The sequence below is a fragment of the Paenibacillus sp. FSL R5-0928 genome, assembly GCF_037970385.1.
In the GTDB taxonomy this organism is placed as follows: Bacteria; Bacillota; Bacilli; order Paenibacillales; family Paenibacillaceae; genus Paenibacillus_AQ; species Paenibacillus_AQ odorifer.
The window spans coordinates 173015-230685 of record NZ_CP150225.1; the positions used below are offsets into that span (position 1 = coordinate 173015).

A 57671-nucleotide genomic window follows, 5' to 3' on the forward strand; every position below is an offset into this window, starting at 1 on the left:
TGAGAACCCTGAGCTGCGCTTTATCGTGTCTAATACTACTGAAGCGGGAATTGCTTTTGAAGCCGGTGACAAGTTAACCGATACGCCGCAGAGTAGTTTCCCAGGCAAGCTGACGGCCTTATTGTACAAACGTTATCAAATTTTTAATGGGGATGCTTCTAAAGGTTTTATCATCATTCCATGCGAGCTGATTGACCGGAATGGCGATGAGCTCAAGAAGGTTATTTTGAAATATGCTGAGCTGTGGAATCTTGGAGAAGGTTTTGTGAACTGGTTGAATGAAGCTAATACCTTCTGCTGCAGTCTGGTGGACCGCATTGTTCCCGGTTATCCAAGAGACAGCATTGCCGAGATTACAGAAGAGTTGGGTTATGAGGATAAGCTGGTCGTTGTCGGCGAGCAATTCCATCTTTGGGTAATTGAAGGACCACAGTGGATTAAAAAGGAGTTCCCGGCTGAACTAGCAGGTCTTAATGTGTTGGTGGTGGATGATATGGCCCCTTATCGGACTCGTAAAGTGAGGATTTTAAACGGAGCTCATACAGCTATGACACCAGTAGCGTATTTGTACGGTATTGATACGGTTGCTGAGGCCATTGAGCACGAAGAGGTTGGGGCGTACGTGAAGTCCTTAATCTACGATGAGATTATTCCAACGCTGGATCTGCCGGCAGAGGAATTGAATTCTTTTGCAGACGCGGTATTAGAAAGATTCCTGAACCCTTATGTGCAGCATTACTTGATGAGCATTTCCCTCAATTCTATATCGAAGTTTAAGACAAGAGATCTGCCTTCTTTACTGCAATATGTAGAGGCCAAAGGACAATTGCCTGAAAAGCTTGTCTTCTCATTGAGCGCATTAATTGCCTTCTATAGAGGACGCAGAGGGGAAGAAGACATTCAACTGGCTGATGATGCGGATATTTTGGAATGGTTCGCCTCCTTATGGGGAGGGTGGGATGGCACAGACACCGGGCTGCGCGCACTGGCCGTCGAAGTACTTGCCGCAACCAATCGCTGGGGCTGTGATCTGAATGAAGTGGCTGGACTTACTGACAAGGTGACAGAAGGACTGATTGCGATTGAGAAAAATGGCATGAAGCAAGCGTTAAAAGCGTACGTGAAGAGACCGGCACACAACTAATACCCTGGAGGTGACAATGATATGATCAAGACGATGAAAGAAGTATTGCAGATTAATGAGGCTGATAATGTCGCTGTTGCACTTAAAGACTATAAAGCAGGCGACACCATTGTGATTGGTTCAAAAGAGATTAAAATTACTGAAGATATCGCTAGAGGCCATAAAATTGCACTATCCAGCATTAGCGAAGGTGAAAACGTATTGAAATATGGTTACCCCATTGGTCATGCTATAGCGTCTATCGCGCCGGGGCAGTGGGTGCATACCCATAACACTAAGACAAACCTAACAGGGGTAGAGGAATATACCTTTGGGCAGAAGCTGACGCCGAATCCTTTTGCAGCGGAGAATTTGACCTTTAAGGGATATCGCCGCTTTGATGGAACTGTAGGTATCCGCAATGAGCTGTGGATCGTCCCTACTGTTGGTTGTGTGAATGGAGTGGCGGAGCAGATCATCAATATTTTCAAAGCAGAGGTTGGGGATATCGCACCTTTCGATAACGTGCTCGTGCTTAAGCATAATTACGGTTGCTCCCAGCTGGGCGATGATCATGACAATACGCGAACGATTCTGGCTAACGCGGTTAAACACCCGAATGCGGGCGGCGTGCTTGTGCTCGGATTGGGCTGTGAGAATAACAATTTGCATATTTTTAAAGATATGCTTGGCAGCTATGATGAGGATCGTGTGCGTTTCCTTGTCTCCCAAGAGGTTGGGAATGAGATTGAAGAAGGCGTGAAGCTGCTGAAGGAAATCTACAATAATGTACAAGGCGATCAACGGGAAGAAGTATCACTCTCCGAGCTGAAGATCGGTCTGAAATGTGGAGGCTCCGACGGTTTATCCGGTATTACTGCGAATCCGCTCCTTGGACGTCTGTCTGATTATATGGCTGCTCAAGGCGGGACCACTGTACTGACTGAAGTGCCTGAAATGTTTGGTGCCGAAAAAATTCTAATGGAACGTGCAGCGGACGAAACTATTTTCCACAAAATTGTCGATCTCATTAATGACTTTAAGCAGTATTTTATGGACTATAAACAGCCGGTATATGAAAATCCTTCTCCAGGGAATAAAGCCGGAGGAATTACTACGCTTGAGGATAAATCGCTGGGTTGTACTCAAAAATCCGGTAACTCTACGGTGATGGATGTACTCAAGTACGGAGAGCTTATCACTAACAAAGGCTTAAATCTCCTTAACGCGCCTGGCAATGATCTTGTGGCATCCTCTGCACTGGCTGCTGCAGGCTGCCAATTGGTGATCTTTACGACCGGACGGGGAACGCCTTTTGGTACATTCGTGCCAACGATGAAGGTGTCTACCAATACCCCACTGTATGAAGGTAAACGTCACTGGATCGATTTTAATGCAGGTGTGTTGGTGGAAGATGGTTCTCCAGATGAGGTCCTGCACAGCTTCATAAACTATATTATTGCGGTCGCCAGCGGTGAATGGGTTAATAATGAAAAGAATAATTTCCGTGAGATTTCCATATTCAAAACAGGAGTAACGCTATAATAAATAATTAAGTACAAATCAGGCTGTCTCTTATGCTTTTTAAGCGTAGGGGACAGTTTTTTTAGGTTCACAGCATACATAATCCGTCTTAAAAAGAACGATAAATGCTTTCTTTTGAATTAGTGATTGCAATCACAATGGTCCTCTACGGCCTGTGCTAATCTTTTATTGAGAATAGTTCTCACATAAAGGAGAAGAGTCAAATGGAAAAAGTGCTGAGTTTGGATGAATCTATATTCGAGATGGTATCACGGCATCCGGAGGTCATCGAGATTATGGTAGAGCTGGGCTTTAAGGATATTGCCAAGCCTGGCATGCTGCAGACCGCTGGCCGTTTCATGACCTTATCCAAAGGAATTAAGCTGAAGAAAATGGATCTCGAGCACGTGAAGCTAACTTTTGAACGTCATGGTTTCGAGATTATTTAATAAAGGAGTGTTAATATGAGCGAACTAATTAACAACCGTGAAGTTGATGTGCCGGAACAGACTCGTCGCCAGGCTATGCTTAAGGAAATTATTAAAGAGCTGCATGCAGGCAAAAGTGTAGAAGAGGTTAAGGCGCGGTTCGCCGAAGCTGTGGGTGATGTTACCGTAGCGGAGATTTCCGCGATGGAGCATTCATTAATGACCGAAGAAGGAATTCCGGTATCCGAGGTCCAACGTCTTTGTTCGGTGCATACAGCCATCTTTAAAGGCTCTATTGAGCAGATTCACCGCTCGTCTAAGCCCGAGGAGCAGCCAGGCCATCCAGTACACACCTTCAAATTGGAGAATCGTGAGATCGAAAGACTTGTTAACTTCCGCATGGATCTGCACGCAACAAAGTTTCAAAAGAACGATAGTGAGGAATTGATCTTCAAGTTGTTGGAGGATCTTAGCTTGCTGCTGGATCTTGATAAGCACTATAGCCGAAAAGAAAATCTGCTGTTCCCATACCTCGAAAAATACGGAATTTATGGCCCAACCAAGGTAATGTGGGGAGTGGATGATAATATCCGCCGTATGATTAAAGAGGCAAAAGCAGCGCTCAGCACTTATAGCGGAAATGCAGCAGAAATAGGCGTTCAGCTTGAGGAGATCATCAAGGAAGTTAATGAAATGATCTTTAAGGAAGAAAATATTCTACTGCCCATGGCCCTGGACAAACTGACGGAAGATGAATGGGTCAAAATCGCCCGGGAGAGCGATGAGATCGGGTTCTGCCTAACCGCACCGGAGCAGGAGTGGATCCCTGAGCGGGCTGCAGAGCCGGAAGGCGCAGTGCCGGAAGAAACAGAAGGAGCGACGCCGCAAGGTGGGTTCATCCGTTTTGAGACAGGGTTGTTGTCACTGCATCAGCTCGAGACCGTACTCAACCATCTGCCTGTAGATCTAACCTTCATTGACGAGAATGATGTCGTTCGATATTTTTCACACGGGAAGGAACGTATCTTTGCTCGAACTAAAGCGGTTATCGGCCGTACAGTACAGAACTGTCATCCCCCGCAAAGTGTTCATGTGGTAGAGAAGCTTTTGGAAGACTTTAAGGCAGGTCGTAAGGATGCTGAAGACTTCTGGATCAACATCAAGGATAAGTTTATCTACATCCGCTACTTCGCTGTACGAGACGAGTCAGGCCAATATATGGGCACGCTAGAGTTCACACAGAATATCGCTCCAATCCGAGCACTAGAGGGACAAAAGCGCATTTTATCAGAATAAATCGGTACGTTGGGTTATTTTCCAGATAATAATATAGGTACAAGACTCTCTTACTTAGGCGTAAGGGGGTCTTTTTAGAATATAATAGAGTATACTCTTAAAATAAGGAATTCCCGGGTGTGTTGTCTTTCCTTGACCACAGAGAGGGCTTCTATTATAGTTGGTACTTAGGATTAACTATTTTAGTATAAAAAAAGGTGGCTTGTTACATGTCTGAGAATATCTACGTTGGCGTGGATTTGGGTGGAACTGCAATTAAGGTTGGAATCTGTAATGCTGAAGGTACCCTGCTACATACTTATGAGGGACCTACAGGAACTGCAGAGGGTGTCGATACTGTTATCGATAATATCGAGAAGTATGTACGCCAAATTGTGGAGGATTCCCCGTACTCTTGGGATCAGCTTGCAGGTGTAGGAGCGGGTGTAGCCGGGTTCACAAATATTCGTGAAGGAATCATCATCCTTGCGCCTAACATAGGATTTAGAGATGTGCCGATCCGTTCCATTTTGGAAGATCGTTGGAACAAGCCTGTCAAAATAGACAATGATGCGAATGTGGCTGCACTGGGGGAAGCTTGGAGTGGTGCGGGACGTGGCGTTGATAACTGTGTCTGCTATACGCTTGGAACAGGTGTCGGTGGCGGAATCATTATTAATGGAAAGATTTATCAAGGTTTTGCGGGATTAGCTGGTGAGCTTGGACATATCACAGTAGTGCCGGATCTGGAAGCTATTCAATGCGGCTGTGGCAACATGGGCTGTCTGGAAACCGTTTCCTCCGCTACAGGTATTATCCGCATGGCTAATGATGCAGTAGCTCGTGGCGATCGTACTTCCCTCTCTATGGTAGAGAAGATTGCTGCGAAAGAAGTCTTTGATGCGGCTAAGGCTGGCGATGAAGTAGCTATCCGTATAGTAAATCGTGCAGCGTACTATCTGGGTAAATCCATGGCTTCTGTTGCGGCTGTGCTTAACCCTGAAGTATTTATCGTTGGCGGCGGCGTGTCTAAGGCTGGAGATATTCTATTTGATGAGGTTCGTCGTGTGTTTGCGAAATTGACACCGGCTCCGCTTCAAACTGGTGTTTCGATTATTCCAGCTGAGCTTGGCAATGACGCAGGTATTGTTGGGGCTGCCGGCCTTTTGCTGCGTTCTTAAAAGACGGGAAGTATTCATATACTAAATCTAGGGAGGGGACGCTTTTATGACCGAATTGGACAATACCCCAACGGCTGGAGCCACCCTGATTATTATTACGGGAATGTCAGGTGCGGGGAAGACAATTGCTGTACAGAGTCTGGAAGACCTAGGGTTCTTCTGTGTCGATAATTTACCACCGGTACTGATTCCCAAGTTCGCAGAGCTAATTGAACAGTCGAAGGGTAAGATTGCCAAGGTAGCCCTTGTAATTGACCTGCGTGGTCGAGAATTCTTCACTGCTTTGTCTGAGTCTCTTGCCTATATCAAGGATGAGTCAACCATTGGCTGTGAGATTTTGTTTTTGGATGCTACAGATTCAGTACTTGTTCAGCGTTACAAGGAAAGTCGACGTCATCATCCATTAGCACCTAAAGGGCTACCGCTTGATGGTATCAAGCTAGAACGTAAGATGCTTGAAGAATTGAAAAATTCAGCTACGTTATGTTTAGATACCAGCAGTATGAAGCCCGTGCAGCTTAAGGAGAAGATCATTTCACGGTTTTCGCATCTAGGAAAAAGTACGCTTTCCGTCAATATTACATCCTTCGGATTTAAGTACGGTATTCCTATTGATGCAGATCTTGTCTTCGATGTCCGCTTCTTGCCTAACCCACATTATGTGGACCATCTGCGGCCTAAAACCGGCCAGGACAGTGAAGTCTACGATTATGTAATGAAGTGGCCTGAAACACAGGTGTTCCTGACCAAACTGCTCGATATGCTTCATTTTCTAATTCCGCAATATCGTAAGGAAGGTAAGTCCCAGATTATCATTGGCATTGGCTGTACGGGAGGTAAACACCGTTCTGTAGCCATATCCGAGTATTTGGGTAAAATGCTGGGCGTTAGCGAGACGGAATCCGTAACCGTTAGTCATCGGGATTCCGAGCGTGATCGGCACTAGAGAGAAGGGGTCATAGTGGCTGAAGAACAAAGACAGCGTCCGCGTATCGTCGTTATGGGCGGTGGCACGGGGTTATCTGTCATGCTTCGTGGTTTAAAAGAGAAGCCATTAGATATTACTGCTATTGTTACCGTTGCCGATGATGGGGGAAGCTCTGGTATTTTACGCAGTGAACTGCAAATGCCTCCTCCTGGGGACATACGCAACGTATTGACAGCTATGGCTGATGTTGAGCCGCTCATGGCAGAGATTATGAGATACCGTTTCAACACGGGTGAGGGACTAGCTGGTCATAGTCTCGGCAACTTGATTCTTGCTGCGCTCACGGATATATCCGGCGATTTCGTTACGGCTGTTCGGGAGCTTAGTCGATTATTCGCTGTTCGCGGGCGGGTATTGCCTGCGGCCGGTGAGGCTGTAATCCTGCATGCAGAAATGTCGGACGGCACGATTATCACAGGGGAGTCCAAAATCCCTGAAGCTGGCGGGATCATCAGACGAGTGTCCTTGGAGCCGCCAGATGTAGAACCGTTGCCCGAAGCGCTTGAGGCGATTCGGAATGCAGATGCGATCCTGCTGGGTCCTGGCAGTCTGTATACGAGCATTCTTCCCAACCTGCTTGTTCCGAAACTGGCAGAAGCGGTTGTATCTTCGAATGCTATCAAAATTTTCGTCTGCAACGTAATGACTCAGCCGGGTGAAACGGATAACTATACCGTCAGCGATCATCTTCAAGCTGTATATGATCATATCGGGATTGATTTATTCGATTATGTTATTGTTAATGACGGTGAGATTCCGGAACAGGTCCAGACGAAGTACGCCGAGAAGGGCGCGCGCCCGGTGCAGCTTGATAAAGAAGCGCTGGATGGCAATGGATACAAGGTTATAGCCGATAAACTGGTTTTATTCCGAACTTATTTGAGACATGATACCGATAAGCTTAGCCATCACATTTATCAGCTTGTGCAGGATTGGATAAACAGAAACCCTAGGGTATAACTTATAGATGAGAATGAAGTACTTATCAAGAAAGAGGTGAGACCCTTGTCTTTTGCGGCCCTTACCAAAAAAGAGCTGACGATGGTGGAGAGTGAACCCTGCTGCGAGAAGGCGGAAATGTCAGCGCTTATCCGTATGAATGGATCTGTGCAGCTTTCAAGCAAAAAGGTTATTCTCGACATTTCGACGGAGAACGCCGCGATTGCAAGGCGGGTATATTCTTTACTTAAGAAATATTACCAGGTCCATATTGAGCTACTCGTGCGTAAAAAAATGCGTTTGAAGAAAAATAACGTCTATATCGTCAGAATTCCAAACCGTGTACAAGAGATCCTAAAGGATCTTAGAATTGTGTCGGAAGGATTTATTTTTACCGATGGTATTGATGATGAGATTGTTGGGAATAACTGCTGCAAGCGTGCTTATTTGCGCGGTGCTTTTCTGGCTGGCGGATCGGTTAATAATCCGGAAGGCTCCTCCTACCATTTGGAGATTTCCTCGATGTATGAGGAACATTGTAAAGCATTAGTGGATCTGGCTGGGGAATTCCACTTAAATGCACGCTGTATTGAACGTAAAAAAGGATTCATTCTTTATATTAAAGAAGGCGAGAAGATCATTGAATTCTTAAGTTTGATTGGAGCGCATCAGGCGTTGTTCAAATTTGAGGATGTAAGAATTATGCGCGATATGCGTAATTCCGTGAATCGGATCGTGAACTGCGAGACCGCAAATCTCAACAAAACAATAAGTGCTGCGGTGCGGCAGATTGAGAATATCAAGCTGTTGCAGCGAGAAATGGGACTGGAGAATTTGCCGGATAAACTGCGTGAAGTAGCAGAAATTCGAATGGCGCATCCAGATATCAACCTCAAGGAGGTTGGTGAAATGCTCAAAGGTACAGTCAGTAAGTCGGGAGTAAATCATCGGCTTCGTAAGATTGATGAGCTGGCGGACAAGGTTCGAGGCGGCTAATTACTTTTTTTCTAGTGTGGTTTACGTTATAATGATATAATAATATAAAATTAATGTGAAACTTTTGGGGAGAACTCAATTAGGGGGTAAGCGTTTCATGACAAAGCACCCGGTAGTTGTTCGGTTGAAGACAGGGCTTCATGCCCGACCGGCAGCATTGTTTGTGCAAGAAGCTAACAAGTTTTCGTCGGAGATTTTCGTGGAAAAAGATGATAAAAAAGTAAATGCTAAAAGTATTATGGGGATTATGAGCCTCGCTATCAGTTCCGGCACGGAGATTTACATTAGCGCGGACGGTGCGGATGCCGATCAAGCTGTAAACGCTTTGACAAGTCTGGTCAGCAAAGAAGAGCTTGAGAACCAATAATAGGAAGACAACATCGTTTCTGCTAGGAAGACTTTATTTATCGCATGACCAAAAGCCCTTCGGGGCTTTTTTTAATACCAAAAAATAGATTGAGACGTGCAACATTTACCAAAATGACTCGTCTAGAGGATAATAACAAATCAAAAGAAATGAAAGGGGCTGGCAAATATGAAAGGTTTATTGAAGAAAATTGGTTCAGTGATGATCGTAGGGAGCTTGTTAATTGGAGGGATCAGCATGAGTGGTGTTTTCCAAGGTCCTGCAAAGGCTTACGCAGATGAAGTGCAGAAAAATGTCGTTAGTGTAGTAGGTAAAGGCGAATTGTCCCTCAAGCCGGATATCGTATACTTGACCATCGGTGTGGATACTACGGCCACAACTGCGCAAGAAGCGCAGAAGACCAATGCCGCTAAAATTCAGAAGATTATGACTTTACTAAAGAATACTTGGAAAATTGCAGATAAAGATATTCAAAGCACGCAGTTTTATGTGCAACCCAATTATAGTTACAGCGAAAAAGAAGGACAGCAAGTGAAGGGATACAACGCCAATCATACGCTGTTAGTGTCTTATAGAGATCTGACTAAGGTTGGTGAATTGCTGGACGCTGCATCTGCGGCAGGGGCGAATAATATCGGAAATGCACGTTTTTCTGTGGAAGATACTTCTGCATTTGAAGCTCAGGTGATTGAAAAAGCGATGGCGAATGCAGATGTTAAAGCAGGGGCTATTGCTAAGGCAGCTAAACGCAGCTTGGGTCAAGTGATCACGGTCAGCCAAAATGATGGCGATATCACTCCGGTTTATTTTGAACAGAATCTAAAAATGAATATGGCTGCAGCAGATGCTGGTGCAAGCACATCCGTGCAACCTGGTGTAGTTAAAGTTACAACTCAGCTAAGCGTAATGTATGAATTGAAATAGTATCAGAACAAGGTGAATGCAGAGAGGAGAGGTGATCTTCCACTAGTAATAGTGGGGGGCGCCTCTTTTTTTGTGTAAGTTCTCTACGATTCTGTTTAATAAATTGGAAAGGAGAGGAAAAATAAGATGATGAATATTATTTCAAAAGAATCAGTACGCAAATGGGGCATAGGTCTGATGTCGGCAGGTTTATTGTTTGGTGGAGGTCTGCTGCCCAGCGAAACGGGTTATGCAGCAGCTAGTAAAACGGAGAATAAAGCTACTGATTCGCGTATCGTTTTAAAGGCAAACGGGATAAATTCGTTACAGGAAGGTATTTTGAAGGAAGGACAGGCCTGGATTCCCATAACTTTTATGCGAGATGTGTTGGGATTACCGCTTGCGTATGATAAGAAGGAAAATGCGTACATGATTGGAAAAGGATCGGCCAAGGCGAAGTTGATGTTATCCAGTTACGGTACTTCTGTGTGGGTGAATAACTATTTCATTCGAGAGTATGAAGGGAAGTTAATTAATAATCGCCTCTATGTTCCATCAGGATTGTTAAATGATTATATGGGTTATAAGGTAGATTGGAGTCGGGCCGCCAGTAAGCTGAATGTGGTGAACAGACCGCAGAACGCGCTGACGGTAACCACGGAAACTTATGCTAAAGATCGGACAGAAGCTTTTATTCAGCTTGATTATCCGAAGATCAGTGGATTGGGCAATTCCAGTGCGCAACAAGCTATTAATAATACTTTGAAGGAAAGTGTTATGAAATTCGCGGCGGGTGCAGAACAGGATATCTCCGATCGAGATGGAGCAGAGCCCAAATACACCTATGATTCAGGTTATGTAGTGACCTACAATCAGAATGGTGTGATCAGCATAGTGATGCATCAGTATAGCGATACGGGCGGCGCTCATGGAATGACTAACCGTGAGGCATTCACCTTCTCGCTTAAAGATGGTAAACGTCTATTGTTGGGCGACCTGTTTGGAGCTAATCCAAACTACAAAAAACAGCTGAATGCTAAGCTGAGCAAGCTGCTGAAGGCAGAGGATAGTTATTTGGGAGGATTCAACGGATTGAATACGGAGAAATATTTCTATCTGAAGGATGACAAGGTTGTTCTGTTCTTCCAATTATATGAGTACACAGCGTATGCTGCAGGCTTCCCTGAGTATACCTTTAGTTTCAAAGAGCTTTTGCCGGATGGCAGCAGCCCGTTTGCTGGCATGAAATAAATGGAGATACCTCGTCTCCGCTAATGTCAGCACAAGGCATCTCCCCCTTACCGGAGTTGTCTCTAGTTCATATACTAAAGGGAGTAACTAGTTTATGAACGGGGGAGAGCTATGGGCTACCAATATACTGCAATTGGCGATTCCTTGACGACTGGATTTGGTGCTCTGCCAGGTAACGGTTTTGTTCCGGTGTACCGTAGAATGGCAGAAGGGAGACTGCGGACTGCTGTAGCCTCTACGAATTTAGGCGTGAACGGAATGACTACTTCAGAGCTGGAGCAGCGGCTGCGCGGAAATTCCATGATGCGTGAGGCCGTTCGAGAAGCCGATATCATCACTGTGTCTATCGGTGGTAATGATTTGATTCACGCGGCCAAATCAGCAGCAAGACAGCAAGGGAACTTATCCGCACAACTGCGCAGATCGCTTCAGGAATGCAAACAAAATTTCTCTGCAATTATGAATATCCTTATACAATTGAAGGCGAGGACGCGTAGACCTTATATCATTAGAATTGTGGGATTATATAATCCCTATCCTCAGGTGGTTGGTGCGACAGAGTGGGTCAGACAGTTTAATCAATACGCAGCACAGTACAGCAGCCGAGTATGTGGATTTGCTTCGATTTACAGTGAGTTCGCAGGAAATGAGAGAGGGTTGTTATCCATTGATCATTTGCATCCGAATGGCCGGGGTTATCGCGTAATTGCCGAGAAGCTGGATGCACTAGGTTATGGAGGGCTGAATTGATTGGATTTAGGTCTTCTATAAAATATAAAGAGGCTGTGCCCTATCCGTTATGGTTAGGGCACAGCCTCTTTATATTTTTACTTTATAGCTTACACACCGCTAGGCAATGTCTTCTCGATTACTTTATCTACGATACCGTATTCAGCCGCGTCTGCAGCAGTCATGAAGTAGTCGCGATCTGTATCCTTCTCAATACGTTCTAGAGGTTGACCCGTACGTTCTGCTAGAATACGGTTCAGCTTATCGCGCAATTTGAGGATGCGGCGGGCACGGATTTCAATGTCCGTTGCTTGACCTTGAGCACCACCCAGAGGCTGGTGGATCATGATCTCGCTGTTAGGCAGTGCGAAACGTTTGCCTTTCGCGCCAGCGTTTAGCAGGAAAGCTCCCATGGAAGCTGCCATACCCACACAGATGGTGGAAACGTCTGGTTTAATGTACTGCATTGTATCAAAAATAGCCATACCTGCAGTAATGGAACCGCCTGGGCTATTCACGTAAAGGTGAATGTCCTTGTCAGGATCTTCGGCAGCCAAGAACAGCATTTGTGCGATGATAGAATTGGCTACCACGTCATTAACCTCCGTTCCAAGGAAAATGATGCGGTCCTTCAGCAGGCGGGAATAGATGTCATAAGCGCGCTCGCCGCGGTTGCTCTGTTCTACTACCATAGGAATATAACTCACGTGGAAAACCTCCTTGATATTGGTTCTTCAAATGTATTCATTTTTACTCTTGCCGTATTACCCACATGATAAACAAATTCAAACAAAAAGTCAAAGAAAGTCAAACTTATATTCGAAAAAAAGAGCCGACAAGCGGCTCTTTGGTTAAGTAGTAGTATAGGCACTACTAAATTATGTGCAAAAATGAAATTAATGGCGCGCCCGCCAAGAATCGAACTTGGATCTCAGGCTTCGGAGGCCTACGTCATATCCATTGGACCACGGGCGCAACAAAAATGATTATAATACAATTTTTACACAATTGCAATGTAATATTAATACTGGACAAGCGCTCTAGGGGCAGGCATCGGGCGCTATATCTTTTTCTGACCTTATTAATGTATAAGAAGACAAGTGCTTGAGAATTCTACTCTCGGAAGACTTGCGCTTCGAGCAATATTTGGTTAGAATATGGGTGGGACTTAAAAAGTTTACCCGGGACGTTTTGAGACCATGAACAAGGGAATAGAGGAAGACGAAGTTGCAGGAGTGAAAGTATGCGTAATTTATTAGATATCCAAAAGCAGCTTCTGCCTGATCTCATGGAAACCCTTAAGAGACGGTACACGATTCTTCATCAGATCATGCTGTCCGATATTATTGGGCGCAGAACGCTAGCCGCTTCGCTAGATATGACTGAGCGGGTACTGCGTGCCGAGACGGATCTTCTGAAATCGCAAGGGCTTATTGAGATCGAGAGTGTTGGCATGCGCATTAGCGCTGCTGGACGTAGACTGCTTGATTTGCTAGAGCCGGTTGTTAAGAGCCTATTTGGTCTGGATGAGCTGGAAGAGAAAATTCGAGCAACGTATGGTCTGGATAAAGTTATTGTAGTACCGGGTGATTGTGAGTCATCGCCGTTCACCAAACGAGAGCTTGGCCGGGCGGGTGCGAAAGCGCTGCTGAGTATACTTCGCGCAGATGATACAGTTGCCGTCACAGGTGGATCGACGCTTGCCGATATGGCTGATCAACTGACACCGCCGTTGTCCCTTTCCTATAAGAACGCTTGGTTTGTTCCGGCGCGTGGAGGATTAGGAGAGAGTATGGAGATTCAAGCCAACACGATTGCCTCAACAATGGCAAAGCGGGTTGGAGCCAACTACCGGTTGTTGCATGTCCCTGATTTGCTTAGTGGGGATGCATACCAATCGCTGGCACTTGACTCTAATATTGGAGAGATTGTACAAACCATCCGCAGTTCGCGTATTATTGTACATGGGATTGGGGATGCCATTGAAATGACCCGCCGCCGCAAACTGGACGAGGCTACAGTCTCGGAAATCCAGGGTGAAGGGGCAGTGGCCGAATCTTTTGGCTATTATTTCAATGAAGAGGGTCAGGTTGTCCATACCATGCTTACGATGGGTCTACGTCTAGAAGATATTATTCGGACAGAGAAAGTCATCGGTATTGCAGGAGGCAAACCCAAGGCCAAAGCCATTCATGCCATGCTGCGTTTCGGGCAGGAGAATATTCTCGTCACGGACGAGGCTGCCGCAGTAGAAATAGGCAAGGAAATTGACAATCAACTACAGCTATCTTCGTAGTTTTTAGATTGCAGGCAATAACATACTTCTTGCATCATACTTAACATTGTTGTCATGACAGACCTCACCGTCTGTTTTGAATAAATAAAACGAATTCTAGGAGGAACTATTCAATGAGTGTAAAAGTTGGAATTAACGGTTTTGGACGTATTGGACGCCTTGCTTTCCGCCGTATTCAAAATGTAGAAGGTATCGAAGTGGTAGCAATCAACGATTTGACTGACGCTAAGATGCTTGCTCATTTGCTTAAATATGATACAACTCAAGGTAAATTCCAAGGTGATGTTGAAGTGCATGATGGCTTCTTCAAAGTCAATGGTAAAGAAGTTAAGGTTCTTGCTAACCGCAACCCTGAAGAATTGCCATGGGGCGACCTAGGCGTTGATATCGTACTTGAGTGCACAGGTTTCTTCACAACTAAAGAAGCAGCTGAAAAACACTTGAAAGGTGGAGCTAAGAAAGTAGTTATCTCCGCTCCAGCTACTGGCGACATGAAAACTGTCGTTTACAACGTTAACGATGACATTCTTGATGGTACTGAGACTGTTATTTCCGGCGCATCTTGCACAACTAACTGCCTAGCTCCAATGGCAAAAGTACTGAACGACAAGTTCGGTATCGTTGAAGGCTTGATGACTACAATTCATGCTTACACTGGCGACCAAAACACTTTGGATGCTCCACATGCTAAAGGTGACTTCAGACGCGCTCGTGCAGCAGCTGAGAACATCATTCCTAACACTACTGGTGCTGCTAAAGCAATCGGTCTGGTTATTCCAGAACTTAAAGGTAAATTGGATGGTGCAGCTCAACGTGTTCCAGTTGCAACTGGTTCCCTGACTGAGCTTGTAACTGTTCTTGATAAGAGCGTTACTGTTGAAGAAATCAACGCAGCAATGAAAGCAGCTTCCGATCCAGACACTTATGGTTACACTGAAGATGAAATCGTATCTTCTGACATCAAAGGTATGACTTTCGGATCCCTGTTCGATGCTACACAAACTAAAGTATTGACTGTTGGCGACAAACAACTGGTTAAAACTGTTGCTTGGTATGACAATGAAATGTCCTACACTGCACAATTGGTTCGTACTTTGGAGAAATTCGCTAAAATCGCTAAGTAATTGACTTGATATAAGCAACATCTATAGAGCGGAAACAGAAATTCCTTGTTTCCGCTCTTTCTAAATGTATTTCTTGTTTCCTGCTAGAAACAATTTTGGGTGTGGAGGAATTAATCATGAACAAAAAAAGCGTCCGTGATGTAGAAGTAAAGGGTAAGCGCGTATTTGTACGCGTGGATTTCAACGTACCTGTAGAAGACGGTAAAATTACTGATGATACTCGTATTCGCGAAACACTTCCAACCATTAAATATTTGATCGAGAACGGTGCAAAGATCATTCTTGCGAGTCATATGGGTCGTCCTAAAGGCGAATTCGTAGATTCCATGCGTTTGACTACTGCTGCTGAACGTCTGTCCGAGCTTCTTGGGAAACCAGTAGCTAAAGCTGACGAAGCAATTGGCGAAGCTGTAAAAGCAAAAATCGCTGAGCTAGGCGAAGGCGACGTACTTGTACTTGAGAATGTTCGCTTCTACCCAGGTGAAGAGAAAAACGATCCTGAACTGGCTAAACAATTCGCTGAACTGGCTGATTTGTTTGTTAATGATGCGTTTGGCGCGGCTCACCGTGCACATGCATCGACAGAAGGTATCGCTCATTTCCTGCCGGCTGTATCCGGTCTTTTGATGGAGAAAGAATTGTCCGTTCTTGGTAAAGCTCTTTCTAACCCAGAACGTCCTTTCACTGCGATCATCGGTGGTTCGAAAGTTAAAGACAAGATTGATGTTATTGATAACTTGTTGTCTTTGGCTGATAACGTCCTGATCGGCGGTGGATTGTCTTATACATTCACTAAAGCACAAGGCTTTGAAATCGGTAAATCACTAGTAGACAACGACAAACTTGACGTTGCTCTTGGATTCATCGAAAAAGCAAAAGCACTTGGTAAAAACTTCATGCTTCCTGTTGATGTTGTTGTTGCTGATAAATTTGGTGCTGACGCTAACACTAAGATCGTTGATTACAATGAAATCCCAGAAGGTTGGGAAGGACTTGATATCGGACCTAAGACTCGTGAACTTTATGCCGATATTATCAAGAACTCCAAGCTGGTTGTCTGGAATGGACCTATGGGCGTATTCGAAATCGATAAATTCGCTGAAGGTACACTTGCAGTAGCAAAAGCTTGTGCAACTACTGAAGGTTACACTGTTATTGGTGGCGGAGATTCCGCAGCAGCAGCAGAGAAATTCCACCTGGCTGATCAAATGGATCATATCTCCACTGGTGGCGGTGCATCCCTTGAGTTCATGGAAGGCAAGGCGCTTCCTGGCGTAGAAGCACTGAACGATAAGTAAGACCTAAGAAGGAGGCAACATAAGTCATGAGAACACCTATTATTGCAGGTAACTGGAAAATGTTCAAAACAGTTCCTGAAGCAGAAAGCTTTATTGCTGAAATTAAAGGCAAAGCAGAAGTAGAAGGCGTTGAGACTGTAATCTGCGCTCCATTTACTAACCTGCCTGCACTTGTAGCAGCTGCAAAAGGTACTAACATCAAGATTGGTGCACAAAACCTACACTTTGAAGATAACGGTGCTTACACAGGCGAGATCAGTGGTGTAATGCTAAGTGATCTTGGTGTGGACTATGTTATCATTGGCCACTCTGAGCGTCGTGCTTATTTTGGCGAAACGGATGAAATCGTGAATAAGAAAATGCATGCTGCATTCCGTCACGGAATTACTCCTATCGTATGTGTTGGCGAAAAGCTCGAAGAGCGTGAAGCTGATCAAACTAAAGCAGTATGTAAAGTACAAACTGAAGCTGCATTCCAAGGTCTTAGTGCCGAGCAAGCAGCAAAAGTTGTTATTGCATACGAACCTATCTGGGCTATTGGCACAGGTAAATCTTCCACTTCCCAAGATGCTAACGAAGTTATTGCTTACATCCGCAGTCTTGTAAAAGATCTGTATGATGCAGCAACAGCTGAAGCTGTTCGTATTCAATACGGCGGCAGCGTGAAGCCTGAGAATGTAACTGAGTACATGGGCCAAAGCGACATCGATGGTGCGCTTGTTGGCGGTGCCAGCTTACAACCGGATTCCTTCGTTCAATTGGTTGAGGGGGCGAAGTAAGATGTCAGCTCCAAAACCCGTAGCTTTGATCATCATGGATGGTTTTGGTTTGCGTGGAACGACAGAAGGTAATGCCGTTGCTCAAGCCAACAAACCTAACTATGACCGTTACCTGAAACAATATCCTAACACTACACTCACTGCTTGCGGTGAAGCTGTAGGCCTTCCGGAAGGGCAAATGGGCAACTCCGAAGTAGGGCATTTGAATATTGGTGCAGGCCGGATCGTTTATCAGGATTTGACTCGTATCGATAAATCGATCCGCGAGGGCGAGTTCTTCGATAACGAAACCCTGGTTAGTGCAGTGAGAAATGCTAAGAACACTGGCAAAAAGCTTCACCTATATGCGCTTGTATCCGACGGAGGGGTACATAGCCATATTAACCACCTGTTTGCTATGCTTGACCTGGCTAAAAAAGAAGATATGCATGAAGTGTATATCCATGCTTTTATGGACGGCCGTGACGTAGCTCCTGATAGTGGGAAGAAGTTTGTCCAAGATCTAGTAGCTAAAATCGAAGAGATTGGCGTGGGTACAATTGCAACGGTGTCCGGACGTTATTACGCAATGGATCGTGATAAACGTTGGGAACGTGTAGAGAAAGCCTACCGTGCTATGGTTTATGGTGAAGGTCCTAAATACACGGATGCTGTGCAAGCCATCACTTCATCTTATGAAAACTCGGTATTTGATGAATTCGTTGAACCTAGTGTAATTGTAGACAGTGAAGGCAAACCTGTAACGGCAGTAGAGAGCGGCGATTCCGTCGTGTTCCTCAACTTCCGTCCTGACCGTGCTATTCAATTGTCACAAGTGTTCACGAATCAAGATTTCCGCGGTTTCGACCGTGGTCCTTTGTTCCCGCAAAACCTGCACTTCGTATGCCTAACTACTTTCAGCGAAACGGTACAAGGTTATGTAGCCTACTCACCGAAGAACCTGGATAACACATTGGGTGAAGTGCTTGTTCAACAAAACAAGAAGCAACTGCGCATCGCGGAAACTGAAAAATATCCGCATGTAACCTTCTTCTTCAGCGGTGGACGTGACGAGGAGCTTCCTGGTGAAACCCGGATCTTAATCAACTCTCCTAAAGTGGCAACCTATGATCTTCAACCTGAGATGAGCGCATACGAAGTGGCTGCAGCCTGCGTAGCGGAAATCGAAGCGGAAAGACAGGATGCTATCATTCTTAACTTTGCCAATCCTGATATGGTTGGACACTCCGGCATGCTGGAACCAACAATCAAGGCTGTAGAAGTGACGGATGAGTGTGTGGGTAAAGTAGTGGATGCGGTTGTTGCCAAAGGTGGCGTTGCAATTATTATCGCTGACCATGGTAATGCAGATATGGTATTTGACGAGAACGGTCGCCCGTTCACAGCTCATACAACCAATCCTGTTCCGTTCATCGTGACTACTGAGAATGTTGTATTGCGTGAATCCGGTATTCTTGCAGACGTAGCACCAACAATCCTAGATTTGATGGGACTTCCTCAACCTGCGGAAATGACCGGACAATCCATGATTGCTAGCCGTAAGTAAGGTAAGGTATAACGCCTTTGATTTTAAGCTATACAAGTAAGACCAAAACAATGTTAAAAGGAGATTAACTTACATGACTATTATTTCTGATGTATATGCTCGCGAAGTCCTTGACTCCCGTGGTAACCCTACAGTAGAGGTTGACGTTTATCTGGAATCCGGTGCTAAAGGCCGCGCTATCGTTCCTTCCGGCGCTTCCACTGGTGCCCACGAAGCTGTAGAACTTCGTGATGGCGACAAATCCCGTTACATGGGTAAAGGCGTTCTGAAAGCTGTTGAGAACGTAAATGAAATCATCGCTCCAGAAGTTATCGGTATGGACGCTCTTGACCAAGTGGGCATCGACAAATTGATGATTACTTTGGACGGAACTCCTAACAAAGGTAAATTGGGCGCTAACGCAATCCTAGCTGTATCCATGGCAGTAGCTCGTGCAGCTGCAGCAGCTTTGGATATTCCTTTGTACGTATACCTGGGCGGATTCAACGCTAAAACTCTTCCAGTACCAATGATGAACATCATCAATGGTGGTGAGCATGCGGATAACAACATCGACGTTCAAGAGTTCATGGTTCTTCCTGTAGGAGCTCCAAGCTTCAAAGAAGCTCTTCGCACAGGTGCTGAAATCTTCCACAACTTGAAATCCGTACTTCAATCCAAAGGCCTGAACACAGCTGTTGGTGACGAAGGTGGTTTCGCACCGAACCTTGGTTCGAATGAAGAAGCAATCACTACAATCATCGAAGCTATTGAAAAAGCTGGTTACAAACCAGGTGTTGACGTATTCTTGGGTATGGACGTTGCTTCCACTGAGTTCTACAAAGACGGTAAATACACCCTTGCTGGCGAAGGTAAATCTTACACTTCCGCTGAGTATGTTGACCTTCTTGCTTCATGGGTTGAAAAATATCCTATCATCACAATCGAAGACGGTATGTCCGAAGACGACTGGGATGGCTGGAAATTGCTTACTGAAAAATTGGGCGACAAAGTCCAATTGGTTGGTGACGACTTGTTCGTAACTAACACTGAGCGTCTTGCAACAGGTATCGAAAAAGGTATCGGTAACTCCATCTTGGTTAAGGTTAACCAAATTGGTACATTGACTGAAACTTTTGATGCTATCGAAATGGCTAAACGTGCTGGTTACACAGCAGTTATCTCCCACCGTTCCGGTGAATCCGAAGATAGCACAATCGCTGACATCGCTGTTGCGACTAATGCTGGTCAAATCAAAACAGGTGCTCCTTCCCGTACAGACCGTGTTGCTAAATACAACCAATTGCTTCGCATCGAAGATGAGTTGGGTGAATTGGCTCAATACAACGGCCTGAAATCCTTCTACAACCTCAAAAGATAATCTGCTTTTATAGCAGACTTCTAAGACCCGCCGTTATGGCGGGTCTTTTTTATGATTTGAAGAAGATAGACTTCAATAGGTTTATCCTTATCTTGCAAGAAAAGCTACGACTTAACAGTCTAAGCTGTTGTATTACCGACAGCGCTATGATAAAATAAGAATACTGTTTATGTATCGTGATAACCTAAATTACCATAGATAGTGATGCTTAGGCGTAGGAGGTGGAAGTGAATGGATATCTTTTTGAAAGTTGTGCTCCTGATTTTTTCCGTCGGTCTTATTGCGGTCGTTCTTCTGCAAAAGGGGAAAAGCGCGGGTCTTTCCGGTGCCATCTCTGGCGGTGCTGAGCATCTCTTTGGTAAAACAAAAGCTCGTGGTATGGAGCTCGTACTACAACGTGTAACTGTTGGACTTGCTGCTGGTTTCTTTATCATGGCGATTCTAGCTGCAGTTCTAATCGACTAAAAGATCTACCGTAAGCCCTCGCTCTGTTCTAAATGGAATAGAGCGGAGGCTTTTTTGTTATATTAAAAGGAGTTAAAAAGCACCTAAGGGTGCTTTTCTTTTCATATTCGCAAAGAAAAAGGCTGGATCGATAGGAAGTAAACCTGAAGTCGGCATGGATGTATTTCAGCATTTAAAGGAAATTTTGTACTGTGTTAACCTTTGGATGACAGTAACAGGGATGCGCAGGATTGATTTCGTGTATACTAGGGTATGAAGTAGTAAAGGTAAAATTTACTTGGCATTACTGCAGGGCAGAACAAGATATACATATTTGCCAGCGGCTTGAAGCCGCGGAGGGCTGGGGTGACGAACATGATAACACAAGAAATATTACTCGATTTCATGCGGGAAACTGCATATAAACCAATGACTTATGAAGAGCTGGTGAGTCATTTTGCTCTAGAGGATAGCGAGGGGTTTAAAAAGTTCGAGGAACTGCTGATTGAATTAGAGCAGGATGGAAGAATTGTATTAACCCGTACTGCACGTTATGGCGTGCCAGAACGGATGGATTTGCTGCGTGGACGTTTACAAGCACATGCGAAGGGTTTTGCTTTTCTAATCCCGGATGATCGTGATCATCCTGACGTATATATCCATGCAAATGATCTTAAGGGAGCTATGAATGGCGATATCGTTCTGATTCGTATTACCTCTAAAAGTCCGTCCGGCGGACGTATGGAAGGCGAAGTAGTACGTATTGTAAAACGTGGCGTGTTGCAGACGGTAGGTGTATTTCAGAACCTGGAGACCTATGGTTTTGTGCTGCCTGATGATAAGCGGATTAATCGTGATATTTTTATTCCGAAGCAATCCTTTAAAGGTGCTGTTGATGGTCAAAAGGTCGTTGTGCGTATTGTGAGTTATCCGGAAGGCCGAGCAGCGGCAGAAGGTGAAATTATTGAGATTCTCGGACATAAGGATGATCCGGGTGTTGATATTCTTTCCATTATCCGCAAACATCAATTACCTGAGGCATTTCCAGCTGAAGTACTGGATGAAGCCGATAGCGCTCCTGATTCAATTACAGAAGAGGAGATTGCGGAGCAAGGAAGACGCGACCTGCGCGGACTGAACATTGTTACGATTGATGGCGAAGATGCTAAGGATTTGGATGATGCGGTAAACGTACAGCGCTTGGAGAATGGACATTACAAGTTGGGCGTCCATATAGCAGACGTAGGTTATTATGTGCGTGAAGGCTCTGAGCTGGATAAAGAAGCCTATGATCGCGGTTGTAGTGTGTATTTAGTAGACCGGGTTATTCCGATGCTGCCGCACCGTCTATCGAACGGGATTTGCAGCTTGAATCCACAGGTAGACCGGTTAACAATGTCCTGTGAAATGGAATTTAACGAGCAAATGAAGGTTGTGAAGCACGATGTCTTTACGAGCGTGATTCGCACCAAAGAGAGAATGACTTACTCCAATGTTCGTAAAATTCTCGAAGACGAAGATCCAGAGCTGCTGGAACGTTATAGTCCACTGATTGACGATTTCCGCCTCATGAAAGAATTGGCGATGAAGCTGCGCGATGCGCGGATGCGCCGGGGTGCGGTTGATTTTGATTTTGAAGAGAGCAAAATCATCGTGGATGAGAACGGCAAGGCTGTAGATATCGTGAAGCGTGAACGTTCTGTAGCGGAACAGATTATCGAGGAGTTTATGCTGGCGGCAAATGAAACAGTTGCTGAGCATTTCCACTGGTTGAAGGTTCCGTTCCTTTACCGGATTCACGAAGATCCAGACCCAGAGAAGCTGCAGAATTTCATGGCTTTTGCGGCCAACTTCGGATATCACGTGAAGGGCCGTGGCAATTCGGTTCATCCACGTGCTTTGCAGGATCTGTTGGAGCAAATCCAAGGCACAAAGGAACAAACGGTCATCAGTACGATGATGCTGCGTTCCATGAAGCAGGCAAAGTATGATGCAGAGAGCACGGGCCATTTCGGACTGGCTGCGGAATATTATTCTCACTTTACTTCTCCAATTCGCCGGTACCCCGATCTGGTCATTCACCGCGTAATGCGTGAAGTGATTGAGAATGGAGGGGCACTGACCCAGAAGCGGCATGATTATTTGTCTAGCCGGATGCCTGACATTGCTCAGCAGTCTTCGGAACGCGAGCGTGTGGCGGTAGAAGCTGAACGCGATACGGAGCAACTGAAGAAAGCAGAATACATGCAGGATAAAGTAGGCGAGGAATTCGAGGCTATGGTCAGCAGTGTGACCAGCTTCGGAATGTTCATCGAGCTGGATAATACCGTCGAAGGTCTTATTCGTCTCAGTGCAATGAGCGACGATTATTATCATTTCGACGAAGGTCATATGGCGCTCATTGGCGAGCGCACATCGCGTGTGTTCCGCATTGGTGACGAGGTGAAGATCCGAGTCGCGAAAGTAAATATGGATGACCACACGATCGATTTCGAGTTGGTCGACATGAAGCCACGCGCGCCTGGTGAGCACCGCGGCGGTGGCTTTGCGGGCGGCCGCGGAGGCAAGGGCGGCCGTTCGGGCGGCAGCTTCATTAAGCCGGCCGGGGGCAAAGGCGCCGCGGGCAAGGGACGCGGCGGTAAAGGCAAGCCCGGCGGCGCTGCTGCAGGCGCGGGCAAGGGCAAGCCGGGCGCAGGTGTGCGCGCCGGTGATGGGCCGCGCGAAGCGGCCGGTGTTGGCGCAGCGGGCGGACGCGGTAAGCGGAAGCGCGGGCGCGAGGCCGGCGAGGATGCGAGCCGGGTAGTTGCTGCGCCGGGCGCAGAGCGCGGAGGCGAAGCCGGCGGCAACACAGGCGCGCCGCGTGAGCGCAGCGGCGGGCGAGGCCGCGGCGGAGACACCGGCGGTGCCGGTGGTGGACGCGGCATCAGCTTCGGCTTTGGCTCCGGCAAAGGCGGATACGGCGCTCCTGCGTCCGACTCCTCCGGCGGCGAAGCGCGGGGCGTGGACGGCAGCACGAAGTTCCGCAGCCGCGAGGATCGCGGGGGTAACTTTGGCGGTGGAGAAGGCCGTAACGGCGCTCCTACAGGCAAAGGCCGCCGCAAAAAGAAAACCAAGGGCGGGGTGTTCATCGGCCAGTCCGTGACACCAGGCAACGTAGAGACATCTGAGCAAGTCACTTCTAAACGAAGTGATAATAATGGCGGCGCTCCAGAAGGAGCACCACGTAAGCGTAAAAAGAAATAAATGACGGTTATGCGCTGCATAACTCTATAACGATACTAAGCACCGTCCCTCTTGGGGCGGTGCTTTTTAACTAACTAATCATCAACATGGTTAATTGCATTATGTGCAGTTAAATTTGGGTTATGTAGTAAAAGTGGTAGCTAATTGCATTTTGTACATCTAAATCTGATCAGTTACCCATAATTGGTCCGATTTCGCTTTTTTAGCTGCAGAAAGTGCAACTAATTAGTTTTTTGGCGGTGATAAGGCTTAAATAGTTGCACGAAATACATTTATATAGAAAAACGTAGGTGATAGCAAGTGAATAGGTAGAGGATAGTATAGGATTGCACAGTATAGGTAAAAGCAGCACTATTTGAATAGGCGTCGAATAGATGTATATCCAAGAAGAGGGAAGCGGATAATTGAGAACAAATAGGTAATAAGTAAATAGGGTAGATGGATATAGATATGTGGAGATTAGTGGATAACTATCTGTTAATTAAGGCGCACAAGTAAAAGGGTAACTTCGCTATTTGCTGAAAAACTCCAGATCAACTCAGCTTAATGCTTTTTTGTAACAAATGCTAGATATTGGGTAATGTTACTGACAACTCTATGACAAATTAGGTGAAGTATATTTGGTTGAAGGTTCCTTGCGCTCACTTGATTCCATTTGTTACAATATAGATCAGACGTTCGATGGCTGTGTCGTTTAAGATTAGACAGACATGGTTACTTTAACTTATGAATATGATTCAAGGAGTGATTCTCATGGGTAAAAAAGCAGACGGGAAAGTACTTGCCCAGAACAAGAAAGCTTCCCATGATTATTTTATCGAGGATACTTATGAAGCTGGCTTGGTGCTGACGGGTACAGAGATCAAGTCGCTGCGTAATGGCCGCGCTAATATTGGAGATGCTTTTGCTACGATCCGCAATGGTGAGATTCAGATTCACAACATGCATATCAGCCCTTTTGAACAAGGTAATCGTGCCAATCCTACTGATCCCACACGCACACGTAAATTGTTAATGCATAAGGAGCAAATTCATAAACTGCTGGGCTTGTCCAAGCGAGATGGGTTTACGATTGTGCCACTTAAGATTTATGTGCGGAATGGCTATGCGAAGCTGCTGATTGGTCTTGGTAAAGGTAAAAAAGAGTATGACAAACGTGACTCGGCTGCCAAGCGAGATGCTCAACGTGATATCCAGCGTGTACTACGTGATAAGCAAAAGATCGCCAGATAATCTGGGAGAACTAGACGATTCAAATGAGTTCCAGTTTCAACCTTCAATTCCTTTAACCCACGTGTTAAAGTGTTGATAAATGTGCTATACTGAGTAAGTAAGTTAGTTATTGCTTCGTTACAGTTTTCTTGAATAAGAAGCTGTAGATTGGATCTCTCTTGCTTGGAAGATCCGCTTGATCCGAAGCGCCCTTTTTAATGAGGGGCCGTTCTTGGATTCGACGGGGGTAGTTCGAGCATGAGTAGCGAGTAGTGGGGACGCGTCCGCTTCATCAACGCTAAAGCCTATTAAACGGCAAACAACAAAACAACTACGCTTTCGCAGCCTAAGAAACTGTGTGCGTGCTTCTACTCTGCATCGCCCATGTGACAGGGATAGGGGCTAACAAATAGTGGGATACGCTGTCTCATCTCCGCCTGCGGTGAGCTGAAGAAGACAATCAGGCTGACCCAACGTATAGCCGGTTACGGGGCGATACTCGGGTGACATCAAAACTGTGACTACACTCGTAGAAGCTTATGTGCCGTTATCTTCGGACAGGGGTTCGACTCCCCTCGGCTCCATATGGAGTTTTAGAAAAAGCGACCTTTAGGGGTCGCTTTTTTGTATCCTCATAATTAAAGTTAGGCAATGCCTTTTAATGATTTCAGCCAATTCCTCAAATGTGTACTTGTGGTTTATCATGTCTACTATGTGGTCTCGGAATGTTTGGTATGCATATTTTTAAACTGCAAAAGATTTCTCTACCACCACGAATACCATCCGCATGAGGATGGTTCCCATACTATGGTTAACGGTACCCTTTTGCAAAGTTTCTTTGTTATAATTATTATAATAAATCTCTTCATTGGCTGGTGATTATGAATGAGTGAGAAATTTTGGTTAGTAGTACAGTATCCTCTAAAAAGTGAAAAAGGAAGCCAACGTGATAACTGGTTAAGAGATAAAGTCATGGAATACCTGGACATATCTCTAGTAGATACTAACTTAGGTTGTGTTGATGGCTTTGATATGGGTAAATGCATTTCCGACCCGAAAAAATATGCTCTTAATATATTTTGTATCATTACGGAAGAAGAACGAAGTATAGCCTTGATAAAGAGAGTGTTAAAAGATAGCAGGCTTGATTATACTCGTATTAAAATTGCTACAATGCCCTATGGAAAAGAAGAAACATATAGTCTTAAATTTTCCTATAAAAAGGGTGTTACCGATTTTTCGCTATAGCACAGTTTTGAGTTTAGAATTACAACTACACCGTAAACAATTTTCTGGCGGGAGTCATGAATTTTGTGACATCAAAACTGTAACTACATTCGTAGAAGCTTATGTGCTGTTATCTTCGGACAGGGGTTCGGCTTCCCTTGCTCCATAAACAAAAACCCGCTGAGATAGCGGTTTTTTGCTGTTTAGTGATTGAATTGTAGACCGAATGCAGACAATGAATTATGGGGAACTAATATATTCATTTTTGTAGACATGTTGTCTACATCTAAAATTAGATCATTCACTTTGAAGTTAATAATTAGTGGCACATTTTCCGAAACTACATCTATAAGAGCTCGAACTGATATAAGATTAGATTATGGCATTAAGCACTCAAAAGCAAAAATATTCGGAGGAATTACTATTATGAGTTTTACTATTGATTATGTTAAAAACAAAAACAGAATTATTGTAACATCGGACGGTATGGAAGTTGAGGATGCCTTTGCGTACGCAGAACAATTTCCGAAGGTACTAAAGAAAACTAAGCGAGGGTTTACAGGTATGACTGTAATCACTGGTGGCCTGGTATTTAAGCAAGAAGTGATGGCGATTCTTGCTCCAACTGGTGAAGATGCTGTGAAAGCTGGAATCTCTACAAAACACAAATGGGTGTATGTTGCGCCTACAGCTTTCTACAAAACGCAAATGAATCGTATGTTTAAAGATATTGCAAACTTGTACGAATCGATAGAAGAAGCTGAAGCGTATCTTGATTCTGCAGGGAATTAGCAACTATAAAAAAACTTTAGTAAACCTTCTGGTAGTATACATAAGGTTCATCGTTCTTCATTCAACGTCGTGGTTGGTGGTCATAATTGTTGCTTGGATCCAGCCATCATCTGTAGCGCCAAGGGTACTTTCTGAATATTGAAGAAACGCTGTTAAAAACCGATATATTCAGGATTAACTTATATAATTGCATCACTATACTAAGGAGTTATCTTTGATCAGTCTCCTTAATCAGAATGACTTATCAAATATTGGTTAGAATGCTTCTAGGGGAATTCAAAACTGTAACTACACTCGTAGAAGCTTATGTGCCGTTATCTTCGGAGAGGGGTTCGACTCTCCTAGGCTCTATTCGAAAGACCCGCTGACAAAGCGGTTTTTTTCTTGTTTATGGACTAAATTGCAGTCAAGGGATAAAAGGCTAACCTAAGATGTGACGAGTACATAAGGAGATAAATGAAAACCAGTACACTTATGCTATAATTTAATAAAGTGCTTCTGTGCTTTTAGAAAAATTGGAATAAAGGATGCATTGATCAACCATGTATGAGAATCAGACTTCTATGCACCACAAGCTGTTTATTATCGGCGCAGGTGCTGCTGGATTAATGGCCGCTGTTACTGCGCGGGATATGGGTATCGATACTGCCATTCTGGAGAGTAACGACCGGATTGGAAAGAAGATATTAATGACAGGTGATGGCCGCTGTAACATTACAAATGAATCCACTGCAACGGGTACAGATGAAGCAATCGCTTTATCGCGTAAGTATCACAGTAATCAGCCCGGATTTCCACTTGCGGTAGTACAGCAATTTGGCATCCGTCAGACCATTGATTTTTTCTCCTTTCTCGGGCTTCCGCTTACAAGATTGAAGGATGGCTTGATGTACCCGATGTCGCTGCAGGCAGCAGCGGTGCTGGATATTTTCCAGCTTGCGCTGGAGGATCGGAATGTTCCGGTGTACCTCAATAACAAAGTGTTGGATGTTACTGTTTCGAAGAATCATCCGCGCTTCAAGATAAAATGCCAAACGGAGACAGAGGAGGAGGTTGTTTATACTAGCGACTATCTACTTCTATCTGCGGGTGGCCTTGCCGGTCCAAATGCGGGAAAAGAACCTCCTGGGTATACACTTGCTGAACGTCTGGGACACACCCTGATTGAGCCTTTACCGGCCATTGTGCAACTGAAGCTGCAATATCCGAATATGAGAGCACTGTCCACTATCAAATCTCAGGGACAAGCTCATATTATTGTAAACAGTAAAGTCATCGGCAGTGAACAGGGCGAAATTGCCTTTACGGACTATGGTATTACTGGTCCGCCAATTCTCCAGCTAAGCAGGAAGGCTGCGTATCATCTTGCAAGAGGAGAACAGGTGAAATTATCGGTGGATCTGATGCCTGGCCGCACGGAGGAAGAGTTAGTTGAGTTTTTAGAAAGGCTCTGGGAGACTTTTGGACACCGGACGGTTGCAGATTCTCTCGTTGGCATCTTTAACAAGAAGCTTGTTACGGTCCTACTCAAGGAGACCGGCTTAGATCAGCAGCCACAGCTGCTTTGCCAGGCTCTGTCGTTGAAAACTAAGGAGAAATTTTATCGAATCTTGAAGCGCTGGGAATTTAAGGTGACGGATACTAATGGCTTTACGAATGCACAAGTGACAGCTGGCGGCATCGATACGTCGGAAATAATCGAAGGAACGCTGGAATCCAAGCTAGTACCTGGGCTTTATTTGGCTGGCGAAGTGATGGATGTGGACGGAGACTTCGGCGGCTATAACCTACAATGGGCTTGGAGTTCCGGATATGTGGCCGCCATGGCGCTAGCTAAGTCAATTCAATAAATTTATTAGGAAAAGGGATGCATCAATTAACATGTATAAGGATCAGACTTCTAAGCACCACGAGCTGTTCATTATCGGTGGGGGTGCTGCAGGTCTAATGGCTGCAGTTACAGCGAGGGATCAAGGTATTGATACAGCAATTATTGAAAGCAATGACCGGCTGGGGAAGAAAATAATAACGACGGGTAACGGGCGTTGCAACATTACGAACCAATCCACCGCCACCGGTACGGATGAAGCGGCCGCTTTATCACGCAAGTATCACAGTAATCAGGAAGGATTCCCAATACATGTATTGCGGCAATTCGGTGTCCGCCAAACGATCGAATTTTTCTCCTCGCTCGGGCTTCCTTTTGTAAGCTTGGAGAATGGCCGGATGTATCCGATGTCGCTGCAGGCGGCTTCGGTGCCGGGTGTATTTAAGCTGGCGCTGGAGGATCGGAATGTTCCCGTATATTATAAACATAAAGTGTTGGATGTTACCGTTTCGGCGGGACATCCGCGGTTCGCGATAACCTGCCAGACGGAGACAGAGGAACAGGTTGTGTATACCAGCGACTATCTTTTTCTATGTGCAGGCGGCCTTACCGCTCCCAAAACGGGAACGGACGGCTCCGGTTATACGCTTGTCCAACGTCTGGGGCACACCTTGATCAACCCGGTGCCAGGCATTGTACAATTGAAGCTGGATTATCCGTATTTGAAGGAACTATCGGGCATCAAATTTGAGGGAGAGGCCCATGTTATCGTAAACAATGAAGTCATCCGCACTGAGTCTGGTGAGATTCTTTTTACGGACTATGGTATCTCGGGCCCGCCCATACTTCAGCTCAGCAGAAAGGCTGCGTATAATCTCGGAATAGGAGAATCGGTGACATTGTCGGTTGATTTAATGCCGGAGCGCACGGAGGAAGAGTTAATTGATTTTCTGGAGATCCACTGGGGGATCTTCGGACACCGGACGGTTGCCGATTCCCTTATAGGTATCGTCAGCAAGAAACTGATTCCAGTTCTGCTGAAGGAGGCTGGAATTGATCAACAGTTGCACCTGCTTTGTCAGGATCTTTCGTGGAAAACAAAAAAAATATTTTATAAAATCTTGAAGCGTTGGGAATTTAAAGTGACCGATACCAATAGCTTTACTAATGCACAAACAACAGCTGGTGGCATCGATACGACGGAGCTAACCGAAGGAACGTTGGAATCTAAGTTAGTCCCTGGACTGTATTTGGCAGGTGAGGTGATGGATGTCGATGGAGATTGCGGCGGCTATAACCTGCAATGGGCCTGGAGCTCCGGCTATGCCGCCGCGATGGCGCTTGCTGATCGACGTGCTAGCACCACGTAAGGGGGCAGATGGTTGCTGACTCTTAAACGATCACCTATTACTAGGCAGAGGTTTGCTGTAACAAGTCTGGTTTTAGTAATGTGAAAGCGATGAGGGTTGTTTCTCATCGCTTTTTTGTGATTTTTTAAAGTTTGGTGCTCATTTAAAAATGATTGTTGGGGTTTAGCGAAATATCAATATTCGTTGCTTAACTCTGATGTCTTCATTTTACCTCAACTTTATTGTCGTCCCTTTATTAATCCTTAAGTTTATCAATTAGAGCTAGTATTCGTCTATTTTTTGTATCTTCCTTTTTAGCAAGCTCAATATAATTAATCTGCTCTCGTTTAATGTAATCAGGCTGGTTTAGAAATGTATTCAGCATGTGGTACTCTTCAAGGTTTGTAGTAATGTAATCTGGCACAATCAGTTTACGATTTTCCTCGCATTTCTTAAGTATTATATGTAATGTATCACCGAGCTCTTTTTGTAATGCTCTTCGAATAAATTCGTTATAAACAAAATAATGCCCATTCTTTGACGGCAATAAAGTATGGTCAAATTCGTACCCGTCAACAGAGATTTGAATAGGTACTTTACCATTAGTATTGAATATCTCCCTTACTGAATAGGGGAAATAGACTACTTTCCATTTCATTTTACCTTCCAGCAGCTTTATCTCACTATCAAATTCATAAACCATATTAAATAACACTCCTCGTGGTAAAGAAGCTGATTTCGGTCACTCATTTTATCATAGCCACTTTGCTGTTTCTAGGTGATTCGAATTCAATATGCTGTTGCAATAACCTATATGATGTTGAACATGCCTTATCTGCATGAGGATAACATCAGTTTTAGTTATTTCTTCGTATAGTACACATGGTTCCAATAATCTGCAGTCAGTAAGTTCATCAAAAAAATTACGAGCCACACTCAATATCTCCTCTAGGTACGTCGTCATTTCCTCCTTAGTAGGGTAGTCAGAGCATTCCTTATCTAAGTCTTCTGTTATATCTTTACCGAAGTCAGGTATTTTGAATTCTTCATCCTTCTGCTGCCTAAACCAAAATTTCATGCTGGTTGTAGCGTGGAATATATGCTTCCAGTATTTATGCTTGGCATTCTTCCAAAAATGATCAGGACATACTTCGATAAGATTCTTCAGCATTTCTACGGTTGGATCAAACTGTCTTCTTAAAACAGCCACCATCTTATCACTCATGTTCATCAACTCACTTCTTGAATTTTAGAATCTTAACTTTATTCTTGTTCTCAGCAACCAAAACCTTCCATTTTACGATGGTGCATTTGGAAAAATTGTGAAATATGCTCAATCATAAACCCATAAAATGTAAAAATGTCACATCATAATTTAATGACACAGAACAGCACGGAGTGCCCTCTGATGAAGGTGTTCTAATCGATTTGAAATTAACGCATCAACACCTGGCGGATATGACAGGAACGGCGCGTGAGACCGTGAAAAAATCATTGCTTGGATTACAGGATGAGCAGTTGATACGTATTGATTAAAGGAAATACATTATGATGCGGCTCCATAGGTAGTAAAAGAAAAGACACCTTGAAGGGTGTCTTTTTACGTTATTGCAGCTTAAAAAGAAGATTCCAACAGTATTCCCGACTTTAATGAAAGTTCCCGGTTTCATTTTCCGTGAATTTGCCGTCGCTGTCATGCTGAGATTGCTTGCGGCGATCATTACGGGCTTGTTGCTGCTGTTGGGCTTCCAGGCTGTTTACGGGCGTGGCTTCCAAATCTTTTACAGTGTTGATCAGATTCTTGTCTGGTTTATTTGCGCTCAATTGAAAATTCCTCCTTGTTTACCTAATGGTTGTGAATTTTATTATGTGCTGGCTACTGTGTGGCTATTCGTGTTGTATGATCACAATCCATTCGCTGTCCTATAATCATTAGCTCAGAACACGGTTAGATATGGGAGATATGAGTAAATGATTGTTTCGGAACCTTTTTTAGTTTTGATATGTTGAACGTGTTCTGGTTCCAGAATTTGTATTATTTTCGAAGGGATACAGGGGCTAGATGCAGGATCTCTTTCTAAATATTTAGGAGGTGAAAAGAGAAACTTCATTTTTTGCAAGCGGTTACAATAATATCTGCAACAAATTAAAATCGGGAGGAAATAAAATGAAAAAAAGAGTTGCAAAGGTAACCAGTATTGTTGTGTTGTTTTCTCTTGCTCTTTCTTTAATAGTAGGTGGATGGACAAATACGGTGGTGCATGCTGCTGGTCTTGCGGTAACAGGCAGTGGAGGCTGGAATGAAACGGCATATGCGGAATGGTCACCTGTAAGCAATGCGACAGGGTATAACGTTTATGTTAAATTGGCAAGTGCAGCGGATTCTGGGTATCAACAAATTAATAATGAGTTAATCCGCAAATATTCTTCCTACTGGAGAGCAGATGCTGTTGGGCTTGCAGCCGGTAATTATGTGATGAAAGTTGAAGCTACCTTGTCAGGGGGTGGGACGGTAAGTGCGGTTTCAAATCCACTATCCGTAACGTCATATGACCGCTCAGGATTTGCTTTTTCGACTAGTTCGCAATATGGTACAGGATCAGGGGCTTATAATGAGAATGGAACCCTCAAGAATGGTGCTCAAGTGCTGTATATAACCTCTCAGAATGCGCAAACCGTAACCCTTGGTGTGAAAATCAACAGCTCCGGCGCTGTACAAACAGGGGTTGGCCTGGGTGGTATTCTGACACTGAGACAAAAAGGTTATGATACAACTCCACTTGCGATCCGAATTATCGGAAAAGTTACAGCTGCTGATCTGAGTGGACAGCTTAACAGCAGTGGGTATCTTGAAGTCAAAGGTAAAAACAATTATTCGGAAATGAATATTACTATTGAAGGTATCGGGAATGATGCTTACGCGTACGGTTGGGGAATGCTTCTAAGATATGTAGGTAATGTGGAAGTAAGAAACCTGGGTGTAATGTTATTCCCTGACGATGGCATTTCAATGGATTCCGGCAATATGAATGTCTGGGTGCATAATAATGATATTTTTTATGGAGCTGCTGGAGGCGATGCAGACCAAGCCAAGGGCGACGGTTCCACAGACCTTAAAAATGGATCCAACTATATTACAATCTCTTACAACCATTACTGGGATTCCGGAAAATCCTCGCTAGTTGGTTTGAGTGAGCCGGCTGAATTTTTTGTTACCTTCCACCACAACTGGTTTGACCATTCGGACTCCCGTCATCCGCGGATTAGAGTGGCTTCCGTCCATATCTATAACAACTTTTTCGATGGTATCTCCAAATACGGTGTGGGTGTAACTACAGGTGCTTCAGCTTTTGTAGAATCTAATTATTTTAGACATGCTAAGTTTCCAATGATGATCTCCTTACAAGGTACAGATGCTTTAGGGGAGGGCACGTTCTCAGGCGAAAATGGAGGTGTGATTAAAGCCTATAACAATCTTATTGTTGAGGCTTCAAGTCTCATCTATGCGAATTCAAACACAGGGACAGCTCCTGCTAATGTTACCTCATTTGATGCTTACTTAGCTTCGTCCAGAAATGAAACCGTCCCAAGCTCATACAAAGCACTAAAAGGCGGAACAGCCTATAATAACTTCGACACGAGCGTAAATACAGGAGTGAACGTATCTAATATTGATAACGTAAGCAATGTTGAACAGATTGTTATGGCAAAAGCCGGACGTCTGAATGGCGGAGACTTCACATGGCAATTTAATGATTCAGTGGATGACGTTTCGTATGCGCTGAATACAGCGCTGATGTCTGCAATCAGAGGCTACACAACGGGACTTGTCTCTGTAGGGGGGAATTCAAACCCAACGAACCCGACTCCGACTCCCTCAGTAACACCTACGCCAACAGTAACTCCTGTGCCAACAGCGACCCCAGCTCCAACAGCAACTCCTGTACCAACGGCGACTCCAGCACCGACGACAACGCCAGTGCCGACAGCGGGAGCAACCGTTCACAACTTTACTACTGATGGAACAACAAGCAGCTTCTTCAATATCCAAGGCAATCTCTCAACAAGTAAGGGAACTGTGGCATATCAGGGTTTAACCCTATCCCAATGTCTAAAAATTGAGAGTGCAACCAGCATTCAATTCACTTCTGCTAAAGCTTCAACGCTAACCCTAGTGTTCAACACAGAGGGAACGAAAATCAAAGTGGATGGAACAAGTTACCCTATAACCAATGGCATTGCCACTGTCTCTCTGGCCGCAGGTGCGCATACCATTACAAAAGATAGTACGGCGAATCTGTATTATATGAAGCTGGAATAGGGAACTGACCGCCTCTACTTTAATATGGAGTATCAGAAAAGCGACCTGTAGGGGTCGCTTTTCTTTGCTTTTTCTTATGGTCTTATTACTTGAGTTATTGTCGATTGAAAAACTATCAATTTTGTGTTTATTTGATTAATCTTTATCATCAACCAAATCAATAATCTCACGAATATCCTCAATATTTAAAGCTTCTGCAATTTTGCTTATATGACTAAAGTTAATATTCTCCCTTTTTCCATTAGCTAACTCACTTAATGCAGCATGTCGGACATCGGATATTCTGGACAATTCTCGTAGGGAAATCTTATGTTTTTTAGTCAATTCTGATATTTTTACTATAACTCTCTTTCCCACTTCTAATCGCCTCACTAACTCTGAGTTTTCATCTTGACTATACGCATAAGACGGATTTTCTTTTCATGAGAATAAACCTCTCAGTTTTTAAGAAAGCTGCTGTAAGTAAAGTAAAAGACATCTTAACCGTGTCTTTTACTTTACTATATAAGCACGTTTCAGCGCTTCAGGATAGTTGACCAGCCTATACTAATTCTCGGTTATTCCCCATACCGGTCAATCGCCATAGCTGCGGATTTCAGCATGCGCCGCTTAAGATGCTCACCCTCGACGATTTTTACGCGCAGGCCAAGAAAACGGATTTTGGACAATAGGAATTCGCTGTCGTCTCTCATGTAGATGACTTTGATTCGATAGATGCCCGAATTTTCATCAAAGGACACGGATTTATCAAAACAGGAAAAGGCGTACAGAATTCGGGACAGCTCAGCATTAAAGGTGGGAATGACTTGAATACATGCACATTCTTTCTGATCCTCTAATAATCGCGTTATTCTTGCTTTTAAGTCATCAATCCGTTTGGCAGGGAAGGGAGCTACTTCAACAGAAACAATGTTTTTTAGTTTAGTGGACATAAGAGAACGTTGCCGGGTGCTGTACCATTGCAAATACCACTCCCGCTTATACATGTTGTATTCCAGCTTATGAGGGAACCCGGTTTGGTCAGTTCGTTGGCCTCCATGCTTAATATGGAAAGTAATAAGGATCGCTTGATTCTGCATGATTATACGGCGGAGTGTACGAAGCATTGGGTGATAGACCTGCCGCTCTTTGCTTTTAGCTTTCTCCATAATAATTCCCTGCACTTCTGTGGACGCTTCTGCCTCCAATATGGAGTTCAATTCACTTAAGGTATCCAGTGTAAAAGCTGCTTCTGAGGCCGGGTGCATTAACATGGTTTTCAGCCAGGAACGTTCCTGGGAGGTCAGCGCTAATGAACCCACTTCGTCGAGGCGTGAAATGATTTGGAAGTTAAATATTTTCTCAAATGGATTCATAATAGCTGTGAATCTCCTTCCACTCCGCGATAAATTGCTTACGCAGCCAAGGGGGTTCTAATACCTCGCAGCTCGAACCAAAGCTTCGTAACCACGGCTTAATTTCATAAATACCATTCACTGTGATCTCATAAAGGAATGTAGAATCGGACTCTTCCGTAATTACTCCCCACTGTCCCTGCGCTTCAACCCGCTCCCGAATAAAATTAACACCAGAGCGATTGGGGTTATAAAATCTCGCAGCCACTTTAATTGCACTGGTGGTATCTATAACCCAGCTGTTTGTCATCTGCTCTTCCAGATTGCTGAGTTTCTGAGCAAACTCTGATTCTTCCACAGTGTCGCCCTCCTCAATTTGAGTAAGGCCCTCCATTCGGAATTTCATGATGCCCATACGTGAATTATGTCCGATTAAATACCAGCGCCCATATTGATGGTCATAGATGACGCGGAGGGGAAGAACGGTTTCTGTGACGCCCCTTGTTTCCCGCTCAAAGAGAGGATTGGTATTCTGAGAGGCGTAGTTTTTGCCCTTTTTAGGGGATAGATATAGAAACTTAATTTTTTTTCGCTGCTGAATCGCTGCAAAAATTGTGTATAGGTGTGCCTCGTCAAGAATACGTGAATGATAATTATACTTGTATCTATGGGTTTCCGTAGCTTCGGGGTTATAACCCCGCTTCCGCAGGACCTTTTTTAAGGTGTCGCGCAGCAGGTAACCTTGCACCGACGGAGTCTGCGTGTTGGCGATGACATCAACATAGTCGTAAAGATCCAAGAGCTGATCGCCCGATAATTGATCAATCAGATCGTTAGCAGCCTTGTATCGATAAGGACGGCCCTCATTTACACGAAGAATAACGCCAACTTCCTCAAGATATTTCAGATCTCCACGGATGGTCTTCTCATCGGGCATTGGACAATCGGTTGGCATTTGCTCACTGCAGACATCCTGTAGATCTTTAGCCGTTAGCTCCTGAGTCTGAAGCGCAGTTAATAGTAGAGTAAGCCGGATGCTCTCCGTTTCCTTAAGCGACTTCGCCCGGAACAAGAACAGGAGCAGCGGGTCGGCAGATTCATAATAGTTATAGCGGAGCCACTCAGAGAGTTCCGTTCCTTGTTCTGTAGGCAGGTCTTGTTGTAAGACGGTTACCATGCCCTTCAGGTTGCGCAGCGTTTTGTCATAGGTATGTACAGAAATGCCGAGACGATCGGCGAATTGTTGTCTGCTGTAAGCTCCCCCCGCTAAAGAGAGCATGCGAAGAAATTGAATCTCCTTGTCAAAACTTTCCCGGGCCATTTGTATCCCTCCAGCCTGTAGCGAATCCATTAGAAATAGTAGTACTTATTATATTAAGCACCAGAGTTGAATAAAATGGAAGTATTTTTGGCCGCCGCCATACTTCCGCCCTGTTCGTTACAGGGAAGATGAGCGAAGATAGATCCATGAAGCCGAAGCAATTCTGAAGAGGCGTTCGAATAGTATCAATGGTAGAGAATAGGGAAGTAACCGATCTGGAGGGATGAAGATGGATCCTATAAACAAGCTTATCTGTGAGCAGCTGGAACAGATTGAATATGAGGAGCAAGTTACAATATTGTATGCCTGCGAATCAGGCAGCCGGGCCTGGGGATTCCCATCGCAGGACAGTGATTATGATGTGAGATTTATTTATCTGCATAAACCGGAATGGTATCTATCTATTTTTGATAAGCGGGATGTGATCGAGCGTCCTATTAACAATATGCTTGATATCAATGGCTGGGATTTGCGTAAAGCACTGAATTTATTCCGGAAGTCAAATCCACCGCTGCTGGAGTGGCTGCAATCACCCATTCAATATGCAGAAAAGTACAGTATAGCAGAGAAGCTTAGAAGCATCTCCCCGTACACATTTTCGCGGAAGTCTTGTATGTACCATTATTTAAACATGGCAAGAGGGAACTACCGTGATTATCTGCAAGGCGAACAGGTCAAGATCAAAAAGTACTTTTATGTGCTTCGTCCCGTTCTAGCTTGTGAGTGGACTCACCGATATGGAGAGATGCCGCCGATGGAGTTCGATGTACTGGTAGAGCGGCTTATTCCGAAGGATGAAGAGCTGTGGCAGGTGATTCAGCAATTGCTGGCACGAAAAAAATCCGGTGAAGAACTAGACTACGGACCGCAGCTAACCGTGATTAACGATTATTTAGAAGAACAGTTCCAAGTGTTGGATAAGGTGGCGGCGTCCTTGAATGCTAAGGAGAACAACAGAGATCATCAGCTGGATGCTCTATTTCGAGAAGCTTTACAGGAAGTATGGGGACGGGCTCTATAGAAAGATTGATAGGAGGAAGATGGTAGTGGCTATTGTACAACTGAAATCTACGAATCCAAAATTCACTTTTTTAATTAAAAAAAATCCAGTGACAGGTATGCAGCTTCGTCCGGTTCGTCAGGGAGTGGCTTATGGATGGTATTCTGATGAGGCAACTTATAACGTTTATTTTAAGGATGCAGATAACGATATATCCTACAAGCAGAACGGAAGCGAGAGCTTTGAGTATTTAAATGTCTCCCGGTTTAATACACCTCTATTTCCGCTTAATGCGGTCAATGAGTTTTTCGCTACACCCTTCAAAGCCCAGGATGAACGGGATGCGGAAGGATATGAGCATTCTTTTTTCATTAATATGGTTCAGGTTGAGCGGATACACTATATTGTATTTTTCCAAAAGCATTTAAAGGGATATACCTTCTCCTTGCAGCATCAGGCACATAAGAGCTATTCGCTGACGATTACCACACATAAAAGCTTGTATCACCTCTTGCATGTTGTTGGTGTGCTGTCCTTGTTCTTATCCATATTTGGGGATGAGTACATAGATATTTCGGATGCTATTTTGGATAAATATATCCGCAGCCTTAACGTCATTGATGCACCCTTTTATATAAGAAGTCTATTTGCAAGGAATTTCCTTACCTCAAAGGAACGGTTCAAGCGATATAAAGCCTCCATCGAACAAACGGATCAGTATTCTATTGGGCTGGAGTATGGCGGTACTGCGATGCAGCGGCGTACTTTTATTTCGAGTGTGCTTCCATTCAATAAGCCGATTCTGGACATCGGTTGCGGAGAAGGTTTCTATGCAATTCCGTTTGCCGGGAAAATAGAGAGTACCTATTATGCGGTAGATATAGCTGAGGAGCTGCTGGAGGTTGTGAATCGGAAAGCGAAAGCTAAGGACATTGATAACATTGCAACCTTTGGCTCACTGGACCATTTTCTGGAGTCGTACAACGGGGAGCAGGTTGATGTGATTCTAACAGAAGTTGTAGAGCACATGAGCGAAGGTGAGGCAGCAGAGCTTATTCAGCAAATAATCGGTAATGTGAATTTTCAACAGCTTATTGTGACCACACCGAATGCTGATTTCAATCGTTATTATGAGCTGGAAGGATTCCGGCATGAGGATCACAAGTGGGAAATGGGACAGCAAGCGTTCGGGCAATGGGTTTTGGATACGATTCAAGGTTTAGCAGTCGAGGTCGAATATTTGATGGTTGGTGACCGGGTTGGCGAGATCCGTACGACGCAATGCGCTATTGTGCGAAGAAAGGAGGAATAGACAGTGGAAATTCAAACACGTGTACATACCATATTTCTGCTTGTAGGAGCAACGGAATGTGGGAAATCGACCTTTGCTAAAGAAGTTCTGATCCCGCAGTTAAAACTAGAGGATGTTTCTAAAGGGTTACGTACGAATGTGCAGTACTTATCCTCGGATAGTATCCGTCAGGAGATATTGGGCTACGACTATGATAAGTATGATCAGGTTATGCTGGAGGCGAGTTCGCATACCTTTCAATTATTGTTTGAGAGATTGAAGTTAGTCACTTCTTTTCCGATTAATGCGGAGTTTGTGGTGATGGATACCATTGGGCTATCCGAAGATTATCGTAGTAAAGTCCGTGAGATCGCCGGGCAAAATAATTACAATCTGGAGGTTATTCTGTTTGATTACCGCAAACGGGAGGATTACTACGTCTCGGAGCGCTCGAAGAAGCTAATCTCCAATCATTTAAACCGGCTGAGAAAAGAAGTCCTGCCTGTTCTGTCACGGGAAGGTTACAACAAGATTCATAAAGTGCGTGCTAAAGATTTTATTCTCGAGGGTGAAGGGATACCTAACCCGGACTACCGGGTGATTATACAGGATTGGGATACTTACGCATCTACGGTACTTCTACAAGCACAAGAGTATATTGTGGTTGGGGATGTTCATGAGTGTGTCGAAGAGCTTCGGGGACTATTACGTAATTACGGCTACCGGGAGCACGAAGGTAAGTTAAGTGCAACAGATAAGCTCAGTAACACACGAGTCATTCTTGCTGGTGACTGGATTGATAAGGGTAAAAAGACGCGGGAGACGATTGAGTTCTTATTTGATAACCGCGAGCATTTCCTATTTGTTATGGGCAATCACGAGAACTTTGTATACAAGTACGTAAAGGGGGAGATTCAAGGAACCGATCCGGAACTGCTAAGAACGTACTTTGATTCCACCCAAGTGCTTAAGGAGGATACCGCGCTTTTTAGTAAATTTTCGGATTTAGTGGAGCAATCCCAGCCCTTTTACCGCTATATCGGTATGCAAGGTCCTTCTTTTTATGTTACCCATGCTCCTTGCCGTAATAAGTACATTGGTAAGCTGGATACGAATTCACTACGCCATCAGCGTAACTTTCGGCTGGATCGTGAGGTTTCCTTTGAGGAACAGCTTGATTTCCTAAAGCAAGAGGCTGTGAGTAATCACCCCTTTCATCTCTTCGGACATATTGCAGCCAAGCAGACTTTTCGGATCAAAAACAAACTCCACCTTGACACAGGGAGTGCGCAGGGTAATGAACTAACTTCTGTTCGCATGTCGTTTAAACCTTTCTATAAAAGTCAAAAATCGCATGTGACTACGGTGCACGAAGAGCTACCTATCCTGTTCCGGGAAAAGCAAACCGTATCCTTGCTGGAGCTTGATTACGAGTCTGTGCGCAGACTGCAGTATTCCTCGCAGAACCGGGTCAACTTCATCTCCGGGACGATGTCACCTGCGGATAAGGATGTGGCTGCCGGTGAGCTTGAGTCTCTGCGAAAAGGGTTGGATTATTTTGCCGAACGTCGTATTTCAGAAGTCGTTCTGCAGCCTAAATATATGGGATCACGCTGTAGTTTGTACCTTTATCGGAACTTAGAGCAGTGTTACGCAATTAGCCGGAACGGCTATAAGGTTCAGGCGGTCGATCTGACGCCTATCTACGAACAGCTGCTTCATAAATTCGGAACCTATATGGCTGAGCAGGGGATCCGTGTGCTTTTACTGGATGGCGAGCTGCTGCCTTGGAAAGCGCTTGGGGATGGGTTAATTGAGCGTCAGTTCCGGCCAATTGGCAAAGCGCTGGAGACAGAGCTGGATTTCTTAAGACAATATGGATTTGAGGAGTCACTGGGTAAACTGATACAGGATTTTGAAGTAAGCGGGTTTGAACAAGACCAGCACCATATGTCGAAAGAGACGCTTAACAATAACTATGGGTCTCATGTTTACCAGACTTTTAAGCATGTCCGTGACATAAGAGAATCGTATGTAGATCTTGACCAGCGTGACGAAGCCTACCGAGTATACAAGCAGCAACTGGAGCTGTATGCGGGTGATGCGGAATTAACATACAAACCTTTTGCAATCCTGAAGGAAGTGCTGGAGAATGGCGCTGAACGGGTACCTGACGGCAAAACCTCCGAATTATACAGGTTCTTAAACGAGGATGAATTTCTGGTTCTGGACTTGAAAGAGCCTGATGCTTACATCAGAGCAGAGGAGTATTTCGCAAAGATAACGGTAGAGAAACATATGGAGGGAATTGTAATCAAACCGGAGCAAGAACAGCAGGGGGTAGTCCCATACATGAAGGTCCGCAATCCGGGCTACCTGTCGATCATCTACGGGTACGACTACAAGTTTCCACATAAGTATGCCAAGCTGATGAAGCAGAAGAATATCGCTCCTAAGCTTCGTACGTCCTTAATCGAACACCGGCTGGGCAGACAAATGCTAGAAGTGAAGCTGGATGAGATCTCGTCTGACAACGAGGACTACAAGCAAATTGCAGCAAACTTGTTATTCGAGGTAACGAAAGAGAAAGAGATCGACCCGAGGTTGTAGAGGATTGTTACAGGCGAAGAAACTTGGTTTGCCAATTATGAGAATGAGTTCAGGCTGTCGGGAAGGTCCCGGCAGTCTTTTTTTCGTTCGGGGAGGAAGCGGAAACAGCTATCTTGCAACAAACAGACAAATTAATGCAAGAAAACGTAAGATAGTGGTCATAGGCCTTTTTTGATAATAATATGAAACCTGAGAGGAGGCAGCACAACTTGGAAATCATTTTTGAAGAGGACATAGAAATGGACCGGGGTACTACGAAAGTAACAACCCACCCGGCTGAAAAGGAACATTGGGCAAATATCGAAGTAGCCATTCAAACATCGGAGAAACGGATCATGGTCATCAACGCCAAAAATGATCGCAATGTCTCGATTGTATCCAGCTCAATCGCGGTCATAGAGCCGGAAGGCCGTATGTGCAGTGTACGTGTAATTACGGGAGAAATGTTTCTTCTTAATACACGATTGAAATTTGTTGAAGAAGTTCTGAATTCACCTCAGTTTATAAAAATTAATAATCAGACCATAATCAACACCAGCTACATAAAAGAGTTCTCAGCAACGGATAATGCGAGAATAAAAGTGATTCTGACGAATGGTTCTTGTTATTTTGTCAGCCGCTATTATATTAAAAATTTCAGGAGGAACTATCATGGTTAATCAATTAAAAAATTCATTTTTTCAGGTGTTTACTTTAACTTCTTTATGGATAACGCTACTGTTAACTGTGTTTTTCAAGGATCAATCTATTGATATGTTATATCTATGGCGTATTGCAGGTATCGCCATTATTTCCGCGGGGATATTCGGAGTGATGTACAATGTGTTGTGGAACTATTTCACGTTAAGACCGCTTTGGAATATTCTGATTTCTTCGACCTTCAGTATATTTGGCGGAATGGGAATGGTGTGGTTATTCTCAAAAGAAATGTTCAACTTCATAAGCCCCTGGTTGCCTGGAATGTTGTTGTTATCGGTTATACTGCACACTATAGCTTTCTATTTCTACGCCAGAATTAATAGCAGGAAACAAGCTGAGGAGTTAAATAAAATTTTGAAATAACCTCGTTCTAATTGTAAAAACAGGAGGACGCACCTTATCGGTCCGTCCTCCTATCTATTCCTCATAAATACGCTTTAACCCATAATAACGAGCACGTTGTTTTCTGGCGCCATTTTGGCGACGGGGATCAGGTTGCCTTGAATTTCTTCACCGTTAATAACGATATGGGTAACCCCTTTTTGTACACCTTTCTTGTTCTCCACCTGGATGTTCAGCTTCTTCCCACGGAATTCCCGGACCATGGAAAAGTCTGTCCAGTCGGAAGGAACACACGGGTTGAGGCGAAGGCCATCAAATTGCGGTTGAACCCCCATAATACCTTCCGCCAAGGAGACCATTACGGTTGAAGCGGTGCCGGTCAGCCAGTGGACATGGGCCCGGCCTTGATATGGGCTGTCCTTGGACTCGACAAACTGGCCATGTACATAAGGCTCGAGTTTGCGGATTTCGGCCTTATCGTTCATGCTGGCCGGACTGCAATTCAGGAAGTATTCGAACGCGCGCCGACCGTTGCCAATCATGGTTTCCGCCAGAATGAGCCATCCCTGCGGCTGGCTGAAGATGCCGCCGTTTTCCTTAGTTGAGGCGTTGAAAAGAGCCATCAACGCTACTGGCAAACCGTATTCACGGAACGGTGGGTAGAATAACATAGTGCCGTAATCGGTCCGCAGATTCTCATACACTTTGTCCATGGAGAGCTTCGCCTGATCCGGGCGGGCTGCACCGCTTAATACGGCCCAGCTTTGCGGATTAAGCCAGATTTTGGCCTCATCATTCTCCCAGGAGCCGATGGTATAGTTGTCTTCTGTAAATCCGCGGACGAATTGATCGTTCTCCCAAGCGTGCTTTTGAATGTTATCGTCCAGCTCATCAAGCAGGCCCTGCGCCCATTGAATGTCTTCAGGCTTGTTCTTATTTTGTGCAATTTCCATGAACACCTTGAATGCCATATACAGCTGGAATGCGACGAACAACGACTCGCCCTTCGCTCCAAGCCGTAGACAATCGTTCCAGTCGGCATGAAGCCCAACCGGCATGCCGTGTGCGCCCATACGATCCAGACTGAACTGAAGCGCCTGGCGCAAATGCTCGTACACAGTGCCCTCACCTTTATCCGAATAAGGGATTATTTCATCTGTAAAATCCCAGTTGCCACTTTCATTCAAGTATTTAATGACGGTTGGGAACAGCCATAAAGCGTCATCGGCCCGATAATGGGGATGACCAGTTTCCCGTACATATTCCGGATCATCCGGTGTGCCCTCATGCCCAGGATTGTGGTCAAATTTCACCAACGGAAGTCCACCGCCGTTGGAAACCTGGGCGGATATCATCAGTCTAAGACATTCAAGGGCCATCTCATGATCCAGATGAATGATGCCTTGAATATCCTGCACCGTATCCCGATAGCCCAGTCCATTACGAAGACCGGAGTATTGGAAAGAGGCTGCTCGTGACCAGATGAAAGTGATAAAGCATTGATATGCATTCCAAGTGTTGATCATGTTGTTCAGGTTATCGCTTGGTGTCTGGACCTGGAAGCGGTTAAGCTTGCTGTGCCAGAATGCTTTTAACTCTTCGAGTTCTTTATCTACCACGGACAAGTCTTTATAATGGCTGAGAATCTCGGAAGCGCCTTTCTCATCATACTGTCCCAGTAGAAATGCGATTTCTTTCTCTTCTCCCGGCTGCAAATCTACGTTAATCTGCAGGGCACCGCAGGAGTTAGTATTGTAGTTTAATGAATTGGAGCATTGGCCGTTCTCGACAGAGGCTGGATTGCCATAACTGCGGTAATCGCCTAGGAACGTATCCCGGTCACCGTCATAAGCGGTAACTTCTGCACCTGCAGCGCCGAAGAATCTCCAGGTCTGTTCTTCGGGGGTGTTTTCATTGATGACTTGAAGGATCATATTATTTTTATAGTAGGTCCGTGAAATAAACAAAGTGTACTGAAGGTTGACGGTATCCTGCTCGTAGTTGTTATTGTTGGTTAATTCAACAAATCCGAAGAGAGCCAGCTTGCGTGCTTTGGAGTCATCATTGCGCACCTTCATGCGCCACACCTCGTAGGTTTTGTTCAGTGGCACATAATATAATGATTCTGTATGGATGTTATCGTAATCCGAGACGAGGTTCGTGTATCCGGTTCCATGATGGCATACGGACTTATATTGCTCCAGATCTTTACCCACAGGCTGCCAGGAGCCGGACCAATAATCCCCGTTCTCCAAATCTCTCACGTAAATATAGCGTCCGGGCTCGTCCTTAGAGTTGAAGTGGTAACGGATATGCCGCCCATTTGCGCCAGATTTTACAAAGCTATAACCGCCTGCGTTACCTGAGATGATCGCGCCATATTCCGGCGAGCCGAGGTAATTCGCCCAAGGGGCAGGCGTATTCGGCTTGGTAATGAGGTATTCCTTGTTTTTTTCATCAAAATAACCATATTGCATAACCATTCCTCCTATTAAGTGGTTAATGGGTCAATCTATAAACGCGCGTTCACAAAGGGGTAAAATATCCATGTGTAATTTTATTATAAGATACTTTTAGTAAATCGATAACCCTATATTTTAGCGAAAAAACGAACAAAAATGCTAACTTTTTTGGTAGGTGTAAAGCGAAAGACACCTTGAAAGGTGTCTTTTTTTATTTTTGCGGCATGTCTACTCCACTAAAACACCATTAACAAACGTCATAGATTTATCTTTGAATTCAAGAATAAACTTGTTTGGAAAATCCAGATCGGTATGAATCTCCGTCCCCAACATAACTTTTTTTCCTACATCATCAAAGGGATTATGAAGTAAACCTCTAGGCGTATACCTAGTTTCAGAACCGATTACATTATTATTCTCATCGCGGATAAATTTAGTTTTTCCTGAGAACACGAGGTCCTTGCCATTTTCCAAAGTTAGATGAACCTCCAAACGATCCTTTGTCTTCTGATAATCTATGACTACATCTTTAGAGGATACAGGGAAACCGATAACAAAAAATCCAATAAGGGCCGTAGCCAGTATAAGTACCGATAAGACGGAAAAAATGAGAGTTTTTATATTCTTTTTTTTCACTTTTTTAAAATAATTGAGTTTGTTAACTTCCTCTTTATCAATAATAGGCACACTTAGATTTGCTGTGGCGGTCATTTCATTATAGGATTGAAGGCAGCTTTCACAGGATTGCAGGTGTTTTTCGATTTCTTCGTTACTATGTACAGAGGTTAGCTTTTCAATATAGGAAGGTAATAAATCCTGAATAATCTCGCATTTCATGAAGATCTTCCTTTCATCAATTTTTGTTTTCCACGGTAAAAGGTAACTCTTGCCCAGGTTTCGTCTCTTCCAAGAATTTCGCCAATTTCCCGAAAACTGAATTCTCCGGTTAAACGCAGATATAATACTTCTTTGGTATTTGGATCAAGTAAATGAAGTTGTTTAAATAAATCCATTTTGTCCTGAGCAAAAATGAACTGGGATTCTGTTGAATTTGCGTTAGCCAAAGAAGCGTCTTCTAATTCCTCAGACTTCCGCTTGCGCTGCTTGTCCAGCTCCTGATACCACACATGTTTAGCAATTTGACAGAGCCATACGTATACTTTGCAGGTCCCATCGTATTTGTCTATCGATTTTATAGCTCTATAAAAAGTTTCTTGGGTAATTTCTTCTGCCAGCAAGTGATTATGACAAAGGCTAAATACGAATTTATATACTTGGGTTGAATATTCCCTGTATAATTGCTCGTTGTCCTGCATCCATTCACCTCCTCAAGTTATATATCCGTAAAAAGCTATAAACGTTACAAGTTTTTTTTAAAAAATTTGATTTATACAATTATCGCTTTCATCCCCGGTATGTGAGGGAATTAAGGAGGTTCAGCGTTAAGGCTGGTTTCACAGTAGGGTTACCCTTTATAATTACATGAGATCTTATTGTACAAGTTACAAGGGGGTTCATATATGATAACAAAGGTAAACCGGCAGTTAAATGAGGGTCCTAAAATTCAAAAAGAACAAGAGCTTGTTACCAAAATGATTCGTATATATTGTAAGAAAAAACATCATCATAAGGGGTTTTGTGAGGAATGTCAGGAATTAAATGAGTATGCGCTGAAGAGGCTAGCCTATTGTAAATTTGGTGAAGAGAAAACAGCTTGTGCCAAATGTCCTGTTCATTGTTACAAACCGGATTATCGCCAAAGAATTAAAGGGGTTATGCGTTTTTCTGGTCCGTGGATGCTGCTCTATCATCCCATTGAGTCGATTAGGCATATTCCGCTACCCAATAAATTGAGAAAATAAGTGAAAACCGGACATCATTTGATGCCCGGCTTAATGTGTTTTTAGATATCATTCTCCCAGTTTTTCAGCCTTCACCAAAATCTCTCGCAAAACCCGGGCAACCCGGCTTTTTCTTCTCTTTACTTTTACACTTATCCGTCTTAACGACTCTTGGTATACGGCGGTATCCTTGGGTTCATAGAGCTGTTTGGCGGCAATCCGTAACGTTCTTCTCATTAATATTGCTGATGAACGGGTTAACTTCGTTCGGTATCCTCTGCGCAAGACCCGTAAAGTATGTTTATACTTCTCTAAGTCTTCGTTTGGGGGAACAAGGGCGAACAGATTTAGGGAGGAGTCATTGAACCCGTAGCTTTTGAACATGATTTTTAGATTCTCAATATTTATGAGGTTTCCTCTGAAGTGGGTTGGATGTTCTTGGTGAACGCCGACAACTTCTTTGATGCTGTGAAAAGGGATTTTTAATCGATGCAGTCGATACCCAAGGTCCCAATCTTCGAGTCCATAGAGGATAAACTGTTCATTAAAACCTCCAGCACGAGTTAATTGGCTGCGTCTTATGGACACACAACGTGTGACGAGTAACATCCAAGGGGCTACATCTGTGCTGGCAAATTGTTTTTTAGTATTTGGAGGAACTCTTGAGGGAAAGGTGACTTTTGATAACGTCTCCGTCTGCTGAAGGATATCATTGGGTGTGATTAATGGGATGATTTCAGTCGCTGATTCGAAGTCGGGATTCCATAAGTTAGAAGGCGAAAGTGTATTGCGGCAATGCTCTTTTTCTTCAGGAGAAAAGTCTGGGTAGTAGTGGGTATAAGCGTCATCCCATGAGTGTGGAATACCTGAAATTATGGACTTAGGATATTTACGGTGATACTGGTTTACGATCCTAATGAAGTCAGGGAATACTAGAAAATCCGCATCGCAGAAGATGACGTATTTCCCTTTTGCCTGACTCAGCCCCAGATTTCTCACGGCAGAACGGCCGCGTTGTTCCTGCTGAGCGACATAAATAAGCGGATAAGAAGTTTGAAAGCTTTCGACCATTTCCTTGGTACCATCTGTAGAACCGTCATCTGCGACGATCACCTCGAATCGATCCTTGGGATAGGTCTGTGTCTCGAATGAAGTGAGTGTAAGTAGCAGCTGCTGAAGTCGGTTATAGGTTGGAATTATGATGCTGTAACGGATAGCCAGAATGATCACCCCCACCATTTAATAAAAGCCCTTGAATAGGATAAATAATAACAATATATTCAGGGACTTTAGCCTGGTCTAGTCAAACGCCTTTAAGGATCGAAATAGGCAGTGGACAGGGGCCAATATGGGATGATCTTTAAAAAAGACAGCCCCTAAAGGAGATCTATCGATTCCTTTAGGGGCTGCTCCTTTTTATTTTCTATTTTCCACTAGGTAATAATTTATTCAATAAGATCGCTGCCAATGAAGCAGCTAGGATAGGTGAGCCTAATAAATACTGCACGAATGTAGGTAAAGAGTTCAAGTAGTCACCAGGAATGAGTACCAACGCCAAGGTGATGATCATAGGTAAGGCAATAATGTACATTTCTTTTTCGCCGATAGTTACATTCTTCATTACTTGCACACCATTAATTGCGATGATGCCGCAGATGATGGCGAAGACGCCGCCGATTACAGCGGATGGAATGGAAGAGATCAAAGCGGCGAGTTTACCAGAACAACCAAAGAGGACAAACCATCCTCCTACAGCGAGAAAGACCCGGCGGCTGGCAACACCTGTAATGGAGATGATCCCTGCATTAGTTGAATAACCTGTAACAGGAGTCGAACCGAGCACAGAGGCAATAAGACAGCCAATTCCTTCTCCAATTACGCCGCGGTTAATATTTTTGTCTGTCAAAGGTTTATTGATTACATTGCTGACCGCAAACCAGGTGCCTGTTGTTTCAGCCAGCAGCACGATATAAATAATAACCATGGTGATAATAGCTGAAAAGTTGAAGGAAAAGCCGAAATCAACAAAAGCGATCCGCGGCATGCTAAACCATTTAGCGTTGCTTATCGCTGAGAAATCTAAAACGCCCATAATATTAGCGGAAATACATCCGACTACTAACGCCATCATTACGGAAAGAATTCGGAAGATAGATCCTTTATTACGGAACAAAGTACCGAGAATCACAAAAATAAGCAGTGTAGCGCCTGAAATAAGGGCTAATAATACGTTTTGATTAATTGAAGCGCCGGAGGCTCCGTAGATATTATCTCTGATCGCAACAGGCAATAAAGATAGACCTACAATGAAAATGATTGTGCCTCCTACGATAGGTGGGATAAAGTTTTTGACGATTTTATTAAAAATTCCAGCATAGCCCAAAATAATAACCAGGATGGCCCCGATTAAGCTGGCACCTAACACGGAGCTCCAACCGAGCTCCCCGCCACCACTAGCCGCATAAATACTGACGATCGCACCAAGCGGAACATAAGAAGGACCTTGAGCGATAGGCAGCTTCATACAGAAATAGGTTTGCACAATCGTTGCAAGTCCTGCGGCAATAAAGGTGGATTGGATTAACGCGCTGGACTGATTGGGTTGTAAGCCGATTAACATCGCAATAAGGAATGGCACTACATAGACATCCATAGCCAATACATGTTGAAAACCGAGAATGACGGATTTACTAAATGAAACTTTTTCATCGGGTAGGACAGTTAATAGCTGTGATTCCAAATGTGCTTGCTCTTGTACGTTTGCTTGTGTTTTCACTCCGATGCCCACCTTAAGTTTTTTAGTTTAATTAATCTTTAACGCGAATGAACTTTTTCACCCTGTACCCAGACTTCACGGATATTTTCAGGCCGGGCCAGATACATTATCTTTTGAAAAATATCTTGCAAATCCTCATTCTCATCAAAGATGGGCAATTTCGCCGACGGTAATTTCGTATCAATAATTTGAACATCCCAGGTATAACCTTCTAGTAACCGGCCGATAGGTAAGCTTAAGCTTTCCCCGCCGCCAGCGGTAGCAAGATAAAAGGATTCATGGATCGTAATCCGTGATCCGGGTACTCCGCGATTTGGTGCAGACAGGGAAGGATTCACACCATCCTCCAGCATTCTTGAAGACATTACGGCTTGTCTAATGTTATCGAAGAGACTAGGTGAAAAACCTCCGGAAATATCAGAGCCTAAACCAATCTCCACGCCTTTGGCATGGAAGTCAGCGATCGGAATAACACTATTGGCAAAATACGCGTTGGATATCGGACAATGAGCAATTGCTGTTCCTGTCTCTGCAAACAAATTCACATCATCTTCATCTAAAAAATTACAATGTGCCATTACAGATTTATCACTGAGCAGACCAAAATCATGCAAGGCAAAAGCATCGTTCTTCTGGAACCGTTCTTGCACATAACCGTGCGCCCAATCACTTTCACTACAGTGCGATTGAACATACGTATCATATTTAGCGGCTAGTTCTCCCAAGCCTTGTAAAGCCTCATTAGTGCAGCTTGGAATGAACCTTGGTGTCACTACCGGATATACGCCTTGTTTAGTAGATTTAGCGAGTTCTTGTACAGCTAGTATAAATTCTTCCGTATCCACTAGTGCGGTATGGGTGTCGGAGTCGCGGTAATTCTCAGGATTTCCCTGCGGATCGTCCATAACCACTTTTCCAACGAGTCCACGTTGCCCTTTTTCCGCACATATTTTAGCCAATAATAAACTGGCCTCTTTATGCACCGTTGCAAAATAAAGTGCTGTAGTTGTTCCGTTTGCGAGCAAAGTGCCAACCACGTCATCGTAGACTTTTTTTGCAAAAGCCAGGTCCGAGAATTTAGACTCCAGTGGGAAGGTATAAGTATTTAGCCAATCATAGAGTGGAATATCTAATGCAGTTCCAGATTGAGCCCATTGTGGCGCGTGAACATGCAGGTCGATAAAGCCGGGCAAAAAATACTGGCCTTCAGCTAATACATGAAAATTGTCCTGACCTTGATAAGCATCAAGCAAGGGTTGATAGTCGGGGTGCTTCGGTGCAACAATCATTTCTATCATCCCATCCGTGTTGATACAGAAGAGATGGTCCTTTAAAATTTGAATTTCTTTTGGGGATAGGCTAGAAAATGAAGTGCCTAGGAATATTTGCATATATTTTCTCATGATTTCCGCCTTAATGTTCGTCTTTTGGTGTGCATTCGTTATTATAATCCGTGAAAAAGGATAAGTCCAGACCAAAAGTCGAATAAAGGCGTAATTGACGGATAGGAGGAGCGGAGGAATTGAAACCGAATATGACGCATAGACGTCATGTTCGCTATGCTAGAATACAGAAAAAGATAGGGGGAAGCAAAATGCCAAAACATGAATATAGAAAGCATGAAAAGGAGTTATATCAACCCAAAGCTAAGCCGCAATTATTAGAAGTTGGGAAACAGAAATTCATCTGTATAAAAGGTAAAGGTGATCCTAATCATGAGGATTTTTCAGAAAGAGTCGGGGTTCTATACTCTCTGGCCTATGCGGTGAAAATGATGCCTAAAAATGGATTTACTCCGGAGGGTTATTTTGATTATACGGTATATCCACTCGAAGGATTATGGGATTTGACAGAGGAAGGTAGAAATCACAAGGATTTAATAAAAGATGAATTACTATATACAATAATGATAAGACAACCGGATTTTGTAACAAGAGAGACGGTAGAAAGAGCTTTTGAGATAGTAAATAAAAAGAAACCTCACCCCCTATTGAAAGAGGCATATTTTGATGAATTAGAAGATGGCTTATCGGTGCAAATCTTGCATATTGGTTCATATGATAGTGAACCTGAATCATTCCAACAATTAAAAATGTTTATAGATGAAAACAATTATGTGCTAAAAACGCTTGTTCATAGAGAAATTTATCTGTCGGATGCTAGAAAAGTAGAACACGAAAAGTTGAAAACCATTTTAAGATATAGAATTAATAAAAAATAGCAGGTCGGCTTCGATTCCTTTACGGTTATAGGAAATGAATGCGGTTACCATCTTGTGATATAATAGATGAAATCGATCGATAGTTTGAGAAAATTGGATTAGGAGTGTTGCCTGGATGAGAAGATACAACATTTGGCGCCCGTTGATGTTAATTATTGTTGCTGTACTTACAAAAAGCTTGGTCACTAACCTGTGCATTTTGTTTGGTATGCAGGCTGAAGCAGCGAGTAGTATGGGAACGCTGGGCATGGTCATTGCCGGTTTAGTGATGTACAATCGCATGACAAATCGCCGTCGTAAATAAGGTGGCCGGATAGATTATAAACGTCTGGTTATTATGTTATAGTAAAGATTGAAATAAAACTTGTATCGACCTGAAAAGGAGTACTTCATGACACAGTTTGTCTACAAACAAATTATTGATGACTTAAAAATGAAAATTTTTGCTGGGCAGTTCCCCGATATGAAATTACCGGATGAACGAACGCTTAGTGAAACTTATCAAGTGAGTCGTAGTTCTATTAAAAGTGCTCTGACTAAAATGGCAAATGCCGGAATTATTTTTAAAAAGCGTGGCTCAGGGACATTTATAAATCCTTTATACATAAAAAATGAATCTATTTTTAACTACGAAGGCTCTAATTTAGGTGTCACCGACAATTTTCAAATGAATGGGAAGAAGCCAAAGATTAAAGTTCTGAAATTCGAGGTCATTCCACCAACGGAAGAACTGCAACGGGATCTGTTTTTAGGACCACATGATTTTGTATACAAAATCGTTCGCTTGCGTCTTTTTGATGATGAACCCTTTATGATTGAAACGGGTTATATCCCAATCAAAATCGTGCAGAACTTAAATCAGACTATTATTGAAGGATCTATCTTTAATTATTTGGAGGATTCACGGAACCTGGCGGTAACCAAATCCTTTTTATCGATATCCGCAGAACCCTCTGAGGCTACGGATCAAGAGCTGCTGCATTTGCAGGCGAATGAGCCAGTAAGCATTATGGAAGGGATTTTCTTTTTAGATAATGGCACACCCTTTGAATTCTCCCATATGCGTTTCCACTATAAATACTTAAAATTTAATACCTTTGTGTCCGTTCATTAAAAGTAAGACTGGGGAATTTTTCTCGGTCTTATTTTTTTTATTTTGCGCAAAATAGATGAAGGAAAAGCAGCAAATATCTCCCGCAAACTTCAGCCCATATTTTTACATATATATTAATATTGACGTATTTTTACAGACAATTGACACCGTTTTTCATACTATGTTCATATTTTCACAAAATTGGACCGTATCATTTGTTGAAAAGGTTGAATTAATTTTTGGCGGCGGTATGATGTACTTGTGGAAGAAATTACGGCAATGTAGACACAGAAAAAATTTTGGGGAGTGGAAGAAATGGTATTATCCATGGATGTTGATTACTCATCAAAAACTTATTTAGAGAGGCTTGATGCATACTGGCGCGCAACTAACTACATCTCTGTAGGTCAACTGTATTTGAAAGATAATCCGTTGTTAAGAGAACCGCTGAAAGAAGCAGACGTAAAGATTAAGCCAATTGGACACTGGGGAACTATTCCCGGCCAGAACTTTATTTATGCCCATTTGAATCGGGTCATTACTAAATATGATTTGAATATGTTCTATATCGAGGGTCCTGGTCATGGCGGTCAGGTCATGGTTTCGAACTCCTATCTCGATGGTAGCTATACTGAAATTTATCCGGAAATTACACAAGATATCTCAGGTCTGAAGAAATTGTTCAAACAATTCTCTTTCCCAGGTGGAGTTGCTTCCCATGCTGCCCCTGAAACACCTGGATCGATCCACGAAGGTGGCGAATTAGGTTATTCTCTATCCCACGGTGTAGGTGCAATTCTGGATAATCCAGATTTAATCTCCGCTGTTGTTATTGGCGATGGAGAGGCTGAAACTGGCCCATTAGCGGCTTCATGGTTCTCCAACCGGTTCATCAATCCAGTTACTGATGGTGCAGTTCTGCCGATCTTGCACTTAAATGGTTTCAAAATCAGTAACCCAACGATTCTGTCTCGTCAATCCAAAGAAGAAATTACTGCATACTTTAAAGGTATGGGTTGGGAACCGTTCTTCGTTGAAGGCGAAAATCCTGATCTAATGCATCCAGAAATGGCTAAGGTGCTTGATACCATCGTAGAAAGAATTGAAGCGATTCAAAAGAATGCACGTGACAACAATGACCTTACGCGTCCGGTTTGGCCAATGTTGGTCTTCCGTTCTCCTAAGGGCTGGACGGGTCCAAAGCAATGGGATGGTGTTCCGAATGAGAACTCGTTCCGTGCCCATCAGGTGCCGATTCCAGTGGATCAAAAGAATATGAAACATGCTCCAGCGTTATTGGAGTGGATGAACAGCTATAGACCAGAAGAATTATTTGATGACAATGGTCGTCTGAACGCTGAACTTGCTGAGATTCTGCCAACTGGCGACAGACGTATGGGAATGAACCCAGTTACTAATGCTGGCAACCAGATTAAAGATCTAAACTTACCCAATTTCCGTAAGTTCGCACTTGATAATTCCAAACCAGGTGAAGTAATAGCACAAGACATGGCCGTTCTGGGTAAATACATGAAAGATGTTATCTCTCTGAACGAAGAGAACCGCAATTTCAGAATTTTCGGACCGGATGAAACAATGTCCAACCGTCTGGGACCTGTCTTTGAAGTGACGAAACGTCAATGGTTGGATCAAGTGATTGAGCCGAATGATGAATTCCTAGCTTCTTATGGCCGTGTTATCGATTCCCAATTGTCTGAACATCAGGCAGAAGGTTTGCTTGAAGGTTACGTATTGACAGGTCGCCATGGTTTCTTTGCAAGCTATGAAGCTTTCTTGCGTGTCGTGGATTCGATGATTACTCAGCATTTCAAATGGCTGCGTAAAGCAACAGATCAAAGCTGGCGTGCGGATATTCCATCATTGAATGTGGTAGCAACTTCAACTGTATTCCAACAAGACCACAATGGTTACACTCACCAAGATCCAGGTTTGCTAGGTCACTTGGCTGATAAAAAACCAGAATTTATCCGTGAGTATTTGCCGGCTGATGCGAACTCCTTGCTGGCTGTCTTTGACACCGTCTTAAATGACCGTCAAAAAATTAACTTGATCGTTTCTTCCAAACATCCTCGTCCACAATGGTTCAGTGCGGATGAAGCACAAGAGCTGGTGGATAAAGGACTGAAGATTATTGACTGGGCAAGCACCGATCAAGGTGGAGAGCCTGATGTTGTCTTTGCTTCTGCAGGTACAGAACCAACTATCGAAAGCTTGGCTGCAATCTCTATCCTGCATGAAAAACTGCCGAACCTTAAGATTAGATATATCAACGTGGTAGACTTGTTGAAACTGAGAAGTCAAAAATTAGATCCGCGTGGCTTATCTGACGAAGAGTTTGATCAATTTTTCACAAAAGATAAACCAGTTATCTTCGCTTTCCACGGATATGAAGGTCTGATTAAAGACTTGTTCTTTGATCGCCATAACCATAACCTGCACGTACACGGATACCGCGAGAATGGCGATATCACAACACCATTCGATATGCGCGTATTGAATCAAATGGACCGCTTTGACTTGGCGAAGGAAGCTGTTCTGAGCTTGCCTAATGCTAACGACTATAAAGCGATCGCAGATGAAATGGATGCTATCGTTAAGAAACATCACCAATTCATTCGTGAAGAGGGTATTGATTTGCCAGAAGTAGAGAACTGGGTATGGAAAGCTTTGAAATAAACGTATAGCCAGTACCATAGGAAGTAATACAAAAAGACACCTTTAGAGGTGTCTTTTTATTTGTTCAAGTAACCATACAAAACAATTATAATCATTTTTTCATCTTTACCACTGTAAATATATGTGAGTAAATAGGTGGGTAAAGAAAGGGGAGAAATGTATGACATCTATTGATAAACTTCCCAAGTCTATAGAAATACAGCTTGCAGAACAACCTTTATTTCACTCTGTATCTGATTTAATGAAAGATGGGCAATTCGGTGAGCAGTGGCTTGTATTGACTGAGAAGGAGGTTTCCGTTTGGGGGACGGACGGGAAACTGGTCTCAAAGCTTCTAGTCTCGAATATTACCGATGCCCGGGTAGTAGGCGGGGTAGGCGGCGGTTCGTTGCTTGTGGATACCCAAGAGGGGCCGATTATACTTATACGTTATACAGCATCACTTACCTCTATATTTGGTTTTGCTGCTAAATTAATTGGCGCTGTAGCTAAAGGCGAGGAACGGCCAACCGCTTCTGAAAAAGAGTTTCCAAGAAATTGTCCAAAATGCCGCAATCCGCTGCCGGAAGATTCACAAGCTTGTCCGGTGTGCAAGAGTAACGGCAAGGTTCTATTTCGGATGTTGAGTTACGCTAAGCCTTATAAGATCCAAATGATCGCTGCGGCGATTATGTTGATTTTTACTACATTGGTAGAGCTTGTTCCACCATTTTTGACGAAGATGATCGTTGATAATGTGTTGACAGAAAAGGATATGGGCTCGACGCTTCTATGGATTGTGATTGGGCTAGCAGCCACGTCCTTAGTAATAACTTTAATGCAGACTGTACGTGGACTTATAGGGGTATGGATTGGTTCCAAAATCATGGGTGATCTTCGTCATGATGTGTATCATTCCTTGATGAAATTATCTTTATCTTTTTTCGACCGAAGACAATCTTCGCAATTTATTGGACGGGTGAATAATGATTCAGAGGCGATGCGGCAATTTATGACTGACGGTGTAATCTGGGTCTCGGGTGAATCGCTGCGGGTAATCGCTATTTTCACTATTATGTTCAGTATGGATTGGAAGCTAACGCTGCTTGCTATGCTGCCTATGCCGCTTATGGTGGTGCTGTCGACCGTGTTATGGCCGATGATTGGCAGACGTTGGTACCAGCAGTGGAGATCTATTTTTAGATTAAACGCTTTGGTTGGCGATTCTTTGCAGGGGATTCGTGTAGTCAAAGCATTCGGCCAGGAAACAACAGAGATGTCACGTTATACGGTCGCCAATAAGGAGTTGGTGCGGCATAATATTCGGATCGAAGGCTTATGGCAGGGGATGTTTCCTGCTTTTGCGTTGGTTGCTGGTGTGGGTACGTTATTAATTTGGTTTTATGGCGGAAAAACGGTGCTGGAGGGTCAATTATCCATCGGTACGCTAATTGCTTTGGTGACCTACCTTGGGATGCTTCT

The 57671-nt window shown here is 43.9% G+C and carries 51 protein-coding genes, 1 tRNA gene and 1 other RNA gene (2 of these 53 running past the window's edge); 39 read left to right on the top strand and 14 right to left on the bottom strand.

What is annotated here, in order from left to right:
* From MKZ16_RS00845 to MKZ16_RS00900, 12 genes are all read left to right on the top strand, one after another.
* A protein-coding gene (locus tag MKZ16_RS00845; protein WP_076105202.1) for a tagaturonate reductase crosses the window boundary here: on the top strand, positions 1 to 1144 show its 3' portion. 326 nt of this gene lie to the left of the window's left edge; only the last 1144 of its 1470 coding nucleotides appear in the window; its start codon lies beyond the left edge, outside the window; the stop codon is at positions 1142 to 1144.
* A gap of 33 nt (positions 1145 to 1177) precedes the next feature.
* Positions 1178 to 2668: an altronate dehydratase family protein gene (locus MKZ16_RS00850; RefSeq protein WP_339815909.1), complete on the top strand. Its 1491-nt coding sequence runs from the start codon at positions 1178 to 1180 to the stop codon at positions 2666 to 2668.
* Positions 2669 to 2871: 203 nt separating this feature from the next.
* Positions 2872 to 3096, top strand: coding sequence for a DUF1858 domain-containing protein (locus MKZ16_RS00855; RefSeq protein ID WP_036687092.1), 225 nt, complete (start codon positions 2872 to 2874; stop codon positions 3094 to 3096).
* 15 nt (positions 3097 to 3111) lie between these two features.
* Complete coding sequence (locus MKZ16_RS00860; RefSeq protein ID WP_076105203.1) at positions 3112 to 4371, top strand: DUF438 domain-containing protein; 1260 nt, start codon at positions 3112 to 3114, stop codon at positions 4369 to 4371.
* 209 nt (positions 4372 to 4580) lie between these two features.
* The gene (locus MKZ16_RS00865; RefSeq protein WP_036687097.1) at positions 4581 to 5531 is read left to right on the top strand and encodes an ROK family glucokinase; all 951 of its coding nucleotides are present in this window, start codon (positions 4581 to 4583) and stop codon (positions 5529 to 5531) included.
* 46 nt (positions 5532 to 5577) lie between these two features.
* Complete coding sequence (gene rapZ / locus MKZ16_RS00870) at positions 5578 to 6477, top strand: RNase adapter RapZ (RefSeq protein WP_036687099.1); 900 nt, start codon at positions 5578 to 5580, stop codon at positions 6475 to 6477.
* A gap of 54 nt (positions 6478 to 6531) precedes the next feature.
* A complete protein-coding gene (locus MKZ16_RS00875) occupies positions 6532 to 7479 on the top strand; it encodes a YvcK family protein (RefSeq protein WP_169744815.1) in 948 nt (315 codons plus the stop codon).
* 45 nt (positions 7480 to 7524) lie between these two features.
* Positions 7525 to 8454 carry a DNA-binding protein WhiA gene (gene whiA / locus MKZ16_RS00880; RefSeq protein WP_036687104.1) on the top strand — a complete coding sequence of 310 codons (930 nt, stop codon included), beginning with the start codon at positions 7525 to 7527 and terminating at the stop codon, positions 8452 to 8454.
* Between the two features lie 97 nt (positions 8455 to 8551).
* Entirely contained in the window at positions 8552 to 8821 is a 270-nt protein-coding gene (locus MKZ16_RS00885; RefSeq protein WP_036687106.1) for an HPr family phosphocarrier protein, read from the top strand.
* Positions 8822 to 8989: 168 nt separating this feature from the next.
* Positions 8990 to 9745 carry an SIMPL domain-containing protein gene (locus MKZ16_RS00890; RefSeq protein WP_076101069.1) on the top strand — a complete coding sequence of 252 codons (756 nt, stop codon included), beginning with the start codon at positions 8990 to 8992 and terminating at the stop codon, positions 9743 to 9745.
* A 126-nt stretch (positions 9746 to 9871) separates the two neighbouring features.
* Entirely contained in the window at positions 9872 to 10975 is a 1104-nt protein-coding gene (locus MKZ16_RS00895) for a DUF4163 domain-containing protein (protein ID WP_076105204.1), read from the top strand.
* A gap of 111 nt (positions 10976 to 11086) precedes the next feature.
* Complete coding sequence (locus MKZ16_RS00900; RefSeq protein WP_076105205.1) at positions 11087 to 11725, top strand: GDSL-type esterase/lipase family protein; 639 nt, start codon at positions 11087 to 11089, stop codon at positions 11723 to 11725.
* 89 nt (positions 11726 to 11814) lie between these two features.
* Here MKZ16_RS00900 and clpP read toward each other — a convergent pair whose 3' ends face one another.
* Together clpP and MKZ16_RS00910 are read right to left on the bottom strand one after the other, a co-directional pair.
* The gene (gene clpP, locus MKZ16_RS00905; RefSeq protein ID WP_036687113.1) at positions 11815 to 12411 is read right to left on the bottom strand and encodes an ATP-dependent Clp endopeptidase proteolytic subunit ClpP; all 597 of its coding nucleotides are present in this window, start codon (positions 12409 to 12411) and stop codon (positions 11815 to 11817) included.
* Between the two features lie 193 nt (positions 12412 to 12604).
* Positions 12605 to 12679: transfer RNA gene (locus tag MKZ16_RS00910), tRNA-Arg, on the bottom strand.
* A 268-nt stretch (positions 12680 to 12947) separates the two neighbouring features.
* On the opposite strand from MKZ16_RS00910, the gene MKZ16_RS00915 reads away from it, so the two are divergent.
* The 14 genes from MKZ16_RS00915 (at position 12948) to MKZ16_RS00980 (ending at position 30223) form a co-directional block, all read left to right on the top strand.
* Positions 12948 to 14000, top strand: coding sequence for a sugar-binding domain-containing protein (locus MKZ16_RS00915; protein ID WP_036687118.1), 1053 nt, complete (start codon positions 12948 to 12950; stop codon positions 13998 to 14000).
* A gap of 113 nt (positions 14001 to 14113) precedes the next feature.
* On the top strand, positions 14114 to 15124 hold the full coding sequence (gene gap / locus MKZ16_RS00920) for a type I glyceraldehyde-3-phosphate dehydrogenase (RefSeq protein WP_036687120.1): 1011 nt from the start codon (positions 14114 to 14116) through the stop codon (positions 15122 to 15124).
* Between the two features lie 116 nt (positions 15125 to 15240).
* Positions 15241 to 16422 carry a phosphoglycerate kinase gene (locus MKZ16_RS00925; RefSeq protein WP_036687122.1) on the top strand — a complete coding sequence of 394 codons (1182 nt, stop codon included), beginning with the start codon at positions 15241 to 15243 and terminating at the stop codon, positions 16420 to 16422.
* 26 nt (positions 16423 to 16448) lie between these two features.
* Entirely contained in the window at positions 16449 to 17201 is a 753-nt protein-coding gene (gene tpiA, locus MKZ16_RS00930; RefSeq protein WP_036687124.1) for a triose-phosphate isomerase, read from the top strand.
* 1 nt (position 17202) lies between these two features.
* Positions 17203 to 18747, top strand: a complete 1545-nt coding sequence (gene gpmI, locus MKZ16_RS00935) for a 2,3-bisphosphoglycerate-independent phosphoglycerate mutase (RefSeq protein ID WP_076101073.1) — start codon at positions 17203 to 17205, stop codon at positions 18745 to 18747.
* A 73-nt stretch (positions 18748 to 18820) separates the two neighbouring features.
* Complete coding sequence (eno, locus tag MKZ16_RS00940) at positions 18821 to 20107, top strand: phosphopyruvate hydratase (RefSeq protein WP_036687130.1); 1287 nt, start codon at positions 18821 to 18823, stop codon at positions 20105 to 20107.
* A 231-nt stretch (positions 20108 to 20338) separates the two neighbouring features.
* A complete protein-coding gene (secG, locus tag MKZ16_RS00945) occupies positions 20339 to 20572 on the top strand; it encodes a preprotein translocase subunit SecG (RefSeq protein WP_036687153.1) in 234 nt (77 codons plus the stop codon).
* 354 nt (positions 20573 to 20926) lie between these two features.
* The gene (rnr, locus tag MKZ16_RS00950; RefSeq protein WP_076105222.1) at positions 20927 to 23794 is read left to right on the top strand and encodes a ribonuclease R; all 2868 of its coding nucleotides are present in this window, start codon (positions 20927 to 20929) and stop codon (positions 23792 to 23794) included.
* 753 nt (positions 23795 to 24547) lie between these two features.
* Positions 24548 to 25027, top strand: a complete 480-nt coding sequence (gene smpB / locus MKZ16_RS00955; protein WP_036687155.1) for an SsrA-binding protein SmpB — start codon at positions 24548 to 24550, stop codon at positions 25025 to 25027.
* A 201-nt stretch (positions 25028 to 25228) separates the two neighbouring features.
* Positions 25229 to 25593: a transfer-messenger RNA gene (gene ssrA, locus MKZ16_RS00960) on the top strand.
* Between the two features lie 298 nt (positions 25594 to 25891).
* Positions 25892 to 26254: a hypothetical protein gene (locus MKZ16_RS00965; RefSeq protein WP_076105206.1), complete on the top strand. Its 363-nt coding sequence runs from the start codon at positions 25892 to 25894 to the stop codon at positions 26252 to 26254.
* A 405-nt stretch (positions 26255 to 26659) separates the two neighbouring features.
* Complete coding sequence (locus tag MKZ16_RS00970; RefSeq protein WP_036687158.1) at positions 26660 to 27025, top strand: hypothetical protein; 366 nt, start codon at positions 26660 to 26662, stop codon at positions 27023 to 27025.
* Between the two features lie 542 nt (positions 27026 to 27567).
* Positions 27568 to 28875, top strand: a complete 1308-nt coding sequence (locus MKZ16_RS00975) for an aminoacetone oxidase family FAD-binding enzyme (protein WP_178944225.1) — start codon at positions 27568 to 27570, stop codon at positions 28873 to 28875.
* Positions 28876 to 28906: 31 nt separating this feature from the next.
* Entirely contained in the window at positions 28907 to 30223 is a 1317-nt protein-coding gene (locus tag MKZ16_RS00980) for an NAD(P)/FAD-dependent oxidoreductase (protein WP_036687159.1), read from the top strand.
* 235 nt (positions 30224 to 30458) lie between these two features.
* Here MKZ16_RS00980 and MKZ16_RS00985 read toward each other — a convergent pair whose 3' ends face one another.
* Both MKZ16_RS00985 and MKZ16_RS00990 read right to left on the bottom strand, forming a co-directional pair.
* Positions 30459 to 30905, bottom strand: a complete 447-nt coding sequence (locus MKZ16_RS00985; RefSeq protein WP_036687161.1) for a YdeI/OmpD-associated family protein — start codon at positions 30903 to 30905, stop codon at positions 30459 to 30461.
* A 51-nt stretch (positions 30906 to 30956) separates the two neighbouring features.
* Positions 30957 to 31427: a DinB family protein gene (locus MKZ16_RS00990; RefSeq protein WP_162164288.1), complete on the bottom strand. Its 471-nt coding sequence runs from the start codon at positions 31425 to 31427 to the stop codon at positions 30957 to 30959.
* Positions 31428 to 31600: 173 nt separating this feature from the next.
* On the opposite strand from MKZ16_RS00990, the gene MKZ16_RS00995 reads away from it, so the two are divergent.
* On the top strand, positions 31601 to 31738 hold the full coding sequence (locus MKZ16_RS00995) for a helix-turn-helix domain-containing protein (RefSeq protein ID WP_081386638.1): 138 nt from the start codon (positions 31601 to 31603) through the stop codon (positions 31736 to 31738).
* Between the two features lie 111 nt (positions 31739 to 31849).
* Here the strand turns inward: MKZ16_RS00995 and MKZ16_RS01000 are convergent, their stop codons facing one another.
* Entirely contained in the window at positions 31850 to 32026 is a 177-nt protein-coding gene (locus MKZ16_RS01000; RefSeq protein ID WP_169744731.1) for a hypothetical protein, read from the bottom strand.
* Positions 32027 to 32369: 343 nt separating this feature from the next.
* On the opposite strand from MKZ16_RS01000, the gene MKZ16_RS01005 reads away from it, so the two are divergent.
* A complete protein-coding gene (locus MKZ16_RS01005; protein ID WP_076272819.1) occupies positions 32370 to 34523 on the top strand; it encodes a pectate lyase in 2154 nt (717 codons plus the stop codon).
* A 135-nt stretch (positions 34524 to 34658) separates the two neighbouring features.
* Here MKZ16_RS01005 and MKZ16_RS01010 read toward each other — a convergent pair whose 3' ends face one another.
* The 3 genes from MKZ16_RS01010 to MKZ16_RS01020 all read right to left on the bottom strand — a co-directional run bounded on the left by MKZ16_RS01010 (position 34659) and on the right by MKZ16_RS01020 (position 37178).
* Positions 34659 to 34880 (bottom strand): helix-turn-helix transcriptional regulator, encoded by a 222-nt coding sequence (locus tag MKZ16_RS01010; RefSeq protein WP_036687168.1) that lies wholly within the window; start codon positions 34878 to 34880, stop codon positions 34659 to 34661.
* 200 nt (positions 34881 to 35080) lie between these two features.
* Positions 35081 to 35878: a WYL domain-containing protein gene (locus MKZ16_RS01015; protein ID WP_076105208.1), complete on the bottom strand. Its 798-nt coding sequence runs from the start codon at positions 35876 to 35878 to the stop codon at positions 35081 to 35083.
* Positions 35865 to 37178 (bottom strand): WYL domain-containing protein, encoded by a 1314-nt coding sequence (locus MKZ16_RS01020; RefSeq protein WP_038568144.1) that lies wholly within the window; start codon positions 37176 to 37178, stop codon positions 35865 to 35867. Before MKZ16_RS01020 ends, MKZ16_RS01015 begins: the two co-directional genes overlap by 14 nt.
* Positions 37179 to 37407: 229 nt before the next feature.
* On the opposite strand from MKZ16_RS01020, the gene MKZ16_RS01025 reads away from it, so the two are divergent.
* From MKZ16_RS01025 to MKZ16_RS01045, 5 genes are all read left to right on the top strand, one after another.
* The gene (locus tag MKZ16_RS01025) at positions 37408 to 38199 is read left to right on the top strand and encodes a nucleotidyltransferase domain-containing protein (RefSeq protein WP_076105209.1); all 792 of its coding nucleotides are present in this window, start codon (positions 37408 to 37410) and stop codon (positions 38197 to 38199) included.
* 25 nt (positions 38200 to 38224) lie between these two features.
* Entirely contained in the window at positions 38225 to 39490 is a 1266-nt protein-coding gene (locus MKZ16_RS01030; protein WP_076105210.1) for a class I SAM-dependent methyltransferase, read from the top strand.
* Between the two features lie 3 nt (positions 39491 to 39493).
* Positions 39494 to 42079: a metallophosphoesterase gene (locus MKZ16_RS01035; RefSeq protein WP_076105211.1), complete on the top strand. Its 2586-nt coding sequence runs from the start codon at positions 39494 to 39496 to the stop codon at positions 42077 to 42079.
* 209 nt (positions 42080 to 42288) lie between these two features.
* Entirely contained in the window at positions 42289 to 42738 is a 450-nt protein-coding gene (locus tag MKZ16_RS01040; RefSeq protein WP_038568151.1) for a LytTR family DNA-binding domain-containing protein, read from the top strand.
* Positions 42731 to 43141, top strand: coding sequence for a hypothetical protein (locus tag MKZ16_RS01045; RefSeq protein ID WP_036687183.1), 411 nt, complete (start codon positions 42731 to 42733; stop codon positions 43139 to 43141). The genes MKZ16_RS01040 and MKZ16_RS01045 overlap by 8 nt, the downstream gene beginning before the upstream one ends.
* A 74-nt stretch (positions 43142 to 43215) precedes the next feature.
* On the opposite strand, the gene MKZ16_RS01050 is transcribed toward MKZ16_RS01045, so the two are convergent.
* The 3 genes from MKZ16_RS01050 to MKZ16_RS01060 all read right to left on the bottom strand — a co-directional run bounded on the left by MKZ16_RS01050 (position 43216) and on the right by MKZ16_RS01060 (position 46898).
* Positions 43216 to 45597, bottom strand: a complete 2382-nt coding sequence (locus tag MKZ16_RS01050; RefSeq protein ID WP_076105212.1) for a N,N'-diacetylchitobiose phosphorylase — start codon at positions 45595 to 45597, stop codon at positions 43216 to 43218.
* A 213-nt stretch (positions 45598 to 45810) separates the two neighbouring features.
* The gene (locus MKZ16_RS01055) at positions 45811 to 46419 is read right to left on the bottom strand and encodes a zf-HC2 domain-containing protein (protein WP_076105213.1); all 609 of its coding nucleotides are present in this window, start codon (positions 46417 to 46419) and stop codon (positions 45811 to 45813) included.
* Positions 46416 to 46898, bottom strand: coding sequence for a sigma-70 family RNA polymerase sigma factor (locus tag MKZ16_RS01060; RefSeq protein ID WP_038568157.1), 483 nt, complete (start codon positions 46896 to 46898; stop codon positions 46416 to 46418). The genes MKZ16_RS01055 and MKZ16_RS01060 overlap by 4 nt, the downstream gene beginning before the upstream one ends.
* Before the next feature lie 204 nt (positions 46899 to 47102).
* On the opposite strand from MKZ16_RS01060, the gene MKZ16_RS01065 reads away from it, so the two are divergent.
* Positions 47103 to 47444, top strand: coding sequence for a nitrous oxide-stimulated promoter family protein (locus tag MKZ16_RS01065; RefSeq protein ID WP_036687189.1), 342 nt, complete (start codon positions 47103 to 47105; stop codon positions 47442 to 47444).
* 48 nt (positions 47445 to 47492) lie between these two features.
* Here the strand turns inward: MKZ16_RS01065 and MKZ16_RS01070 are convergent, their stop codons facing one another.
* The 3 genes from MKZ16_RS01070 to guaD all read right to left on the bottom strand — a co-directional run bounded on the left by MKZ16_RS01070 (position 47493) and on the right by guaD (position 51602).
* On the bottom strand, positions 47493 to 48644 hold the full coding sequence (locus tag MKZ16_RS01070) for a glycosyltransferase (protein WP_038573993.1): 1152 nt from the start codon (positions 48642 to 48644) through the stop codon (positions 47493 to 47495).
* Positions 48645 to 48846: 202 nt separating this feature from the next.
* Positions 48847 to 50199: a solute carrier family 23 protein gene (locus MKZ16_RS01075; RefSeq protein ID WP_036687191.1), complete on the bottom strand. Its 1353-nt coding sequence runs from the start codon at positions 50197 to 50199 to the stop codon at positions 48847 to 48849.
* A 38-nt stretch (positions 50200 to 50237) separates the two neighbouring features.
* Positions 50238 to 51602 (bottom strand): guanine deaminase, encoded by a 1365-nt coding sequence (gene guaD / locus MKZ16_RS01080; RefSeq protein WP_038568158.1) that lies wholly within the window; start codon positions 51600 to 51602, stop codon positions 50238 to 50240.
* 119 nt (positions 51603 to 51721) lie between these two features.
* Between guaD and MKZ16_RS01085 the strand changes: the two genes are divergently transcribed.
* From MKZ16_RS01085 to MKZ16_RS01105, 5 genes are all read left to right on the top strand, one after another.
* A complete protein-coding gene (locus MKZ16_RS01085) occupies positions 51722 to 52420 on the top strand; it encodes a GyrI-like domain-containing protein (protein WP_256715495.1) in 699 nt (232 codons plus the stop codon).
* A gap of 115 nt (positions 52421 to 52535) precedes the next feature.
* Positions 52536 to 52724 carry a hypothetical protein gene (locus MKZ16_RS01090; protein ID WP_076101096.1) on the top strand — a complete coding sequence of 63 codons (189 nt, stop codon included), beginning with the start codon at positions 52536 to 52538 and terminating at the stop codon, positions 52722 to 52724.
* Positions 52725 to 52811: 87 nt separating this feature from the next.
* Positions 52812 to 53534 (top strand): GntR family transcriptional regulator, encoded by a 723-nt coding sequence (locus MKZ16_RS01095; RefSeq protein WP_036687196.1) that lies wholly within the window; start codon positions 52812 to 52814, stop codon positions 53532 to 53534.
* A 294-nt stretch (positions 53535 to 53828) separates the two neighbouring features.
* Entirely contained in the window at positions 53829 to 56210 is a 2382-nt protein-coding gene (locus MKZ16_RS01100; protein ID WP_179090012.1) for a phosphoketolase family protein, read from the top strand.
* 160 nt (positions 56211 to 56370) lie between these two features.
* Positions 56371 to 57671 carry the 5' portion of an ABC transporter ATP-binding protein gene (locus MKZ16_RS01105; protein ID WP_076105214.1) on the top strand. The gene runs 895 nt beyond the window's last position, so only the first 1301 of its 2196 coding nucleotides appear in the window; the start codon lies at positions 56371 to 56373; the stop codon falls past the right edge of the window.

Bases quoted from the DNA above. Each gene is read 5' to 3' on its own strand.
- MKZ16_RS00850 (WP_339815909.1), top strand. From the start codon at position 1,178: ATGAAAGAAGTATTGCAGATTAATGAGGCTGATAATGTCGCTGTTGCA.
- MKZ16_RS00855 (WP_036687092.1), top strand. From the start codon at position 2,872: ATGGAAAAAGTGCTGAGTTTGGATGAATCTATATTCGAGATGGTATCA.
- MKZ16_RS00860 (WP_076105203.1), top strand. From the start codon at position 3,112: ATGAGCGAACTAATTAACAACCGTGAAGTTGATGTGCCGGAACAGACT.
- MKZ16_RS00865 (WP_036687097.1), top strand. From the start codon at position 4,581: ATGTCTGAGAATATCTACGTTGGCGTGGATTTGGGTGGAACTGCAATT.
- rapZ (WP_036687099.1), top strand. From the start codon at position 5,578: ATGACCGAATTGGACAATACCCCAACGGCTGGAGCCACCCTGATTATT.
- MKZ16_RS00875 (WP_169744815.1), top strand. From the start codon at position 6,532: ATGGGCGGTGGCACGGGGTTATCTGTCATGCTTCGTGGTTTAAAAGAG.
- MKZ16_RS00885 (WP_036687106.1), top strand. From the start codon at position 8,552: ATGACAAAGCACCCGGTAGTTGTTCGGTTGAAGACAGGGCTTCATGCC.
- MKZ16_RS00890 (WP_076101069.1), top strand. From the start codon at position 8,990: ATGAAAGGTTTATTGAAGAAAATTGGTTCAGTGATGATCGTAGGGAGC.
- MKZ16_RS00895 (WP_076105204.1), top strand. From the start codon at position 9,872: ATGATGAATATTATTTCAAAAGAATCAGTACGCAAATGGGGCATAGGT.
- MKZ16_RS00900 (WP_076105205.1), top strand. From the start codon at position 11,087: ATGGGCTACCAATATACTGCAATTGGCGATTCCTTGACGACTGGATTT.
- MKZ16_RS00915 (WP_036687118.1), top strand. From the start codon at position 12,948: ATGCGTAATTTATTAGATATCCAAAAGCAGCTTCTGCCTGATCTCATG.
- gap (WP_036687120.1), top strand. From the start codon at position 14,114: ATGAGTGTAAAAGTTGGAATTAACGGTTTTGGACGTATTGGACGCCTT.
- MKZ16_RS00925 (WP_036687122.1), top strand. From the start codon at position 15,241: ATGAACAAAAAAAGCGTCCGTGATGTAGAAGTAAAGGGTAAGCGCGTA.
- tpiA (WP_036687124.1), top strand. From the start codon at position 16,449: ATGAGAACACCTATTATTGCAGGTAACTGGAAAATGTTCAAAACAGTT.
- gpmI (WP_076101073.1), top strand. From the start codon at position 17,203: ATGTCAGCTCCAAAACCCGTAGCTTTGATCATCATGGATGGTTTTGGT.
- eno (WP_036687130.1), top strand. From the start codon at position 18,821: ATGACTATTATTTCTGATGTATATGCTCGCGAAGTCCTTGACTCCCGT.
- secG (WP_036687153.1), top strand. From the start codon at position 20,339: ATGGATATCTTTTTGAAAGTTGTGCTCCTGATTTTTTCCGTCGGTCTT.
- rnr (WP_076105222.1), top strand. From the start codon at position 20,927: ATGATAACACAAGAAATATTACTCGATTTCATGCGGGAAACTGCATAT.
- smpB (WP_036687155.1), top strand. From the start codon at position 24,548: ATGGGTAAAAAAGCAGACGGGAAAGTACTTGCCCAGAACAAGAAAGCT.
- MKZ16_RS00965 (WP_076105206.1), top strand. From the start codon at position 25,892: ATGAGTGAGAAATTTTGGTTAGTAGTACAGTATCCTCTAAAAAGTGAA.
- MKZ16_RS00970 (WP_036687158.1), top strand. From the start codon at position 26,660: ATGAGTTTTACTATTGATTATGTTAAAAACAAAAACAGAATTATTGTA.
- MKZ16_RS00975 (WP_178944225.1), top strand. From the start codon at position 27,568: ATGTATGAGAATCAGACTTCTATGCACCACAAGCTGTTTATTATCGGC.
- MKZ16_RS00980 (WP_036687159.1), top strand. From the start codon at position 28,907: ATGTATAAGGATCAGACTTCTAAGCACCACGAGCTGTTCATTATCGGT.
- MKZ16_RS00985 (WP_036687161.1), bottom strand. From the start codon at position 30,905: ATGGTTTATGAATTTGATAGTGAGATAAAGCTGCTGGAAGGTAAAATG.
- MKZ16_RS00990 (WP_162164288.1), bottom strand. From the start codon at position 31,427: ATGAGTGATAAGATGGTGGCTGTTTTAAGAAGACAGTTTGATCCAACC.
- MKZ16_RS01005 (WP_076272819.1), top strand. From the start codon at position 32,370: ATGAAAAAAAGAGTTGCAAAGGTAACCAGTATTGTTGTGTTGTTTTCT.
- MKZ16_RS01015 (WP_076105208.1), bottom strand. From the start codon at position 35,878: ATGAATCCATTTGAGAAAATATTTAACTTCCAAATCATTTCACGCCTC.
- MKZ16_RS01020 (WP_038568144.1), bottom strand. From the start codon at position 37,178: ATGGCCCGGGAAAGTTTTGACAAGGAGATTCAATTTCTTCGCATGCTC.
- MKZ16_RS01025 (WP_076105209.1), top strand. From the start codon at position 37,408: ATGGATCCTATAAACAAGCTTATCTGTGAGCAGCTGGAACAGATTGAA.
- MKZ16_RS01045 (WP_036687183.1), top strand. From the start codon at position 42,731: ATGGTTAATCAATTAAAAAATTCATTTTTTCAGGTGTTTACTTTAACT.
- MKZ16_RS01050 (WP_076105212.1), bottom strand. From the start codon at position 45,597: ATGCAATATGGTTATTTTGATGAAAAAAACAAGGAATACCTCATTACC.
- MKZ16_RS01055 (WP_076105213.1), bottom strand. From the start codon at position 46,419: ATGAAATGCGAGATTATTCAGGATTTATTACCTTCCTATATTGAAAAG.
- MKZ16_RS01060 (WP_038568157.1), bottom strand. From the start codon at position 46,898: ATGCAGGACAACGAGCAATTATACAGGGAATATTCAACCCAAGTATAT.
- MKZ16_RS01065 (WP_036687189.1), top strand. From the start codon at position 47,103: ATGATAACAAAGGTAAACCGGCAGTTAAATGAGGGTCCTAAAATTCAA.
- guaD (WP_038568158.1), bottom strand. From the start codon at position 51,602: ATGAGAAAATATATGCAAATATTCCTAGGCACTTCATTTTCTAGCCTA.
- MKZ16_RS01090 (WP_076101096.1), top strand. From the start codon at position 52,536: ATGAGAAGATACAACATTTGGCGCCCGTTGATGTTAATTATTGTTGCT.
- MKZ16_RS01095 (WP_036687196.1), top strand. From the start codon at position 52,812: ATGACACAGTTTGTCTACAAACAAATTATTGATGACTTAAAAATGAAA.
- MKZ16_RS01100 (WP_179090012.1), top strand. From the start codon at position 53,829: ATGGTATTATCCATGGATGTTGATTACTCATCAAAAACTTATTTAGAG.